Annotated in this window: 54 protein-coding genes (2 of these 54 running past the window's edge); 38 read left to right on the top strand and 16 right to left on the bottom strand. The window is 71.1% G+C overall.

Annotated elements, in window-relative coordinates; genetic code table 11:
* Positions 1-182, bottom strand: partial view of a WD40 domain-containing protein gene (locus tag BLR04_RS23765; RefSeq protein WP_090769185.1) — the 5' end (the start) only. It extends 5392 nt beyond the left edge of the window; only the first 182 of its 5574 coding nucleotides appear in the window; it begins with the start codon at positions 180-182; the stop codon falls past the left edge of the window.
* A gap of 75 nt (positions 183-257) precedes the next feature.
* On the opposite strand from BLR04_RS23765, the gene BLR04_RS23770 reads away from it, so the two are divergent.
* A complete protein-coding gene (locus BLR04_RS23770; protein ID WP_245740438.1) occupies positions 258-1412 on the top strand; it encodes an SLC13 family permease in 1155 nt (384 codons plus the stop codon).
* Here BLR04_RS23770 and BLR04_RS23775 read toward each other — a convergent pair whose 3' ends face one another.
* From BLR04_RS23775 to BLR04_RS23800, 6 genes are all read right to left on the bottom strand, one after another.
* Positions 1413-2213 (bottom strand): inositol monophosphatase family protein, encoded by an 801-nt coding sequence (locus BLR04_RS23775; protein ID WP_090769189.1) that lies wholly within the window; start codon positions 2211-2213, stop codon positions 1413-1415. It lies immediately after the preceding gene.
* An 11-nt stretch (positions 2214-2224) separates the two neighbouring features.
* Positions 2225-2842: a hypothetical protein gene (locus BLR04_RS23780; RefSeq protein ID WP_090769190.1), complete on the bottom strand. Its 618-nt coding sequence runs from the start codon at positions 2840-2842 to the stop codon at positions 2225-2227.
* Positions 2839-3912, bottom strand: coding sequence for a hypothetical protein (locus BLR04_RS23785; protein ID WP_245740439.1), 1074 nt, complete (start codon positions 3910-3912; stop codon positions 2839-2841). The genes BLR04_RS23780 and BLR04_RS23785 overlap by 4 nt, the downstream gene beginning before the upstream one ends.
* A gap of 128 nt (positions 3913-4040) precedes the next feature.
* Positions 4041-4814 carry a sporulation protein gene (locus BLR04_RS23790; protein WP_090769192.1) on the bottom strand — a complete coding sequence of 258 codons (774 nt, stop codon included), beginning with the start codon at positions 4812-4814 and terminating at the stop codon, positions 4041-4043.
* 9 nt (positions 4815-4823) lie between these two features.
* On the bottom strand, positions 4824-6065 hold the full coding sequence (locus tag BLR04_RS23795) for an SPFH domain-containing protein (protein ID WP_090769194.1): 1242 nt from the start codon (positions 6063-6065) through the stop codon (positions 4824-4826).
* Positions 6065-7606, bottom strand: a complete 1542-nt coding sequence (locus tag BLR04_RS23800; RefSeq protein ID WP_425413448.1) for an SPFH domain-containing protein — start codon at positions 7604-7606, stop codon at positions 6065-6067. The genes BLR04_RS23795 and BLR04_RS23800 overlap by 1 nt, the downstream gene beginning before the upstream one ends.
* 225 nt (positions 7607-7831) lie before the next feature.
* On the opposite strand from BLR04_RS23800, the gene BLR04_RS23805 reads away from it, so the two are divergent.
* The 5 genes from BLR04_RS23805 to BLR04_RS23825 all read left to right on the top strand — a co-directional run bounded on the left by BLR04_RS23805 (position 7832) and on the right by BLR04_RS23825 (position 12703).
* Positions 7832-8743, top strand: a complete 912-nt coding sequence (locus BLR04_RS23805; RefSeq protein WP_090769198.1) for an ABC transporter ATP-binding protein — start codon at positions 7832-7834, stop codon at positions 8741-8743.
* Entirely contained in the window at positions 8740-9594 is an 855-nt protein-coding gene (locus BLR04_RS23810; protein WP_090769200.1) for an ABC transporter permease, read from the top strand. The genes BLR04_RS23805 and BLR04_RS23810 overlap by 4 nt, the downstream gene beginning before the upstream one ends.
* A 14-nt stretch (positions 9595-9608) precedes the next feature.
* Entirely contained in the window at positions 9609-9842 is a 234-nt protein-coding gene (locus BLR04_RS23815) for a helix-turn-helix transcriptional regulator (protein ID WP_090769202.1), read from the top strand.
* A 35-nt stretch (positions 9843-9877) separates the two neighbouring features.
* A complete protein-coding gene (uvrB, locus tag BLR04_RS23820) occupies positions 9878-11986 on the top strand; it encodes an excinuclease ABC subunit UvrB (protein ID WP_090769369.1) in 2109 nt (702 codons plus the stop codon).
* 69 nt (positions 11987-12055) lie between these two features.
* The gene (locus BLR04_RS23825; RefSeq protein ID WP_090769204.1) at positions 12056-12703 is read left to right on the top strand and encodes a PepSY domain-containing protein; all 648 of its coding nucleotides are present in this window, start codon (positions 12056-12058) and stop codon (positions 12701-12703) included.
* A 76-nt stretch (positions 12704-12779) separates the two neighbouring features.
* On the opposite strand, the gene BLR04_RS23830 is transcribed toward BLR04_RS23825, so the two are convergent.
* A complete protein-coding gene (locus BLR04_RS23830) occupies positions 12780-13556 on the bottom strand; it encodes an alpha/beta fold hydrolase (RefSeq protein ID WP_245740440.1) in 777 nt (258 codons plus the stop codon).
* A 92-nt stretch (positions 13557-13648) separates the two neighbouring features.
* On the opposite strand from BLR04_RS23830, the gene BLR04_RS23835 reads away from it, so the two are divergent.
* Positions 13649-14191, top strand: coding sequence for a PadR family transcriptional regulator (locus BLR04_RS23835; protein WP_090769206.1), 543 nt, complete (start codon positions 13649-13651; stop codon positions 14189-14191).
* A 1-nt stretch (position 14192) separates the two neighbouring features.
* On the opposite strand, the gene BLR04_RS23840 is transcribed toward BLR04_RS23835, so the two are convergent.
* Positions 14193-15068 carry a serine protein kinase RIO gene (locus tag BLR04_RS23840; RefSeq protein ID WP_090769208.1) on the bottom strand — a complete coding sequence of 292 codons (876 nt, stop codon included), beginning with the start codon at positions 15066-15068 and terminating at the stop codon, positions 14193-14195.
* A 428-nt stretch (positions 15069-15496) separates the two neighbouring features.
* Here BLR04_RS23840 and BLR04_RS23845 point away from each other — a divergent pair, with 428 nt between their 5' ends.
* Complete coding sequence (locus BLR04_RS23845) at positions 15497-16057, top strand: hypothetical protein (RefSeq protein WP_245740442.1); 561 nt, start codon at positions 15497-15499, stop codon at positions 16055-16057.
* Here BLR04_RS23845 and BLR04_RS23850 read toward each other — a convergent pair.
* Together BLR04_RS23850 and BLR04_RS23855 are read right to left on the bottom strand one after the other, a co-directional pair.
* Positions 16054-16629 (bottom strand): Uma2 family endonuclease, encoded by a 576-nt coding sequence (locus tag BLR04_RS23850; protein WP_090769210.1) that lies wholly within the window; start codon positions 16627-16629, stop codon positions 16054-16056. The genes BLR04_RS23845 and BLR04_RS23850 overlap by 4 nt on opposite strands.
* Before the next feature lie 59 nt (positions 16630-16688).
* Positions 16689-17294, bottom strand: a complete 606-nt coding sequence (locus BLR04_RS23855; RefSeq protein WP_090769212.1) for a hypothetical protein — start codon at positions 17292-17294, stop codon at positions 16689-16691.
* Positions 17295-17413: 119 nt separating this feature from the next.
* Between BLR04_RS23855 and BLR04_RS23860 the strand changes: the two genes are divergently transcribed.
* Positions 17414-18211, top strand: coding sequence for a glucose 1-dehydrogenase (locus tag BLR04_RS23860; protein ID WP_090769213.1), 798 nt, complete (start codon positions 17414-17416; stop codon positions 18209-18211).
* Here the strand turns inward: BLR04_RS23860 and BLR04_RS23865 are convergent.
* Together BLR04_RS23865 and BLR04_RS23870 are read right to left on the bottom strand one after the other, a co-directional pair.
* Complete coding sequence (locus tag BLR04_RS23865; RefSeq protein ID WP_090769215.1) at positions 18203-18787, bottom strand: DUF4126 domain-containing protein; 585 nt, start codon at positions 18785-18787, stop codon at positions 18203-18205. The genes BLR04_RS23860 and BLR04_RS23865 overlap by 9 nt on opposite strands.
* Positions 18788-18805: 18 nt before the next feature.
* Positions 18806-19711, bottom strand: coding sequence for a choline kinase family protein (locus BLR04_RS23870; protein ID WP_090769219.1), 906 nt, complete (start codon positions 19709-19711; stop codon positions 18806-18808).
* A 67-nt stretch (positions 19712-19778) separates the two neighbouring features.
* On the opposite strand from BLR04_RS23870, the gene BLR04_RS23875 reads away from it, so the two are divergent.
* Positions 19779-22145, top strand: a complete 2367-nt coding sequence (locus BLR04_RS23875; protein ID WP_090769221.1) for a GcvT family protein — start codon at positions 19779-19781, stop codon at positions 22143-22145.
* Here BLR04_RS23875 and BLR04_RS23880 read toward each other — a convergent pair.
* Positions 22123-22881, bottom strand: coding sequence for a GntR family transcriptional regulator (locus tag BLR04_RS23880; protein ID WP_176903259.1), 759 nt, complete (start codon positions 22879-22881; stop codon positions 22123-22125). The genes BLR04_RS23875 and BLR04_RS23880 overlap by 23 nt on opposite strands.
* A gap of 139 nt (positions 22882-23020) precedes the next feature.
* Between BLR04_RS23880 and BLR04_RS23885 the strand changes: the two genes are divergently transcribed.
* The 18 genes from BLR04_RS23885 to BLR04_RS23970 all read left to right on the top strand — a co-directional run bounded on the left by BLR04_RS23885 (position 23021) and on the right by BLR04_RS23970 (position 44356).
* The gene (locus tag BLR04_RS23885) at positions 23021-23797 is read left to right on the top strand and encodes a histidine kinase (protein WP_143022164.1); all 777 of its coding nucleotides are present in this window, start codon (positions 23021-23023) and stop codon (positions 23795-23797) included.
* Positions 23798-23949: 152 nt separating this feature from the next.
* Entirely contained in the window at positions 23950-24276 is a 327-nt protein-coding gene (locus BLR04_RS23890) for a hypothetical protein (protein WP_090769227.1), read from the top strand.
* 78 nt (positions 24277-24354) lie between these two features.
* On the top strand, positions 24355-24651 hold the full coding sequence (locus BLR04_RS23895; protein ID WP_090769229.1) for a hypothetical protein: 297 nt from the start codon (positions 24355-24357) through the stop codon (positions 24649-24651).
* Positions 24652-24665: 14 nt separating this feature from the next.
* Entirely contained in the window at positions 24666-25871 is a 1206-nt protein-coding gene (locus BLR04_RS23900) for a serine hydrolase domain-containing protein (protein WP_090769231.1), read from the top strand.
* A complete protein-coding gene (locus BLR04_RS23905; protein WP_143022165.1) occupies positions 25871-26176 on the top strand; it encodes a hypothetical protein in 306 nt (101 codons plus the stop codon). Before BLR04_RS23900 ends, BLR04_RS23905 begins: the two co-directional genes overlap by 1 nt.
* Positions 26173-26895: a biotin/lipoyl-containing protein gene (locus tag BLR04_RS23910; RefSeq protein WP_090769235.1), complete on the top strand. Its 723-nt coding sequence runs from the start codon at positions 26173-26175 to the stop codon at positions 26893-26895. Before BLR04_RS23905 ends, BLR04_RS23910 begins: the two co-directional genes overlap by 4 nt.
* A complete protein-coding gene (locus BLR04_RS23915; RefSeq protein ID WP_143022166.1) occupies positions 26888-29053 on the top strand; it encodes a cysteine peptidase family C39 domain-containing protein in 2166 nt (721 codons plus the stop codon). The genes BLR04_RS23910 and BLR04_RS23915 overlap by 8 nt, the downstream gene beginning before the upstream one ends.
* Positions 29050-31590, top strand: a complete 2541-nt coding sequence (locus BLR04_RS23920; RefSeq protein ID WP_090769239.1) for an ATP-binding cassette domain-containing protein — start codon at positions 29050-29052, stop codon at positions 31588-31590. The genes BLR04_RS23915 and BLR04_RS23920 overlap by 4 nt, the downstream gene beginning before the upstream one ends.
* Before the next feature lies 1 nt (position 31591).
* Positions 31592-34768 carry a DUF4135 domain-containing protein gene (locus BLR04_RS23925; protein ID WP_090769242.1) on the top strand — a complete coding sequence of 1059 codons (3177 nt, stop codon included), beginning with the start codon at positions 31592-31594 and terminating at the stop codon, positions 34766-34768.
* Positions 34769-34800: 32 nt separating this feature from the next.
* Positions 34801-37050, top strand: a complete 2250-nt coding sequence (locus tag BLR04_RS23930; RefSeq protein WP_090769244.1) for a TOMM precursor leader peptide-binding protein — start codon at positions 34801-34803, stop codon at positions 37048-37050.
* Positions 37047-38435 (top strand): SagB/ThcOx family dehydrogenase, encoded by a 1389-nt coding sequence (locus BLR04_RS23935; protein ID WP_090769246.1) that lies wholly within the window; start codon positions 37047-37049, stop codon positions 38433-38435. The genes BLR04_RS23930 and BLR04_RS23935 overlap by 4 nt, the downstream gene beginning before the upstream one ends.
* Positions 38436-38609: 174 nt before the next feature.
* Entirely contained in the window at positions 38610-38918 is a 309-nt protein-coding gene (locus BLR04_RS23940) for a hypothetical protein (protein ID WP_090769248.1), read from the top strand.
* Between the two features lie 49 nt (positions 38919-38967).
* Positions 38968-39915 (top strand): ABC transporter ATP-binding protein, encoded by a 948-nt coding sequence (locus BLR04_RS23945; protein WP_090769250.1) that lies wholly within the window; start codon positions 38968-38970, stop codon positions 39913-39915.
* Positions 39912-40715, top strand: a complete 804-nt coding sequence (locus BLR04_RS23950) for an ABC transporter permease (RefSeq protein WP_090769252.1) — start codon at positions 39912-39914, stop codon at positions 40713-40715. The genes BLR04_RS23945 and BLR04_RS23950 overlap by 4 nt, the downstream gene beginning before the upstream one ends.
* Positions 40694-41863 carry a sensor histidine kinase gene (locus BLR04_RS23955; protein ID WP_090769254.1) on the top strand — a complete coding sequence of 390 codons (1170 nt, stop codon included), beginning with the start codon at positions 40694-40696 and terminating at the stop codon, positions 41861-41863. The genes BLR04_RS23950 and BLR04_RS23955 overlap by 22 nt, the downstream gene beginning before the upstream one ends.
* The gene (locus BLR04_RS23960; protein ID WP_090769255.1) at positions 41860-42504 is read left to right on the top strand and encodes a response regulator transcription factor; all 645 of its coding nucleotides are present in this window, start codon (positions 41860-41862) and stop codon (positions 42502-42504) included. The genes BLR04_RS23955 and BLR04_RS23960 overlap by 4 nt, the downstream gene beginning before the upstream one ends.
* Before the next feature lie 108 nt (positions 42505-42612).
* Positions 42613-43773: a sensor histidine kinase gene (locus BLR04_RS23965; protein WP_090769256.1), complete on the top strand. Its 1161-nt coding sequence runs from the start codon at positions 42613-42615 to the stop codon at positions 43771-43773.
* Positions 43751-44356: a response regulator transcription factor gene (locus BLR04_RS23970; RefSeq protein ID WP_090769258.1), complete on the top strand. Its 606-nt coding sequence runs from the start codon at positions 43751-43753 to the stop codon at positions 44354-44356. The genes BLR04_RS23965 and BLR04_RS23970 overlap by 23 nt, the downstream gene beginning before the upstream one ends.
* A 21-nt stretch (positions 44357-44377) precedes the next feature.
* Here BLR04_RS23970 and BLR04_RS23975 read toward each other — a convergent pair whose 3' ends face one another.
* On the bottom strand, positions 44378-45502 hold the full coding sequence (locus BLR04_RS23975; RefSeq protein ID WP_090769260.1) for a nitronate monooxygenase: 1125 nt from the start codon (positions 45500-45502) through the stop codon (positions 44378-44380).
* A 48-nt stretch (positions 45503-45550) separates the two neighbouring features.
* Positions 45551-46168 carry an acyltransferase gene (locus BLR04_RS23980; protein ID WP_342672293.1) on the bottom strand — a complete coding sequence of 206 codons (618 nt, stop codon included), beginning with the start codon at positions 46166-46168 and terminating at the stop codon, positions 45551-45553.
* 277 nt (positions 46169-46445) lie between these two features.
* Here BLR04_RS23980 and BLR04_RS23985 point away from each other — a divergent pair, with 277 nt between their 5' ends.
* The 10 genes from BLR04_RS23985 to BLR04_RS24030 all read left to right on the top strand — a co-directional run.
* Positions 46446-47513: a hypothetical protein gene (locus BLR04_RS23985; protein WP_143022167.1), complete on the top strand. Its 1068-nt coding sequence runs from the start codon at positions 46446-46448 to the stop codon at positions 47511-47513.
* A 963-nt stretch (positions 47514-48476) separates the two neighbouring features.
* Positions 48477-50141 (top strand): CTP synthase, encoded by a 1665-nt coding sequence (locus BLR04_RS23990; RefSeq protein ID WP_090769267.1) that lies wholly within the window; start codon positions 48477-48479, stop codon positions 50139-50141.
* Complete coding sequence (locus BLR04_RS23995; RefSeq protein ID WP_090769269.1) at positions 50138-50749, top strand: NUDIX domain-containing protein; 612 nt, start codon at positions 50138-50140, stop codon at positions 50747-50749. The genes BLR04_RS23990 and BLR04_RS23995 overlap by 4 nt, the downstream gene beginning before the upstream one ends.
* A gap of 15 nt (positions 50750-50764) precedes the next feature.
* Positions 50765-51670, top strand: coding sequence for a site-specific tyrosine recombinase XerD (gene xerD, locus BLR04_RS24000; RefSeq protein WP_090769271.1), 906 nt, complete (start codon positions 50765-50767; stop codon positions 51668-51670).
* A 117-nt stretch (positions 51671-51787) separates the two neighbouring features.
* A complete protein-coding gene (locus BLR04_RS24005; protein WP_245740445.1) occupies positions 51788-52726 on the top strand; it encodes a ParA family protein in 939 nt (312 codons plus the stop codon).
* Positions 52723-53541 carry a segregation and condensation protein A gene (locus BLR04_RS24010; protein ID WP_090769275.1) on the top strand — a complete coding sequence of 273 codons (819 nt, stop codon included), beginning with the start codon at positions 52723-52725 and terminating at the stop codon, positions 53539-53541. Before BLR04_RS24005 ends, BLR04_RS24010 begins: the two co-directional genes overlap by 4 nt.
* Positions 53542-53830: 289 nt before the next feature.
* The gene (gene scpB / locus BLR04_RS24015; RefSeq protein ID WP_090769375.1) at positions 53831-54448 is read left to right on the top strand and encodes an SMC-Scp complex subunit ScpB; all 618 of its coding nucleotides are present in this window, start codon (positions 53831-53833) and stop codon (positions 54446-54448) included.
* Positions 54445-56340 (top strand): pseudouridine synthase, encoded by a 1896-nt coding sequence (locus BLR04_RS24020; protein ID WP_245740447.1) that lies wholly within the window; start codon positions 54445-54447, stop codon positions 56338-56340. The genes scpB and BLR04_RS24020 overlap by 4 nt, the downstream gene beginning before the upstream one ends.
* 70 nt (positions 56341-56410) lie before the next feature.
* Positions 56411-56770, top strand: a complete 360-nt coding sequence (gene aroH, locus BLR04_RS24025) for a chorismate mutase (RefSeq protein WP_090769277.1) — start codon at positions 56411-56413, stop codon at positions 56768-56770.
* Between the two features lie 114 nt (positions 56771-56884).
* Positions 56885-57018, top strand: partial view of a prephenate dehydrogenase gene (locus tag BLR04_RS24030; protein ID WP_090769279.1) — the beginning only. The gene runs 967 nt beyond the window's last position; only the first 134 of its 1101 coding nucleotides appear in the window; the start codon lies at positions 56885-56887; its stop codon lies off the right edge, out of view.

Genomic DNA, 57018 nt, shown 5'->3' on the forward strand with positions numbered 1-57018 from the left:
CGCGCCTCGCTGACCCCTCGGTCCATGAAGTCGATGAAGTTGGTGCCCGGCACGAAGTCCCAGGCCTGGATCATCGTCCGGTAGCCCGCCGCCTCGAGCTCCCAGGCGATCCACGTGGCCCACGCCGTGTCGGCGGGGGAGTAGCTGACGAAGATGTCGGTGGGCCTGCCGTCACGCGCCATCTGCTCAGTATCGCCCGCGGAGTCGGTGTTCGGCAGGGGATGTGGGATCATCGTCGGGTGTGGCGTCGTCTTGGCGTGCTCGATCTCATTCGGATCGGGTTGCTGATTCTGGGCTTGATCTTCGTGGCGACCGGGCTGCTGCCCTGGGCCGACGCGGTCGAGAGTCTCGCCGAGATCGGTCCTTTGCTGGTCTTCCTGGTCGCGATCATCGTGGTCGCCGAGCTCACCAAGGAGGCTCAGGTCTTCGACGCCATCGCGGCCCGGATGGCGGTGCTCGGGCGCGGTAACTACGTGGCCTTGTTCGTACTTTGTACGCTTTTCGCATCGACTGTCACGATATTTCTGAACTTGGATACGACGGCGGTGCTGCTCACCCCCGTCATGCTCGCCCTCGCCGCCAACTCCGGCATCGCGGCCCTGCCCCTCGCCATGACCACCATCTGGCTGGCCAACACCGCGAGCCTGCTGCTGCCGGTGTCCAACCTGACGAACCTCCTCGGCATGAAAGAGCTCGGGCTCACCGCCACCGGGTTCGCCGCCCGCATGTGGGCCCCGCAGCTCGTCTCCATCGCGGTGACCATGGCGTTCCTGTGGGTGTTCTTCTGGCGTCGCGGCGAGCGGCGCGACCTGCGCTACACCCCGCCGGTGCTGCGGCCGGTGGCCGACCGCGTGCTGTTCGGGGCGGCGTCGGCGGGCTGCCTGCTCTTCGTCGGGCTGCTGCTGTTCGGGCTGCACGTCGCGATCGCGGCCACGGCGGCGGCCGTCGTCGTCGCCGGGGCGTTCCTGCTGCGCGCCCGCGAACGCCTCTCCTGGCGGCTGATCCCGTGGCAGCTCGTCGTCTTCGTGACCGGGCTGTTCCTCGTGGTGCCCACGCTCAGCGGCAACGGCCTGTCGGCGCTGATGACCTGGCTGATCGGCGCCGACGGCGACCCCTACCGTACGGCCGCCGTCGGCGCCGGCCTGGCCAACGTGATCAACAACCTGCCCGCCTTCGAGGCCATCGAGACCGTGATCCCGGTCGCCGACCAGGATCGCCTGCTGGCCCTGCTCGTCGGCACCAACGTGGCCCCGCTCGTCACCCCGTGGGCCTCCCTGGCCACCCTGCTGTGGTTCGAGTCGTGCCGCCGCCACGACGTCAAGGTGCCGGTGCGCCGCTTCGTCCTCACCGGTGCCGGGCTGGCCGCGGTGGGCCTGGTGACGACGGTGTGGGCGCTCGTGCAGTTCGGCTGACTAGGGGAGGAGGTCGAAGAGCCCTGGAAGGGCGCGTGGATGGGCCGCGACGAAGCTGCGGCTCTCGGCGGGAGCGTCGAAGCACTCCTCGAAGGGGCCGCCGTCGAGCGCGCGGATCTCGATGCCGGCCTCCCGCGCCAGCAGCGCCCCAGCCGGCAGGTCGACCGCCTCGGCGCGGTAGCTGACGATGCCGTCGATGTCGCCGCGCGCCAGCATCGCCCACGCCAGCAGCGGCGCCCACAGCTGCAGCACCCGCCGCGCGTGCAGGTCGAGCGCCTCCTTCATCGCGCGGGCGGTCGCGTCGCCGCGGGTCACGCCGTACCCCTGGATCCAGGCCAGCAGCGGCCCGTGCGGGCTGGGCGCGTAGGAGGGCGACAGCCGTCCGCCCGGCGAGGCCACGGCGCCGCGCCCACGGATGGCCGACCACGTACGGGCGGACACCGGATCGCGCACCACGCCCAGCACCGGACGGCCGTCGCGGCACAGCGCCACGCCCACCGCGTACGCGGGCAGCCCGATGGCCACGTTGTTGGTGCCGTCGAGCGGGTCGACCAGCCACGTCCACTCGGCGCCCGCGGCCCCGACCAGCCCCGACTCCTCGGCGATCACCGAGTGCGACGGGTACGCCGTCAGGATGCGCTCCAGCAGCAGCTTCTCCGAGGCGAGGTCGAGGTCGGTCACCACGTCGCCGGCCGTGCCCTTGGCGCGGACGCCCACGGCGCCGCGGGCGCCCTCCAGCAGCAGCGCGCCCGCCGCCTCGGCGGCCTCGACGGCGACCTCGCGCGCGTGGTCCAGGTCCATCGGCGTGCCTCTCAGGTCAGGTGCGCGGTGATCAGCCGGACGGCCGCGGCCGCCTCCTCCGCGTCCAGCGGCTGCCTGGACACGTGGTGCGGAGCGCCGTCCAGCGGGCCCAGCGACAGGTCGCGGCTGCCCGGACGGCCCCGGCCGAGCGCGATCGTGGCCGCCTCGCCGCCCTCGGGCACGACGCTGCTGTGGAACCGGCCGGCCGGCAGGGTGTAGGTGTCGCCGGGGCCGAAGACCTCGACCAGCTCGGTGGCGTGCCGGACGGTGCGGTGGGTGGGCGAGATGCGGTCGCCGTCGGCCCCGCTGACCACCTCGAACACCCGGTGCGTGGCCTCGGGACCCGCCTCGGTGACGGCCACGTGCACGTTGCGCATCTGCCCGTAGAGCACATGACTGACGAGGTCCCAGCTGTGGCAGTGGATCTGCGAGGTGGTGCTCTCGGCGTGCGCGAGCGAATCGGACCACAGATGGATGCACACCCCGTCGCCGCCGTCGCGCTCCAGCGGCAGGCAGACGAACCCGAGCGGGTGACGGACGGCGGGCAGGCCCGGCTCCGCCAGCGCCTCCAGCGCCCACCGCCAGGCCTCGCCCCCGAGTAAGCGGTCATGGACGGCGCGATAGCTCACGACACACCCCGATGCACGTCAGGAAGCTGCTTTCCGTACGGGTCGACGGCGCGCAGCGCCTTGCGGGCGATGTCGACGACGTCGCGACCGTCGTAGGACTTGGGCAGGGGAGTGCCGATGCGTTCGAACAGCTCCTGCACCTCCTCGATGGTGGGCTCGTCGCCGAGCGGCACCTTCTTGTACATCTCCAGCGGCACCCGCCTGGCCTGCTCGAAGCTGAGCCGCAGCTCGGTGTCGCAGTTCTCGTAGTAGAACGTGCCGGCGAGCGCGGTCATCGCCATGTTCGGGTCTTCGACCGTCATGATGAGGCGGGTGCTGGAGATGTCCCAGCGGAACGTCGTCATCGTCGAGGAGAGCACGACCGCGATGTCGAGCAGGCCGTAGCGCTGGCGGTACCAGAAGGCGGCCAGGATCGTCGCGTACGACTCCTTCCTGGCGCGGTCGGTGGTCCAGGTCTCGCCGGTGCCGTCCGGGACGTCGGACAGCGAGCGGCGGTAGTGGGCGTAGGCCTCGCACACCTCGGGGTCGGCCGGGTCGATGACCTCGATCCGTACGGTGAGGTGGCGCTTGTCGCGGCGGGCGGCCGCCACGCACGAAGGCAGGGTGACCGCGCGCAGGTAGGTGCCGGTGCCGCCCTTGAAACTCCACCTCGCGGTGTCCCTGCGGGCCTCGTCGTGGCACTGGGCGATCTCGTGCTGGCTGCCGAGCACCCTGACGAGCTGCAGCGCGTCGAGCGCGCTGCGGGTGCTGTGGGCGAGCGTCTCTATCTCCTCCAGGCGCCGCAGGCGTACGGGCAGCTCGGCCAGCGCGCCGGAGGTGATGGCCCGCTCGACCGGGGCCTGGCGGGCGCGGTCGCGCAGCAGCGCCGTGGCGACCAGTGCCAGGACGGCCAGGGTCGCGGCGGTCACCAGCTGTTTCTGGACGTCGGCGCCGCCGTCCTTGCCGAAGATGTCTTCGGGCAGGAGGCCGAGCACGCCCACCACGATCGCCAGCACGAGCGCGATCGCGACGTCGGCGTTGCGCGCCGCCCACGGGGCCGCCAGCTTCAGCACCGCCTTGAACCGTGTCATCGCCCGCCCGCCGTCCGACGATCAGTCAGTCCCCGTCGTCATGGTAACGAGTGCACCATGTGACGGCCAGCACACGACCGGGGAAGACTTCCGGCCGCCGCCCTCCGGCGGGCGGCGGCCGGGCGTGCTCAGAACCAGCCGCGGTGGCGGGCCATCTGTTCGAGGCCGCGTTGCAGGGCGGCGTCCGCCGCGTTCGGTCCCTCGTCGTAGCGGACGGTGAAGCGGTTGTAGGTGTCGTGGCTGGAGGACAGGAAGCCGCCGCGCTTGTCGGCCTCCAGGATGACGTCCATCTGCCGGGGACCTGCGAGGAACGTCAGCTCCAGCTCGTTGAAGTGGCGTCCCCACCGGCCGCCCGCGTAGTACTCGATCTCCTGGAAGAACGGCATGGTCGAGCCGTACAGCGTGCCGCGTTCGAGGTCGGCCTTCTTGAAGCGGAAGCCCAGCCGGTCGAGCGCGCCGATCACGTGCTCCTGCGCCGGCAGCGGGCTGACGAACAGCGGGTCGAGATCGCCCTTGTCGAGCGCGCCCGCGAGCGCCAGCTCCGTCTGGACGCCCAGCTTCATGCCGCGCAGCGGGTGCCCGGCGATCGCGCTGATCGGCGTCTCCCACGGGACCTGGATCTCGAACGGCTGCTGGTGCGCGGCGCCCGCGGCGAGCTGGAACGACCCCGCGACCTGCTGGCGCAGGAAGCTGTAGGTCGTCTTGTACTCGTTGTCGCCCGACTCGACCTCGACCACGGCGGTGAGGTCGATGTGGATGCCCTCGACCTTGTAGTCGGAGTTGCCGCCGCGGAAGTGGACGACGCCGCGCAGCGCGTCACCGGGGCGCGCCCCCGAGGCGGCCAGCACCGTGTCGACCTCGACGCCCGCGCCGAACGCGGCCATCAACTTGCGGAACACCATGGGGTTCTCCTATGCGGAAGGTGAGTGACCGTTGACGTGGTCGGCCCCCGCGCCCGAGATGCGGGGAAGCAGCTGGGCCAGGACGAGGGTGGACAGAGCGGAGTCGGCCTGCCCCTGCTGGGTGCGGACGATCAGCGGCTGGGGAGCGCTCTCCGCCAGTTTGGCGCCGACGTCGAGGCGCCTGCGGGCCAGCTCGTACTGCAGCACGGCCCGGTTGTCCCGGTACGACTCGGCCAGCCGGCGCAGCGCCTTGGCCTCGTTCTCGGCGGCGGTGAGCTCGGCCCGGCCGCGCGCCTCGATCTCCCACGTCACCCGCTGCGCCTCGGTCTCCTGCTCCTCGAGCATGCGGGCGACGTCCTTGCGGGCCTGGTTGTGCGCGGCCTTGACCTCGACGACGCGGGCGTCGCGGGTCTTCTTGGAACGCTCGATCTCCATCAGGAGGGTGTCGATGCGCCGCTTGCGCGTCAGCTCCCACTCCCGCTCGTACGCCGACAGCTCCTTGGCGACCTTCTCGCGGGTGGCGAGGTGCTGCTGGTACTGGTCGGGGAGCTGGACGTCGGGGATGTTGGCGCCGGTGACGCGTACGCCGTAGCGGCCGAGCTGACGGTTGAGCGCGTCCTGCATGTCGCCGACGTCGGAGCCGCGCAGGTCGTACGCGCGCTCGGTGTTGACCCGGCGGCTGCGCTGCCTGATGGCGTCCTGCACGGCGCTGGAGAGCACGAGGTCGAAGTTGCCCGCGCCGATCGTGCGCACGAACGCCACCGGGTCGACGATGCGGAACTTCAGGAAGAAGTCGATCGACTTCAGCGGCACGTTCTCCGCCGTCGGGCAGGCCACGATCGGCGCCGAGTACGGGATCTCGGTGGAGGTGTCGACGACGGCGTCCACCCGGTCCCACGGCAGCCACAGGTAGTGGCGGCCAGGAGGGAGCGTGCCGGTGATGGCGCCCCAGCGGCTGCGCACGCCGGTGGTGCCCTCCTCGATCTCGATGATCGCCCGGCGCCACATGGTGATGAGCCCCACGGCGAGGAAGAACAGCGCGGCGAGCGCCGCGACGAGGGTGAGGTCGGTCAGGACGGCCATGCCGGCGAAGTACAGGGCGAGGAACACCAGCGCCATCCACGCGAAGCCGCGCCGGTCCTTCGGGATGACGACGGGCACGAGCTGGCCCTGCTCGCCGCCGCGCAGCAGCTGGCGGATCTCGCCCCAGGAGGCCACCGACTCCTTGATCTTGGAAAACTCGCGGCTCATCAGCGCTCACTCCCAGGGTGTCCGTGGTGCGCGCCGCCCGGCAGCAGGCGCTCCACGGTGCGTTCGAGGTCGGATGCCGGCTCGGGGGCGTCCGGCGGGCCGGCCACGTCGACGGCGGCCTTCCTGAGCAGCGCGGAGATCTCGGCCTCGCGACCGCGGACGCGGGCGCCGATCGCGTCGAGCCGTCCTGAGATGGCGGCCATGTCCTCGGCGGAGAACAGCGCGGCCCCCTTGCCGCCGACGAGCTGCTGCGCGAGGGCCAGGAAGTCGATGTCGGTCTGCTCGCCGACCTGGACGACCTGCGGCAGCCGGGCGGCCACCGACTCGAGCTTGGCGAGCAGGTCCTGCTGGAAGCGGTAGTCGAGGATCTCGGGCGCCTCGGCGGCCGACAGCGCCCTGATGTCGAGGGCCTGCGCCTCCAGGAGCGCGGAGTTGGCGTTCGCCGTGGACTCGGCCTCGACCAGCCGCTGGCGGGCCTGCGAGGTGGCCTGGTGGGTGGCGCGTTCGAGCGCGGTGTCCATGCGGGCCTGGTAGCCGGCGATCTCGGCCTGGATCGCGCTCAGCGTCTCCTGCAGCCCGGCGAGCTCCTTGACCAGGTCGCCCTCGTTCTGCTCCTTGCGCAGCTGCAGCTCGTACTCGTAGGTGTAGGCCTCCTTGGCGACCCGGACCATCTCGGGCGCGGCGAGGTCCATCCGGTACTCCTGGCTGGACGGCTCGGCGTGCGTGATGTTGACGTCGGTGAGCCGTACGGCGGGCAGGAACTGCTGGTTGAGGGAGTCGAGCATGCCGACGGTGCTCTCGCCGACCAGGTCGTAGATGTCCTCGGCGCGCTGGGCGTAGATGAGGGAGCGGGTGACCTCGCTGATCGCGTTCTGCAGCTTGGACTGGAAACCGCTGACCGAGCCGAGCACGAAGATGAACTCCGCCGGGTTCTCGATGCGGAACTGCAGGAACAGGTCGACGCTCGCCTTGACGCCCTGCTGGGTCGGGGCTTCGCGGATCGGGGCGTTGAACGGGTACTCGCGCGTGGTGTTGACGATGTAGCTGACCCGCTTCCACGGGTTGAGCAGCGTGACCCGGCCAGGGTCGGCGATGTGCACGAGCTTGCCGAACTGGGTGATCAGCGCCTTGCAGCCCTCGGGCACCATCACCACGCTGCGCCGCCACCACAGGAACACCGCGGCCAGCACCAGCACCACCCAGTAGTGCGGGCCGAACAGCAGCTCCGAGCCGGGAACGATGTTCCCGAGCGCGCCGATGAGGCCGAGCAGCACGAGGATGACGAGGGGGACGAGCACCTTCGCGGTGCCGCCCTTGGGGATCACCACGGGCGAGATGACGTGCATCCCGTCCTCGGCGAAACTGCGGTTGACGATCTCGCCCGCGTCGCCCAGCGAGGCCGTCCTGGCCTCGATGAGGGTGCCGACGGAGCCGCCGGAGTCACGCGCGGCGGCGAAGTCGTGCGGGTTGAGCCGGAAGCTCGGCCCCTGGCCTGCTGCCCGGCCGGTCTGGTCGACCACCTGCCCGACGGCCTGTCCCATGGCCTGTCGTAAGTCTCCGCCCTGAGCGACAGCCTGGGCTACTCCCTGACCTGCTCTGATGAGGGCCTCTCTCGGTCGCGACATACCACCATCCTTGTTCAGCTACGGCGATTTCGACCGTATCGGGTGGGACTTACTATCCGCTTGCAAAGCGACATCACATCTCTATTGCACCCTGTAGTAGGTGTGCTATTCATGTAGTACATCTACTATCAAGGTGGGGAGATGGAAACAGTCAGAGAACTGCCGGACGGGCTGGACCGGGTGAACACCGCCGCCATCGAGGTCCGCGGCCTGAAGATGTCGTACGGGACCAAGGAGGTCCTGCGCGACGTCGGGTTCACGGTCGCGGCCGGCGAGGTGATCGCCCTGCTCGGGCCCAACGGCGCGGGCAAGACCACGACGATCGAGATCATGGAGGGCTTCCGGGCCCCCTCGGCGGGCCACGTACGGGTGCTCGGCGTCGAGCCCATCCGCGGCGACGAGAGGTGGCGCGCCAGGTTAGGGGTGGTGCTGCAGTCGTGGCGCGACCACGGCCGCTGGCGGGTGCGCGAGCTCCTGCACCACCTCGGCCGCTACTACGAGCCGTACGCCCCTCAGAGCCGCAGCCCGTTCGACGCCGACGAGCTGATCGCCGCGGTCGGGCTCACGGAGCAGGGCGAGCAGCGCGTCAGGCAGCTCTCTGGAGGGCAGCGCCGCCGTCTCGACGTCGCCATCGGCATCGTCGGCCGGCCCGAGGTGCTCTTCCTCGACGAGCCGACCGCCGGCTTCGACCCGCAGGCCAGGCGCGACTTCCACGACCTGGTGCACCGGCTGTCCGACCTGGACGACACCACGATCCTGCTCACCACCCACGACCTCGACGAGGCCGAGAAGCTCGCCGACCGCATCCTCATCCTGGCCGGCGGCCGGATCGTCGCCGACGGCAGCCCCGACAGGCTGTCGCGGGAGTTCTCGCGCGACGCGCAGGTGCGCTGGAGCCAGGGCGGCGAGCACTTCGTGCACGCCACCGACGACGCCACCGGCTTCGTCCGCCGGCTGTTCGAGCAGCACGGCGAGGAGGTCGGCGACCTGGAGGTCCGCCGGGCCACGCTGGAGGACACGTACATGGCGATCGTGAAGAGGGAGGAAGCGTGAACCCGAGGCTGCACGCCGTCCGGCTGGGCCTGCGCCGGGGTCTGATCGAGTTCCGGCACCAGATGACCAGCACGCAGGACGTGTTCTTCACGGTGATGACCACCGCGTCCTTCGTGGTCGTCCTCTACCTGCAGCGCGACGCCACCCTGCCCGGCACGGACCTGCCGCTGGCGGCGGCCACGCTGCCCGGCATGCTGGGCATGCTCGTGCCGGTCACCTCGATGGTCGGCGCGGTCGGCATGCTGTCCGTGGAGCGCGAGGACGGCACCCTGCTGCGCGCCAAGGCGATGCCGCAGGGCATGGTCGGCTACCTGGTCAGCCGGGTGACGTCGCTGTCGCTGTCCACCGTGGTGAGCGTGATCGTGATGATCGTCGCGGGGCTCTTCCTGGTCGACGGCCTGACCGGGACCGGGGCGGGGGGATGGCTCACGGTCGCCTGGCTGACACTGCTGGGCCTGCTGTCCTCGCTCCCGCTCGGGGCGATCGTGGGCTCGTTGGCCGCGAACCCGCAGGCCGCGGCGGGTCTGTCGATGCTGACGGTGGGCGGGTTGACCGCCGTGTCCGGCATCTTCTACCCGATCTCGGCGCTGGCCGGATGGATGCAGGGGGTGGCGCAGATCTTCCCCCTCTACTGGCTGGGGCTCGGCATGCGTTCCGCGCTGCTGCCGGACGGGGCCGCCGCGGCGGAGATCGGCGGCTCGTGGCGACCCGTGGAGACCACGCTCGTGCTCGTCGCATGGGCCGTCGTCGGGCTGCTGGCGGCGCCGCCGATCCTGCGCCGGATGGCGCGGCGCGAGTCGGGCTCGGCCATGCAGACGCGGCGTGATCGGGCCATGCAGCGGATCGGCTGAGAAGATACGCGGTGATGAGCGAGACCGTCTACAACCGCATCGCGCTGCTGCGCGCGGAACGCAAGGTCACCCGCAGGCAGCTGGCCGACGCCCTCGGCGTGCACTACCAGACCGTCGGCTACCTCGAACGCGGCGAGTACAGCCCCAGCCTCTACCTCGCGCTGCGGATCGCCGACTATTTCGAGGTCCCCGTGGAGGTGGTCTTCTCCACGGCGCCGTTCCCCCGGATCGGTGAGCGGTCCGCCTGACGTTTATGTCGGTGGCGACGCCTACAGTGGGCACCATGCGACCGGTCACAGATTTGCAGCGGAAGGTGGCGCCGTTCGAGGTCGTCACCGAGATGACTCCCTCGGGCGACCAGCCTGCGGCCATCGCCGAGCTGGAGCGCCGCGTCAGGGCCGGGGAGAAGGACAGCGTCCTGCTCGGCGCCACCGGCACCGGCAAGACCGCCTCGATCGCCTGGCTCATCGAGCGGCTGCAGCGGCCCACCCTGGTCATGCAGCCCAACAAGACGCTCGCCGCGCAGTTCGCCAACGAGCTGCGCGAGATGCTGCCCAACAACGCGGTCGAATATTTCGTCTCTTATTACGACTACTACCAGCCTGAGGCGTACGTCCCGCAGAGCGACACCTACATCGAGAAGGACTCCTCGATCAACGACGAGGTCGAGCGGCTGCGCCACTCGGCCACCAACTCGCTGCTCACCCGCCGCGACACGATCGTGGTCGCCTCGGTGTCGTGCATCTACGGCCTCGGCACGCCGCAGGAATACGTCGACCGCATGGCCCGGCTGCGCGTCGGCATGGACGTCGATCGCGACCAGCTGCTGCGCCGCCTCGTCGACATGCAGTACGCCCGCAACGACATGGCCTTCACCCGCGGCACGTTCCGGGTGCGCGGCGACACCATCGAGATCATCCCGAAGTACGAAGAGCTCGCCGTCCGCATCGAGATGTTCGGCGACGAGATCGAGAAGCTGTGCACGATGCACCCGCTGACCGGCGAGGTCATCACCGAGGACGACGAGCTCTACATCTTCCCGGCCTCCCACTACGTGGCCGGCGAGCAGCGCATGGCCGCCGCCGTCGCGGGCATCGAGGCCGAGCTGGCCGACCGGCTGGCCGAGCTCGAGCGGCAGGGCAAGCTGCTGGAGGCCCAGCGGCTGCGGATGCGCACGACGTACGACATCGAGATGATGCGGCAGATCGGCACCTGCTCCGGCATCGAGAACTACTCGCGCCACATGGACGGCCGCGAGCCGGGCAGCGCGCCCAACACGCTGCTCGACTACTTCCCCGAAGACTTCCTGCTGGTGCTCGACGAGTCCCACCAGACCGTGCCGCAGATCGGGGCCATGTACGAAGGCGACGCCTCCCGCAAGCGCACGCTGGTCGAGCACGGGTTCCGGCTGCCGTCGGCGCTCGACAACCGGCCGCTGAAGTGGGAGGAGTTCCTCGAGCGCATCGGGCAGACGGTCTACCTGTCGGCCACGCCGGGGCCGTACGAGCTGGGGCGGGTCAAGGGCGACGTGGTCGAGCAGGTCATCCGCCCGACCGGCCTCGTCGACCCCGAGGTCGTCGTCAAGCCGACCAAGGGTCAGATCGACGACCTGGTCCACGAGATCCGCGAGCGGGCCGAGCGCGACGAGCGCGTCCTGGTCACCACGCTGACCAAGAAGATGTCGGAAGACCTCACCGACTACCTTCTCGAGCTCGGCATCCGGGTCCGCTACCTGCACAGCGAGGTCGACACGCTGCGCCGCATCGAGCTGCTGCGCGAGCTGCGCACGGGCGAGTTCGACGTGCTCGTCGGCATCAACCTGCTGCGTGAGGGCCTCGACCTGCCCGAGGTGTCGCTGGTGGCCATCCTCGACGCCGACAAGGAGGGCTTCCTGCGTTCGGAGACCTCGCTGATCCAGACGATCGGCCGCGCGGCCCGCAACGTCTCCGGCCAGGTCCACATGTACGCCGACAAGATCACCCCGTCGATGGAGCGGGCGATCGACGAGACCAACCGGCGGCGGGCCAAGCAGATCGCCTACAACGAGGCCAACGGCATCGACCCGCAGCCGCTGCGCAAGAAGATCGCCGACATCCTCGACTCCCTGCAGCGCGAGGACGCCGACACCGACCGGCTGCTCGGCGGCGGGCGGCAGCAGTCGCGGGGCAAGGCGCCCGTCCCCGGCTTCGGGGCCCGGCAGGCCGGCCAGCACGCCAAGGCCATCGCCGGCGAGATGCCCCGGGCGCAGATGGCGTCGCTCGTCGAGTCGCTGACTGAGCAGATGCACCAGGCGGCCGCCGACCTGCAGTTCGAGGTGGCGGCCCGGCTGCGTGACGAGATCAAGGAGCTCAAGCGTGAGCTGCGCGACATGAAGGAAGCCGGGGTCGAATAGCGGTCAAATCACTGCATGTGACTGCTGACCTGGAGCAACCTTTGCCGGGCGCCGGGCACCGAGCCAGGTATGAACAAGACGATCGCCGGGTCCCTGGTAGGCGTGACGATGCTCGCCGGAGGGTGCGCCACCGTGCAGGGCCAGGCCGACCGGGCCGTTCACCTGGCCTCGCCTTCCTTGGGTGCTGCCGCGGGTCCCACTGCGGGTCCTACTGAGGGGCCCACCGGCGGGGCTCCCGGCGGCCCCGCTTCGCAGGGCTCGCCGCCGGTGAGCCCCAACCGCGTCGGCGTCGGCGACCTCAAGCAGGCCGCCGAGGCCGCTCTCCGGGCGGTGCCCGGCGCCACGGTCATGACGCTGGAGGCCGAGGAGGACGGCAGGCGCTGGGAGGTCCAGCTCGTCGGCCAGGACGGCACCGAACACCAGGTCGACGTGGAGTCCGGCAAGGTCGTCGGCGGTCCGGTCGCCGAGAGCCAGGACCAGGACGACAAGAACGACGACCGTGACCTCGTACGGGCGGCCAAGCTCGACTACGCGCAGGCGGCCGACAGGGTCATGACCGTGGTGCCCGAGGGGCGCATCACGGAGCTGAGCCTCGACCTCGAGCGGGGCAAGGCCGTCTGGGAGTCCGACGTCATCACGCCCAACGGCGCCAAGCACGAGGTCACCATCGACGCCACCTCAGGCGAAGTTCTCCGCACCAACCGCACCACCACCTGACACACCACGCAAGACGCTCGCTCCCGACGTGATGTGACGCCAGGGCGGTCGCGCCCGGACGGGCGTCGGGGGAGCGTCAAGGGAGGGGTGTGTCAGGCAGGAGGGTGGTGAGGGCGGTGGTGAAGGCGTCGGGGTTGTCGAGCATGATGTTGTGGCCCGAGTCCGGGACGGCGATCACCCGAACGCCCGAGGCGCGCAGCTCCTCGACCCCGGACGGCTCGTCGGCCTCCGGGTGCAGGTAGGCCCGCGGTATCGACAGACCTGCCAGCAGTTCGCGCATGGTCGGCGTGGTGCCCTCGGCCAGCCCCACCGCGGTGCGGTGCAACGCCCGCAGATCGGCCAGCCGCATCGTGGACCACCAGTGCGGCCCCACCCGCGCACGCACCTCCCTCCAGCCGCCCGATACGAACTCCTCCTCGTCGTAGGCCGCGATGCCGCTGCCGCCCGGCGGCACGGGAACCCGGGGATAGGGGTCGAGGTTCGCGTCGACCAGGATCAGATCGGTGACCAGTTCCGGATGCCGTGCGGCGAGCACGATGGCCACCGCGCCGCCCATGCTGTGGGCGATCACCGCAGAACCGGTCGCGCCCGCCTTGCGCAGTGCCTCGGCGAGCGCGTCGGCGTGGGCCTCCAGCGAGTACGAGAAGTCGTGCGGCCGGTCGCTGATGCCGAACCCGAGCAGGTCGATCAGCAGGGACCGGTGCCGCGGCAGCAGCGGATGTCCGGCGACCCCCGCGTAATAGGGCGCCGACGTGGCGCCGAGCCCGTGGACATAGACCCGCGCCGGCTCCGCCCCCGGCAGCTCCACCCAACGCATCCGCGCGCCGCTCGGATGAACGATGACGTCGTGCACTCGTACCTCCTCCAAAATATCGACCACGAGGTATATCGAGGCCGATGTATGTCGATAGCAAGATACATCGTCATGGGGGTACGCTGCTGCCCATGCTGGAGTTGGCGATACTCGGTTTCCTCAGAAGTCGGCCTTTGCACGGCTACGACCTGCGCCACCGGGTGGCCGCCTTGATGGGCCACGTACGTCCGGTGGCCGACGGCACGCTCTACCCGGCGATCAAGCGCATGGTCGCCGCCGGCTGGCTGCTCAGGAACGACGAGCCCGGCCTGTCCGCCGCGCCCCGGCGCGTGCTCCACCTGACGCCGGAGGGCCGCGCCGAGCTGGAACGACGGCTTCGCGAGCCGGACGAGCTCGACATCAGCGACGAGAACCGCTGGTTCACGATGCTGGCGTTCCTGCGGCATCTCGACGATCCGGGTGAGCAGGCCGCCGTGCTCCGCAGGAGGCTGACGTTCCTGGAAGAGCCGACCAGTTTCTTCTACGACGACGACCGCCCGATGGCCGCCGAGGACTTCGACGACCCGTTCCGCCAGGGCCTGCTGACCATCGCGCACGCCACGAGCCAGGCCGAGTTGGCCTGGCTCCGCGACACCATCGAGCACCTGGAGTCCGGCGAGCGCCGTACGTCCTGAGTCAGACTGGAATGCGTGACTCGCGGCGCAGCAGCGCCGCGAGAGCGTCGGGGTCGGCGGCGGTCACGCCCTTCGCGGCGAACCACGTGGCGACGTTGCGGGCGTCGCGGTCGAGGTACGACGGGCCCGATGGGTGGGCGATGACATCCACGATCTGCGGCAGGTCGATGATCACGATCCTGTCCTGGTGCACGAGCAGGTTGTACGGCGACAGGTCGCCGTGGGCGAGCCCTTCGCGGGCCAGCGTGACCATGGCGTCCACGAGCTGTTCCCAGAGGTCGTCGAGGTCGTCCGTCACCTGCGCCAGCCGGGGCGCGGCGTACCCGTCCGGGGTGCCGATGAACTCCTGCAGGATCTCCGTGCCCACGATCTGCACGGGGTACGGCACCGGCATGCCCAGCCCCCGCAGCCTGCACAGCGCCTCGAACTCCGCGACCGCCCACTGCGCGGCGATCGCCTGCCTGCCGAAGGCGGTGCGGCCGGCCATGGCCCGGTTGGTGCGGTCGTCACGGGTACGCCGCCCCTCCAGGTAGCCGGAGTCGCGGTGGAACAGGCGGTGTTCGAAGGAGCGGTAGCGCTTGGCGGCCAGCAGGCACACCCGGTCGGTGCCGGGCACGCCGCGGGAGATCAGATGGACGTCGGCTTCCTTGCCGGTCTTGAGCACGCCGTGCTCGGTGTCGACGGCGGCCAGGTCGGTGACCAGCCAGTCGGGATACGGACGCGGCCCCTTCTCCAGGGGCGTGCTCTGGTCCCAGGTGGACCAGCGGTCGCCCTCCGGCGGGCCGTCGTCGGCCTCGGGGGTGTTCTCCAGCCAGTCGATGTCGTCGGCGTCGAGGGCGTACTTGCCACGGCGACGGTGTTGCGAGTGCTTCGGCACGGTGGGATGACTCCAGGTGTGAGACCCACCGGCGCGAATCAGGTCAGCGAGGATCCGGTGGGAAGGTGCAGGGACGCGGAAAACGGCACGCGAACATTCGTCGTCACGGTCTCACCACTCCCTTCACGGCTCACTGCGATCAGCTCGCATGAGTATCCCGAGCTGCCCCCACCCGCGCAACCGGTTTTCTCCGGCATCCCATCGACGGCCGCCCACCTGGCCTCGCCGGTCACCACGGGCCTCTCCAGAAGGCGCGTGTGAAGGACGACAGCCTCAAATGAGATGACGTCCGAAGCCGGGACTCTCGCCGGCGGGTTGTCAGCGAAGGCGGGGCTGCCGGCGAAGCGGGGGTTCCGCCGACGGTCCGTGCCGTCCCAGCCGAAATATCGTGATGCGCCCGCCCTGAGGGCGTGTGTACCGTCGTTTGCATGCGACGATGCGCGGACTGCGGCCACTACGAGCCCGCGGGCGCGCCCGGCTGCGCCCGCTGCGCGTCCCTGGTTGACGAGATCGTCGAACAAGACTGGCGGACCTTCCTGAAGCGGGAGTTCGCCACGATTCGGCCCGGAGACGAGCAGCTCGTCGCCGCGATGGTCGTTGACGAGCCCGACAAGCACCCATGGCGCGTGGTCGACGCCGCCTACGACCGCCTCACCTGCCAGGAGTGCGGCGGCAGGCTCAGCAGGGGCCCGGCCGGCTGCGGCCCGTGCGACCTGGCCGACGGCTTCCGGTACTCGGCGATCGAGACCGACCGTCCGGGTGTCCCGCCGGGCAACGAACACGCGCTGCGGGTCAACGTGGCAGTGACCCGCCGCACCTCCGGCGTCTCCCCGTCCGAGGCCCTGCTACGTCGCCTCTCGCTGCCCCTCCTCCTGGACGGCCACCTCCCCACCCGCGCCCAGGCACAGGCCACCAAGGCGCTGGCCAGAAAGGGCGCCACCGATAAGGAACTGTCCGCCTTCATCCACAACGAGTGGGGCAGGCCCTAGTCGGCGACGCGGCGCAGGTCGAGGTCGATGTCGACGTCGAACCCGATCGAGGTCTGCAGCCGCTTGCGGTGGATGCCGGTCGGCACGTAAGCCCGCACCGACGGTTCCAGCTCGAAGGTGTAGGCGACCGGCATGTCGTCTTCTTGCTCGATCCGCCAGAAGTGCTTGATGCCGGCGTTGGAGTACTTGACCGGCTTTGTGGTCCGATCGCGCTCCTGGGACTCCTCCGAGACGACTTCCACGACGAGATGCACGTCCTCCGGCTTGAAAGACCTGATCCTGTTGCTGAAGGCAGTTCGGTTGACCAGGAGGACGTCGGGCTCGGGTCGCTGACGGAGCCCTAGGGTGACAGCCATCTCACGTACGGCCATGAGCTCTGCCGGAGGGCGGAGTGACCGCTCGAACAGGCGAAGGGTAAGCATGTGGAAGCCGGTCTGCGGCGACATCATGATGAGGGACCCATCGATCAGCTCGACGTGCCGAGGCGCGCCGGGGGGAAGATGATCGAGCATGTCAGCGGTCCAGCCGCCGGGAGGGCCGGGATAGAACCACTCCGGCAAAGCCATGCTCATCCGGACCCCTCCTCAGCCGGTCTCACGCCACGTGTCCATGGTGTCACACATAGCGGTGTTCAGGGGCGGTCGTTGCGGTCTTCCAGTGAGCGGCGGTAGAGATCGTCGATCTCGTCCAGCGGGTCGGGCGCGTGGCGCCGGGCCTCGATCTCGAGGTCGGTACGGGAGGTCAGGTCGGCGATCCCGGTGGCGCTGTGCCGGACCTGGTCGCTCATGAGGTCGGCGCGGATGCGGGCGCACATGGCCGTCAGCTTGGCCTGGTGCTCGCGGAGCCGGTCGAGGGTCACGTGGTCGACGAACTGCGACATCCGGTGCTGCTGGGCGTACATGCCGAGCTGGCCGTCGTGCACGTCGGCCTGGGCCTGGAGGTCGGCGAGCAGGCGGGGCAGGTCGCCGAGACCCCACCCGTCACGCTGGGCCTGCTCGACGGCCTGCCGGGTGAGCGACACCTCGCGGCGCAGGTCGAGCCGGAAGCGCTCGACCTCGGCGGCCACGCCCGTGCCCATCGCGTTGACGTGGGTCGCGATCCGGTTGGAGGCCTGCTTCGCCTTCACCGCGGCCTTCTTGCCCAGCCTGACCAGCAGGTAGATGCCGACGCCCCCCAACAGCAGGAGGAACGCGAAGACCGCCAGCACGATGACGATGAACTCGGTGATGTCCGCCACCTCCCATGGGCGTCCGATGCTTTGAAGAATAGCCCGCCGGAGCGTTCGTGGCGCAGGCTGTCGAGCGAGCCCTTGTGGTGAGCAAAGGGCCGTGTTTCAGTTCACATGGTGACAGAAGCATGATCCCGGAAGGGACGGAAACCGTGCTCGAAGGCAAGATTGTGATCATTACCGGTGGAGCGAGAGGAATGGGCGCCGCCACCGCCCGGCGCTGCGCCGCCGCCGGGGCGCGGGTCGTCCTCACCGACGTGCTGGCGGACGAGGGCGCGGCCACCGCCAAGGAGCTCGGCGCCCGGTTCGTGCCCCACGACGTGACCAGCGAGGACGACTGGGCCACGGTCGTCGCCGAGACCGTGGAGGAACACGGCCGCCTCGACGGGCTGGTGAACAACGCCGGCATCCTCGCCATGAACGCGATCGAGCAGCACTCGCGCGCGGAGTTCGAGAAGGTGCTGCAGGTCAACCTGGTCGGCGTCTTCCTCGGCCTGAAGGCGGTCGCCGGGGCGATGCGGGCGTCCGGCGGCGGCTCGGTGGTCAACCTGTCGTCGGTGGCGGGCCTGTTCGGGCTGCCCGCCACGGGTGCGTACGGTGCCTCGAAGTGGGGCGTGCGCGGGCTCACCAAGATCGCGGCGATGGAGTTCGGACGCGACCGCATCCGGGTCAACTCGGTGCATCCCGGCATGATCGTCACCCCGATGACACAGTCGCTCGGCGCGGCGTCGGGTGAGGGCACGTTCGGCCTGGCTCCCGCCGGGCGCTGGGGCGAGCCTGAGGAGGTCGCTGAGGCGATCGCGTTCCTGCTGTCGGACGCGGCCTCGTACATGACCGGGGCGGAACTGTCCGTGGACGGCGGCTGGAGCGCGGGGGAGAGCGGCCTGCTGCCTCCGCTGCCCAGGCGCGGCGACCCGTCATCGTGACCGGCGGGCGCGGCGGCGGCGTACCTTCCTGATCAGGAAATAGGCCAGTACGGCGAGCAGCAGCAGCGCGACGACCACCAGCACCGGCGCGAAGACGGCGAGGAGGCTCATCCCGAGCGCCCCGGCGTCCTCGGCGGTGCTCACGACAGGGGCGCCGACCCCTGCCGTCCCCGCGTTGACCACCGGACGCGTCACGGCCTTCATCGCGTGGACGGCCAGCGCCACCATGATGCCGAGCAGCCACCCGGCCCACGGGTGCGCGGCCATCCAGGAGGAGTTCTCGAGCTCGGAGGCGGCGCTCGTGGCCGAGAAGACCACGCCGCCGGAGGCCGGGCGCACCACGGTCTGGATCGCGTCGTTGACGCTGTCGACCGCGGGCACCTTGTCGAGCACCGTCTCGGCGAGCAGCAGCACCGCGAGCACCGCGAGCACGCCCCAGTCGGACAGCCAGCCGTAGCCGTCGGGCAGGCGCACGGCGTCGGTGAGATTGGCGAGCACACCGACGACGAGCAGGGGGATGTAGGCGTTCAGGCCGGCGGCCGTGGACAGGCCCAAACCGGTCAGTGCGGCGAGCATGCACCCAGTCTGCCCGCCCTAGTCGGTACGCGTGGCGTCCACCATGAGCAGCTCCAGACCGGGATCGGCGAACTCGGCCAGCGCCCGCTCGTACTTCTCCATGCCCCACGACCAGAAGTCGAAGTCGATGGTGTCGTTGGCGCTGTGCTGGATGGAGGCCCACAGGGTCCAGCCGTACTTGGACATCAGGCCCTGCAGCCGGGCCCGCGCGATCTTGTTGCGCAGCGGGCGCCCGTAGTAGGCGGTGACGAGCTGCTCCAGGTGGCCGAGCGGCAGGGCCGACTCGCTCCAGATGTTGCCGAGCTCGAAGCAGGGGTCGTTGTTGCCGGCGTACTCGTAGTCGATCAGCCACAGGCGTTCGCCGTCGTCGAGGATGTTGCCGGGCAGCAGGTCGTTGTTGCACGGCACGGTGCCCTCGTCGCGGACGGCGAGACACGTGCGCAGCTCGGCGACCCGCGGCATGAAGTCGAGGTAGCGCGGCGGCAGGCGGTAGCCGCGCTCGCGCACGATCGCCAGGTAGTGCCGCTGGATCTCGAACATGTCGAAGTCGCGGACGAACCGCGGCCCCGCGTGCAGCCGCCGGCACGCCTGCGCCACCCTCGGCAGGTTGGCCGGATCGAGCAGGTCGGCCTCGGTGAACGTGCGCGCCGGGACGTACCCGACCACCAGCACTCCGAGCTCGGGCAGGAAGTCGTGCACGGGCGCGCCCACCCCGGCCTTCGCCGCCGCGACCGAGTCGGCGTGCTCGGCGTGGCGGTCGATGCCGAGAAGCGCGCCGTCGCTGGCCCACACGCGCACCACGTACGTGCCGGAGGGCGTGGTGACCTTGTAGTTGTGGTTGGTCAGGCCGCCGGGCAGCTTCTCGACGGAACGCGGGACGCCGGACAGCCGGGGGATGCGGTCGAGGACCTCGGGCACGGCCATGCTCGATGCTACGTCCGGCGTCCTGAACGGTCTAGACCTTTTGTGGCGTGCCGGTTAGCCTCCGATAATGAGCGACTCGGCCCGCATCGTGATCATCGGGGGCGGCGTGGGCGGCACGTCCGTCGCCTTCCACCTCACCCAGCTCGGCGAACGCGACGTCGTCCTGCTCGAACGCGACGAGCTCACCAGTGGCTCCACCTTCCACTCCGCCGGTCTCGTCGGCCAGCTGCGCGCCGACCCGACGCTGACCCGGATGAACCAGTACTCCGTCGAGCTCTACCGCACCCTCGACGCCGGCTGGAGCGAGTGCGGCGGCATCAAGCTGGCCTCCACGCCCGAGCGGATGCAGGAGATCCGCCGTCAGATCGGCTGGGCGCGCACGTTCGGGCTGCCGCTGGAGGAGATCTCGGTGGCCGAGGCCGTGGAGCTGTTCCCGCTCATGGACCCGGAGGGCGTGGTCGGGGCGGCGTACCTGCCGACCGACGGGCAGATCGACCCGTCCCAGCTGTGCTACGCCCTCGCCGCGCGCGCCCGCGAGGGCGGCGCGACGATCAGGACCCGCACCCGCGTGCTCGGCATCACGGTCGCGCACGGCCGGGTCACCGGGGTGCGCACCGACCAGGGCGACATCGACTGCGAGATCGTGGTCGACTGCGGTGGCATGTTCGCCGCCGAGATCGGGCGCATGGCGGGCGTGCGCGTCCCGATCGTGCCCATGTCGCACCAGTACGTGATCACCGACGCCTTCCACGACCATCCGGTCCTGCCCACGCTGCGCGACCCCGACCTGCTCGTCTACTACCGGCAGGAGGTGCGGGGCCTGGTCATGGGCGGCTACGAGCGCACGTCCGCGCCGTGGACGGCAGGGCCTGACTCGTACGACGCGGTGCCGGCCGACTTCAACGGCCGCCTGCTGCCGGAAGATTGGCCGAGATTCGAGGAAATTTCGGAGAATTCCCGGATTCGCGTCCCGGCCATGGCCGACGTCGGCATCCGCAAGATGATCAACGGCCCCGAGGCGTTCACCCCCGACAACGAGTTCTGCCTCGGCGAGACCGAGGTCGGCGGGTTCTTCGTCGCCGCCGGGTTCTGCGCGCACGGCATCGCGGGCGCGGGCGGCATCGGCAAGGTCATGGCCGAGTGGATCGTCGAGGGCGAGCCCGGCATGGACGTCCGCCACATGGACATCCGCCGCTTCGACCGCCACTACCGCTCGCCGTCGTACACGGTCAAGCGGGCGGTCGAGAACTACGAGACGTACTACGACATCCGCTACCCCGGCCACGAGCGGTCGGCGGGACGGCCGCTGCGCGTCTCCCCCGCCTACTCCTGGCACGTCGCCCACGGCGCGGTCTTCGGCGAGAAGGCCGGATGGGAGCGGGTCAACCACTACACCGCCGCCGACCCCGACGACACCGGCGAGCGTCCCCGCGGCTGGGCGGGCCGGTCGTGGTCGCCCGCGATCGGAGCCGAGCACCGGGCCACCCGCACGACGGCAGGGCTGTTCGACGAGAGCTCGTTCGCCAAGATCGAGGTCACCGGCCCCGGCGCCGCCGCGCTGCTGGAATGGGTGTGCGACAACCGGGTCGCCCGCGAGATCGGCGCCGTCACCTACACCCAGGCACTCAACCGGCGCGGCGGCATCGAGTGCGACTTCACCGTCACCCGGCGGGCGCAGGACGAGTTCCTCGTCGTCACCGGCACCGCGTTCGGCACGCACGACCTCGGCTGGCTGCGCAAGCAGGCGCGGCTCACCGGATCGACGGCCAGGATCACCGACGTGACCGGCCGGTACGCCTGCTTCGCCCTGTGGGGCCCGCGCGCCCGCGACATCCTGTCCCGGCTGACGCCCGACCCGCTCGACTTCCCGTTCATGTCGTCGCGCGAGATCACCGTGGGCGACGTGCCGGTGCTGGCGCTGCGCGTGACGTTCGTCGGTGAGCACGGCTGGGAGCTGTACTGCTCCAGCGAGTACGGCCTCGCGCTGTGGCAGGCGCTGTGGCGGGCGGGCGAGCCGCACGCGCTGGCGGCCTGTGGCTACCGGGCCATCGACAGCCTGCGCCTGGAGAAGGGCTACCGGGTGTGGGGCGCCGACATCGGCCCCGAGACGACCCCGTACGAGGCCGGCCTCGGCTTCTGCGTCAAATCCGACAAGGAGTTCCTCGGCCGCGACGCGCTCGACCCCGAGCCGGAGCGGCGGCTGCGCTGCGTGAGGCTGGCCGACCCCCGCGCGGTGGCGCTCGGCAACGAGCCGGTGCGGGTGGACGGCCGGGTGGTCTCGCGGGTGACCTCCGGCGGCTACGGCTACACCGCCCGCGCCTCCATCGCCTACGCCTACCTCGCCGCCGAGGTGGCTCCGGGCGCGGAGGTCGAGATCGAGGTCGAGGGTGCGTGGGTGCCTGGCACGGTGGTCAAGGGTCCCGTCGTTCCGTGACGCCGCTGCGCACCGAGATGCGCACCCGGTCAGGACGGAACAGGTCGCGGGCGTACTCCACGGGCGTGCCGTCGCCGGCGTGGGCCGTGCGCTCGATCAGCATGAGCGGCGTGCCCGGCTCGATGCCGAGTTCGGCCGCCTCCCCCTGCCGGGCGATCACCGGGGTGAGCTGCTCGTCCGCCGTACGCGGCTCCAGGTCGTAGCGCTCGGCCAGCAGCGCGTACAGCGACCCGGTGAGGTCGTGCCCGAGCAGCCCGGGCAGGTCGGGGAAGTACGAGCGTTCCAGTGCCAACGGCGACCCGCCCGCCGAGCGCACCCGCGCGATCTCGTTCACCGGCGTGCCCTCCGTCACCCGCAGGGCACGGGCCACGGCCGCGGACGAGGGCACGCTCGCCGCCCGGAGTACCCGCGCCTCGGCCCGCAGGTGGGCGCGGCGCACCTGCTCGGTGAACCCCGCGAGGCCGGTCAGGTCGCACTCGATGCGCGGCTCGGCCACGAACGCCCCGCCCGACCGTCCGGGCACCCGCAGCAGCACGCCGTCGCGTTCGAGGGTGGCGAGGGCCTGCCGGAGCGTCATCCGGCTCACGCCGAGCCGCCCGGCCAGCTCCCGCTCACCGGGCAGCCGATCGCCTGGCGCCAGCTCGCCGTCGCCGATCGACCGCAGCAGCCACCGCTCGATCTGCACATGAGCCGGTACGCCGGTGCCGCGCTCCAGCTCAGGCGGTATCCCGACCACACGCGCATCGTAGCCCGATAACTCCCTTTTGCCCGCCCCAGGGCCCGGTGGGTATTGCCAGGGCTCCATGGTGTTGTCACGATCATGATGGAGCTCCAGGACGGCAGGAGCGGGCTCGGGGTGAACGGAACGATGCTGGATGAGGCGCGTCGCTGACGAGTACGTCTCACGCGTGGCCATGCCGTGGGAGCTACGGGTCAGCCGGGCGGCGATCGCGCTGCTCGCGTTGGCCTTCTTCGCGCGCTCGCTGCTCCACCTCGCCTCCACCGGGCCGGTGCTCCTGCGGGTCGCCGGCGTGCTGCTCGGCGTGCTGGTGCTGGCGCTCTACGTGCTGGTGGTGGTGACCGGCCCGGCGCCGCGCGGGCGGCTGCCGGCGCTGGCCGTGATGGTGCTGCTCGCGTACGTGCCGCTGGCCTTTCTGGGGGAGTGGTGGACGGCCGTCATCTACCTCGCGGCGATGACCCTCACCCTGCTTCCGCTGCCGTACTCCGTCCTTGCGTTCACGCTGGTCGTCGCGGGTGAGGTGCCCACGGCGCTGCTGTTCGGCGACAGTCTGGCCGAGGCCGTCTACTCGGCGCTGCGGGTCGCCATGCCGGCGGTGCTGCTCCACTCCCTGTCCCGCTTCGCCGGGGCCGCCAAGGCCATGTACGAGACCAGGGCCCAGCTGGTGGTGGCGGAGGTGGGGCGGGAGCGCGAACGTATCGCGGCCGAACTGCACACCGTCCTGGGCGAGCGCCTGACGGAGCTGCGCCGGCAGGGTGAGCGGGCGCTGCAGCACGTCGACGGCGACGACGCCCGACTGCGCGAGGAGCTCGCCGGCATGCTCACCCTCGCCCGCGACGCGCAACGCGAGATGCGCGAATTCGCGTACCGGGAGCAACAACTGCACATGGGTAAGGAGCCGTTCCAAAAGTGACGATCATCATGTTATGGCGGTGTTAGTCGTCCCTAGCGGCAAATGTCAGAAAAGGTGAGTCTTGGGCCACAGGGCAGCGAGCAGTCCAGATGCCCGCTGCCTCTCCCGTCGGATCCCGGCCCCCGCAGGCCGGGCGGAAGGAGAGTGGCCACATGGCCGAAAGCCTCTACATTCTCGGCGATGACGACCGCAGGAAGTTCGCCCGTCTGATCGCCGCGGCGTGGGCGGACGAGGACGTCAAGAGCCGTTACGAGCGCGAGCCCCGGGTGATGCTGGAGGAGTACGGCATCGCCTACCCGCAGGGGGTCGCCACGCCGCCGCTGCCGGCCAAGCCCGTGGGCGAGTTCAGCGTCGAGGAGCTGGAGACCGCCGCCGGCGGCACCCTCGGCTCCGCCAGCTCCGTGAGCTCGGTCGGCACCGTCAGCGGCACCGCCGGTTCGGGCTTGACCGCGTCGACCGCGGGCAGCTCGGGCAGCTGACCCCTCCGCTCCGGGGGCGTGACGGCAGGCCGTCACGCCCCCAGGACCGAACTTTCCTTCGCCCATCGAGGTGACCTCATGTCGCAATCGCCCGAGCTCCCGTCCGAGGTTCGCAAGGCGTTCGCCCGGTTCGTGGCGCGAGCCTGGGCCGACGAGGCGGTCAGACAGGATTACGCGCGGGACCCGCGCCTCGCTCTGTCGCAGGGCGGCGTCGACTGGCCGGACGACCTGCCGGTGCCCGACCTGCCCGCACGCCCTGACAAGTCGCTGGATCTGGAGAGCCTGGAGTCCTCGGCCGGTGGCGCGCTCGGCACGATCGGCACCGTGAGCTGTCCGACCGGCTGCTTCGCCGGCGGTCAGTCGCAATCTCCCTAGCCGCAAGGACCCCGATGAAGCCTCGCATTCTTCTCACCCTCCTCCTCGTGCTGGCCTGCGTCCTCGCGAGTACCCCCGCGTCGGCGGCCGGCCGGCCGCCCCACCGCCCCCTGCCTCCGCTGCCGTCACGGGACGCGCTGCAGGCGATCCTCGAGGAGATCGTCAAGAACGGGACTCCCGGCGTGCTCGTCGAAGTGCGTGACGAGCGTGGCACCTGGACGAGCGCGGCCGGGACGGGCGACGTCGAGACCGGCGCCCCCATGCGCACGGACGGCAAGTTCAGGATCGGCAGCCTGACCAAGGCCTTCGTGTCCACCACGATCATGCAGCTGGTCCAGGAGCGGCGGCTGCGGCTCGACGACAGCGTCCAGAAGTGGCTGCCCGGGATGTTGCCCGGCCACGAGCGGGTGACCATCAGGCAGCTGCTCAACCACACCAGCGGCGTCTTCAACTACCTCGACGACCCGGTGATGTGGGAGGACTACATGAACCTCCGCTACCGCACCTGGCAACCGGAAGAGCTGGTGGGGGTGGCCACCGCGCACGGACCGCTCTTCGCGCCCGGGTCGGACTGGTACTACTCCAACACCAACTACGTCCTGGCCGGCCTGATCGTAAGGAAGGTCACGGGGCGGCCGGTGGAGCAGGAGGTACGCCGGAGGTTCATCGTCCCGCTCGGGCTGCGGGACACCAGCTTCCCCACGACCGATCCGAAGATCCACGGCCCGCACGCGCGCGGCTACCTCGGCGGGTACGTCGGTGACCCGTACGTCGAGGCGACCGAGCTGAACCCGTCCAGGATGTACGCGGCCGGAGCCATGATCTCCACCGCCTCCGACCTGAACCGGTTCTGGACGGCGCTGCTGGACGGCCGCCTGCTCCGCCCGAACCTGCTGCGCGAGATGCAGCAGACCGTGCCCGCGCTGGGCGGCGGCTACGGGCTCGGCATCAGCGTGTTCGAGCCGTGTGGCTTCCCGCTGTGGGGCCACAACGGCCGGATGCCCGGCTACGGTGTGCGCCTGCTGCAGACCGAGGACGGCCGGCGCCAGGTCACCGTGGCGTTCAACGTGCAGACCCTCAGCGAAACCCTGCTCCCGCTGCTCGACACGCTGCTGCTGACGGAATTCTGCGGCGAGGACCAGGCCGGGGTGGTGGGCAGTCCAGATGCCCACCACCCCGCGGAAAAAGCATCTCATATCGCAATCGTCGGAGGCTCGTGATGATCGTTGAACTCGTTTCCCGGCCGGCCGAGTGGGACCTGGTCCAGCGCCGCAGGTTCGGCGAGCTGACCGCGCGTGCCTGGGCCGACGGTGACCTGCTCCGCCGCTACGAACGCGACCCGCGCGCCGTGCTGACCGAGTTCGGCGTGAGCCTTCCCCCTGACGCGTCCGCTCCGCCCATCCCCGACCTGGCCGAGGACCTCGTCGTCGAGCCGCTCAACGGCGACGAGGGGTTGCTCCGCCCGTGCATGTGCAGCCTGACGCTGCCCTGCCTCGCCGACCCCCAGGTGGACGAGCTCTCATGACCCAGCCGATGGTGGACGCTCCGGGAGGAGAGCGGATAGACCGGCTCGTCTCCACCATCAGGGCGCGAGCCTGGCTGACCGTACTGGCCCTCCTCCTGGTGGCCGGGGCCGCTGCCGCCTGGGCCGTCGGAGGCCAGGTCCGCAGCGTGATCCAGATCGCGGGCGTGGTGGTGACGGGTGACGGTCCCGTCGCCGTACCCGCGCCCGGGGCCGGCAGCCTGGCCCAGACGCTCGTCAGGAAGGGCGGCGAGGTGTCCGCGGGAAGCCCGCTGGCCGTGCTGGCCGACGAGAAGGGAACCCGCCGCACCGTCACCAGCCCGGTGAGCGGACACGTCAGCAGGATCGCCGCGCCCGGCACCCCGGTCCTCGCCGGGACGGCGGTCGCGGCGATCGACACGGGAAGCGGACCGCCGCGGGCGCTGCTCCTCGCCGGCCCCGAGCAGGCAGGCGCGCTCACCCCCGGTCAGCCGGCCCGCGTCGCCCTGCCGGGAGCCTTCCTGTCCGGCCGGGTGAGCGAGGTCGGAGCCTACCCCGTCACCGACGAGGACCTCAGGCACCGGTTCGGCGACGTCCTGGCGGCCGCAGGGACGCGTCACCTCGTGACCGTGGATCTGCACGACGTCCGTGACGCCGTGGGGTTGAGTCGCGCCCAGGCCGAGATCACCGTCGCCGTCGTCCGTCCGATCGACGCGCTCCTGGGCGGAGGCGGCCTTGTCTGAGACCCGGACCCGGCAGCGCCCGGTGCGCACCGTGCGCCGACCGCAGATGGAGGACGCCGACTGCGGCCCCGCCTGCCTGAGCATCATCTTCGCCCACCACGGCCGGTACGTGCCCGTGAACGAGATCAGGGAGCACTGCGGGGTCGGCAGGGACGGCCTGTCGGGAAGAGGGCTCAAGGCCGCCGCCGATCGGTACGGCTTCGAGATCGGCGCCTGGCGGGTCGACGCCGCCGAGGTCGAGACCCTGGCCGTCCCGCTGATGGTCTTCGTCGACTCGCGGCACTACGCCGTACTCGAAGGGGTGCGCGGCCGCTGGGCGTACCTCAACGACCCCGCCGTCGGCAGGGTGCGCCTGACCCGAGCCGACTTCGCGCGCCGGTACAGCGGCGTCGCGCTGGTGATCAAGCCAGGCGACACGTTCGTGCCCGGCGGCCGGCGCTTCCCGCTCGCCAGGTCGATGGCCGCGAGGGCCCGGCCGTACGTGACCACGCTGCTGGCCATCGCCGCCGTCGCCGCGCTGCTCGCCATGCCGGCGGCGGTCACCGCGCTGCTCACCCGGCTCCTGCTCGGCCGGGTGATCGGCGCGGGCGACACCGCGTGGACGGCTCCCGCCCTGCTCGGCCTGCTGGCCTGCGCCGCCTTCGCCTTCGGTGGCGCCTGGGCGCAGCAACGGCTGCTCGCGGCGGTGCAGAGCGCCATGGCCGCCGACTTCTCCGGCCGCTACGTGTGGCGCCTGCTCAGGCTGCCGGGTGACTTCTTCCATCGCAGGCAGACCGGCGGGCTGGTGACGCGGATCTCGTTCGGCGCCGGGCTCGCCCTGCTGCTGTCGGACCGGGCGGCCACGGCCGTCGCGGCCCTGCTGGCGATGGCCGCGCACTCGTCCATCCTCTTCAGCTTCCACCCGTACTTCGCCGCGCTGGCGGGTGTGCTGGCCGCGGTCAACCTGGTCGCCATGCGCGCGGTCAGCCGGCGCAGTGCCCCGTACCAGCAGCAGCTCATCTTCGACGAGCACCGCCGCGACGGCATGGCGTTCAACGGCGTGTCGATGGCCGAGTCGCTCAAGGCCGACGGCGCGGAGGGCTGGTTCTTCGCCAAGTGGGCGGGACTCCAGGCCAGAGCTCTGCAGACCACACAGGACCTGGCCAGGGTCACGCAGTCGCTGTTGGTCGTGCCCGCCGCCCTCGGCACGCTGGCGGGAGCCGCCACGGTCATCTGCGGCGCGGTGCTCCTGTCCAGGGGAGAGGTGGGGCTGGAGACCGTCATCGCCGCCCAGTTGCTCGTCAGCGCCTTCCTCATGCCCGTCGCCTCGCTGGTGGGCTTGGGCGCCGAGGCGCAGATCGCGGTCGCGCAGACGAGCATGCTCGACGACGCGCTGTCGGCCGAGCCCGATCCACGCCACCGGGACCTGCCCGAGGTCCGCGACAGGGCTGCCCGCCTGCGTGGCCGGGTCGAGTTCGAGAACGTCACCTTCGGTTACGACCGTCAGCAGGGACCCGTCGTCAGCTCGCTGTCGTTCGTCGTGGAGCCGGGACGCAGGATCGCCGTCGTCGGCCGTACGGGCAGCGGCAAGTCCACGGTGGCCCGCCTGCTCACCGGCGCGGTGGAGCCCTGGTCGGGGCGGATCCTGTTCGACGGCGAGCCGCGCGGCGATGTGCCGCGTGAACTGCTCACCACCTCCATCGGCTATGTCGAGCAGCACCTGCAGGTGTTCGAGGGCTCGGTGGCCGACAACCTCACGCTGTGGGATCCGACGGTTCCCTCCTACCGGCTGCACCGTGCCCTGCGTGACGCCCACGTGGCGGAGGTGGTGCATCGGCGCGGCGGGCTGGAGGGCGGCTGGATCAAGGAACGCGGCCGCAACCTGTCCGGCGGCGAGCGCCAGCGCCTGGAGATCGCCCGCGCGCTCGCCCTGGCACCCGCGGTTCTCGTGCTCGACGAAGCCACCAGCGCCCTCGACGCGGAAACCGAGGCGTTGATCGACACCGAGCTCAGCGCCAGGGGATGCACCTGTGTGATCATCGCGCACCGGCTCAGCACCGTACGCGACAGCGACCTGATCCTCGTGATGGACGGCGGCCGTGTGGTGGAACGCGGTACCCACGCGGCGCTCCTCGCACAGGACGGCCGCTACCGGGCCCTGGTCGAGGAGGCCGTATGACGGGGACACGGGAGAGCGCCGGCTACGCGGTCAGTGAGATCGAGCTGATCGACCCCCATGCCTGCTGGCGCGTCGTCAGCGGCGCGGTCGACGTGCTGCTCTGCCCCGCCGACGGGCGTGGCCAACGGCATCCGGTGATCCGCGTGGAAGCCGGTCAGATCCTGTACGGCTTCGCCGCCACCGACCCGCCGGAGGGCTTCACCGTCGTCGCGGCCGCGACCGGACGGGAGACGTCCGTGCGGCGCGTACGCGGCAACCCCGCCGCGCTGTCGGCCTGGTCACGGCTCCTGGGCGGCCAGGGCGGTGCGGATGTGAGGGACCTTCGCCCGGTGCACCGTCGCAGGCTGCAGGACGTGCTGATCCTGGCGGAGGCCGAGGCCGCCGACCGGGACAACTGGCGCACCGCCAGGTCCGCCGCCACCCGCGAGACGTTCCGCCAGGCCTGCGCCGACCTCGGCGTCGCGGCGGGCGCCCGGCCCGCGCCCGAACTGCCCAGAACCTCGCGCGAGCACGCGGCGGCGGTACTGCGCGTCATCGGCGAGCAGTACGGGTTCGACGTCCCCATGCCCGCCGAGGCGGGCGACCCGCTGCCGGCCGCACTGGACGCGGCCAGGGCCAGGCACCGGCAGGTACGCCTGGAACCGGGCTGGTGGCGCTCGGCCACCGTGCCGCTCATCGGCTTCCTGCGCGACGGCGGCCGTCCCGTCGCGCTGCTGCCGCACCGCGGCGGCTACCGCCTCTTCGATCCCTCGAACCCGAGGCCGGGCGGCCGGTCGGACGTGGCCGCGGCCGAGCTGGAGGAACGGGCCTGGCAGATCTATCCGCCGCTCGGCACGGTGCCCGAGTCGCCACTCGCGCTGCTGGCCTACGGGCTGCGCGGCTCGGCCGGCGAACTGCTGGGACTGCTCGGCGCGGGGGCGGGAGCCGCGCTGCTCGGCCTCGCCGTGCCGCTGCTCACCTTCCGCCTGCTGTCGGCCTCGCTCGACCCAGATGACTCGGTCACGATGGTCTGGATCGCCGTCCTCATCGCCTGCGCGGTCGTCTCCGGCGCGCTCCTGCTCATGGTGCGCAACGCCGTCCTGGTACGGGTGCAGGGCAGGCTGCAGGAACGTCTCGAACCCGCGGTCTGGAGTCACCTGCTCGCCCTGGACGTACGCTTCATCACCGGCTACAGCACCGGAGAGCTGGTCCAGCGCGCCAACGCGGTGGCCGACATGCGCAGAGGGCTGGGTGACGCGGCGGTCAACTCGGTGCTCGGCGGCCTGTTCTCCGCCCTGGGTCTGCTGGTGCTGCTCGCCGTGGACTGGCGGCTGGCGCTCGCCGCCCTGACCGCGGTGGCGCTCCTGCTCGTCCTGCTCGGCCTGTGCGCGGTGCGGCAGCAGCGGCACGAACTCGTCGTGCACCAGCAATACGGCAAGATCTACGCACTGCTCTACGCCGGCCTCAACGCCATCGACAAGATTCACATCGCGGGCCGCGAGGCGCAGCTGTTCGGCCTGTGGTCGCGGCTCTTCGCCAAGCAGCAGCGAGCCGAGGCCGCGGCACGGCGCGAGCGCGCCAAGGCCACCGCGCTGGGCGCCGCGGCCCAGCCGTTGCTGCTGCTGGCCGTGGCGGGGGTCGGCGTGGCCGTACGGGTGCCCGCCGCCGGTCTGGTCGTGGCCGCGGTGGCGCTCGGCCAGTTCGTCCTGGCTCTGGGGCAGATGAGCATGGCGGTGGAGTCGGTCTTCGCGCTGCTGCCCCGCTACGAACGACTCAGGCCGCTGCTGCGGCAGCCGCCCGAGACGCCTCCCGGCGCGAAGGACCCGGGTGAGCTGACCGGGCTCGTACGCCTGCGTTCTGTCTCCTTCGCCTACCCCGGCACCGCGGCGCGGATTCTCGACGACGTCACGATGACGTTCCGTCCGGGCGAGTTCGTCGCCATCGCCGGACCCTCCGGGGCCGGCAAGTCCACCATCGTCCGGCTGCTGCTCGGTTTCGACGCGCCGCGTACGGGCCAGGTGCTGTACGGCGACGGCGATCTGCGCGACCTCGATCTGCGCAGGGTCCGCGCGCAGGTGGGCGTGGTCATGCAGCAGGCCAGAGTGTTGCGCGGCACCCTGCTGGAGAACATCGTGGGCGATCTGCCCGGCGCCACCGAGGAGGACGCCTGGAGGGCGGCCCGGCTGGCGGATCTCGACCAGGACATCGCCAGGCTGCCGATGGCGATGCACACGATGGTGGCCGAGGACAACGCGACGTTCTCCGGCGGGCAGCTCCAGCGTCTGCTCCTTGCCAGAGCGCTGGTCAAGCGCCCGCGGGTGCTCATCCTCGACGAGGCGACCAGCGCGCTGGACAACGTGACCCAGGCGGTGGTCAGCCGACGCGTCGCCGAACTCGACATCACCCGCATCGTGATCGCGCACCGGCTCAGCACCATCCGGTCGGCAGACCGGGTCTACCTCCTCGACCAGGGCAGGGTGGCGGCCGGCGGCACCTTCGACGAGCTGGTGAACGGCAGTGAGCTGTTCGCCCGCATGGTCCGCCGACAGGAGGTCTGAGATGACTGACGTGCTGCACGGGTACGCCGACCCCGAGACGGAGGGCCTGCTGGCCGTGCCGGGCGGGGACGAGCGCCTGATCGCGGTGCTCGGGACGGCCGCGCCCTTCTCCGAACGGGTCTCCGGCGAGTTCTTCACGCCGGTCCCCACCCGCAACCCGCGACAGGCCTCGGAACGTACCGCCCGCTGGCTCAAGGCGGCGGTCGGCGACGACGAGAGCGCCCGGCGGGCGTTGTTCCAGCACCGCCGCCGATCCGGGAGGGATCTCGGCGCGGGCCTGGTGGACGTGCGTGTGACCGACCCCCGCAGGCTGCCGGAATGGGCGTACGCCCTGGTCGACTTCCTGCTGGCGCAGCCGCCCACGGCCGCCGCCGACCCGGCCGCGGGTCGTCCTGGCGCGCCGTTCGTGGCCTTCCGCAGGGCCGTGAAGCGGCTGGTCGACTTCACCGAGGGGCACGTGCGCGGTGTGCCCGTCACCGCTGACGCCCGCGAGGACATCGCCGGGCAGCTCATCGAACGGCTCACCCAGGTGTGTTACGCGGGGTTCGCCTTCGAGGCCCAGATGTCGGGGAGCAACAACGACGCGCTCGGCTGGCTGCGTACCCCCGGCTTCGACGTCAGCCAGGCGGGCTGGCTGGACCGTCTGGAGACGCTGCCGGGTCTGGCGTACGTCATGGGCATGGCGTGCCTGCAGTGGCGGCGTGTGGTGCACGAGTTGTTCGACCGGCTCGGCGCAGACCTGCCCGAACTGCGCAGGACGCTCTGGGGATGGGCCGACCCAGGACCCGTGACGGGCTACTCGGGCGACTCGGGCGACCTGCACAACCATGGCAGGGTCGTCACGCTGCTGACCTTCGCCTCCGGGCAGCGGGTGGTCTACAAGCCCAAGGACCTGCGCTCGGTCGCCGGGCTCATGGACGTGTGCACCCTGCTCAACAACCACGGCCTCCCTCTCGACCTGCACACGCGCCACGTCATCAGGCGCGACGGCTACGGCTGGGAGGAGTACGTCACCGCCCTGCCCTGCGACGACGAGGAGAGTGCCCGCCGCTACTACACCCGCCTGGGCATGATGAGCAGGCTCGCGCAGTTGCTCGAATGCCGCGATCTGTGGGCGGACAACCTCGTCGCGGTGGGGGAGCGGCCCGCCTTCATCGACCTGGAGAACGTGCTGCAGGCGCGCATCAGCAAGCCGTCCCTCATCGGCGAGCGCATCCAGAGCCTGTGGGGCCGGGTGGAGGAGACCGTGGCCAAGACCGCGGTCGTGTCCTTCCCCCGGGTGATCGCCGGCGGCGTGCGGGCTCAGGACATCGGCTGCATGGCCGCGCTGCAGGAGCAGGTCGCGGAGAACTCCCACGGATATCCCCCCGGGTGGGAGGCCCCGCCGTACCGCCCGAGTCTCGTGGACGGCGGCCTGGCGGATCCCCGTGACTACCCGGAGGAGGTCGCGGCCGGCTACCGGATGATGCAGGACTGCCTGGAACGCAACCGTGAGCTGCTCGCCGACCCCACGGGGCCGCTGGCGCTGCTGCGCGACGCGCCGGTCCGCTACATCTGGCGCAGCACGTGGGACTGCGTGGAACTGCTGGGCCGCAGCCTCAGCCCGGCCTCCCTCGTCGACGGCGTGGCCAGGGAGATCTGCCTGGCCCACCTGTTCCGCAGCGCCAGGGAGACGCTGCGTGAGGACTCCGCCAGGTCGGACATCTTGGAGATCGTCGAGCAGGAGATCGACGCGTTCCGGCGGATGGACGTACCCCTGTTCGTCTCCTTGCCCCGGTCCGAGTCGGTCTTCACCCCTGACGAGGTCGAGATCCCCGGCCACTTCGAGGGCACGGCCTGGCAACGGCTGACGGACCGGATCGCCGGCCTCACCGGGTTTCCCGTCGAGGAGCACGTGGCGGTCCTGCACACCTGCCTCGACTTCGTCGGAGCCGCCCCGCCGGCCGCCGACGTCCCCGCTCCCGGCCGCCCGCCTCGTACGCTGCCCGAGCTCGGCCTTCGGGCCTTCGCCGAGTCCGCCGCCGGTCAAGGGCCGCCGACCGAGGTGCTGCTGGCCCGGGCGACCGAGATCGCCGAGTCGGTGCTCGCGACGGCCGTCCCGCTCGGCGGGGCGTCCGGCGATCGGCGTGGCTGGCTTGGCGTGGTCAGCTACCCGGCCCACGGTCTGGACCAGGTCGAGCCGCTCCAGGGCGACCTGCTGACAGGAACGGCGGGCCTGGCGGTCTTCCTGGCCGAGCTGTACGCCGACACCGGCGCGCCCAGCCACTGGACGGCGGCACAGGACGCTCTGGACGCCACTGTCGAGTTCGCCACGCTGTCGGCCCGCTCGGCCTTCTTCCGCCGGATGTCCGGCGGGACCAGCCCCGTGGGCGCGTTCGTGGGCACGGGTGCGGCCATCTACGCCTTGAGCCGGTGCGGCGGCCCGCTGGCCGACGCCGAACTGGTCCGGCGGGCGGCGGAGCTGCTGCCGCTGGCCGCCGCCCAGCTGGACGGGAACACCACGGCGGAGCCGGTGTTCGGCCGCGCCGGGTTGCTGCAGGCGGTGCACAAGCTGCGCGAGGTCGCGGTCACCCCGATCCCGGCCGCCGACGAGCTCGCGGACCGGCTGCACGGTGAGCTGCTGGCCGAGCTGACGCGACCGGCCGTTCCCGGGCGGACGCGGGAGCCGTACCCGCCCGGCATGGGTGTGCTCGACGGGCTGCCCTCGGGCACCGACGGTCTGGTGTGGGCGCTGACCAGCAGCGCGGACGCCCTCAACCGGATGGAGCCCGCCCTGGAGGCGGTGAGCGGGCACCGGTTCGCGCTCGACACCCCTGGCTCGCTGTTCGCCGCCGTCGCCGCCGATCACCTGCTCACCGGTGACGTCTCCGCCGAGCTGCGCGAGCGCGTGGCCCGGCAGTGCGCGCCGCGAGCGCGCCGCTCGTGCGAGCGGCTCGTGGTGGACGCCGAACTCGCCCTGCACACGGCCCGGCTGGCCGGCGACGCCGGGCTGGCCGCCACCGCGCAGGCTCTGGTCGGCGAACTGCTCCGGCGCCGCGAGCGCACAGGGCGCTGGTTCTCCGACCGGCGGCGCGCGGACCGGCTCACCCTGTCCGCCGTCAACGGGCTGGCCGCCGCCGGGCTGACCCTCCTCAGATTCGCCGACGACCAGGTGGACTCGCTCCGCCTCGTGAACTGAACGCGCGCTCAACACTGACGAAAGGGGTTCATATGGACGTGCGGCCCAGCTTCCGCCGACACCATCGCGTGGAGACGGTGGACGGGGAAGGCGTGTACCTGGTGTCCGAGCGCGACCTGCACGTGCTCACCGGCCGTACGGTCCGCGCGCTCGCCGGCCTCCTCGACGGGAAGCACACGGTGACGGAGATCCTTGCCGCCGTCGAGCCGGAGATTCCGCCCGAGCAGGTCTTCTACGTCCTGCACCAGTTACGGGAACAGGGATTCCTGGTGGACGTCACCGAGGCGGTCGAGCCGCGCGCCGCCGCCTACTGGGAGATGGCCGGCCGCTCGGCCGACCAGGCGGTGGCCGGCATCACCGGAGCGGCTGTGGAGGTGCTCGCCGTGGGCGACGTGCCCCATGAGGAACTGGCAGTGCTGCTGGCCGACGAGGGCGTGCGGGTGAGCGACGGAACGAGCGCGGACCCCGGACTGACGGTCGTGCTGACCGACGACTACATCAGGAAGGAGCTCGCCGAGATCAACCGGCGGCACCTGGCCGAGGGCCGGCCGTGGCTGCTGGCCAGGGCGGGCGGGCCGGTGCTGTGGCTGGGGCCGATCTTCCAGCCGGGTTCCGGGGGCGGGTGCTGGCGCTGCCTGTCCCAGCGGCTGGAGGGGCATCGCCAGGGGCTGACGTACCTGGAGGACCGGCTGCACAGTCCTCGCCCGCTGCCGATGCCCGCGGCCGAACTGCCGCTCACCCGCGGTGCGGGGCTGCGGATGATCGCCGCCGAGACGCTCAAATGGCTGGCGGGGGTGCGTAACGACCAGCAGGGCGACGTGATCACCGTGGACACGCATGTGCTCGGCGCCACCCGGCACGAACTGCGGCGTAGGGTGCAATGCCCGGAGTGCGGTGATCCGTCCATGGTTGCGGCGCAGACGGCCCGGCCCGTCGAGCTGGTTTCGCGCCCCAAGTCGTTCACCGCCGACGGCGGGCATCGCTCGCGGCACCCGGAGGAGACGGCCGAGCGTTACGGCCATCTGGTGAGTCCGGTGACCGGGGTGGTGCGCGAGCTGGTCAAGCAGGACACCGGTACGTCCTTCATCAAGACGTACATGGCGGGACACAACTTCTCCCGCCAGGTGCACGACCTGCGCGAGCTGCGTACGGGCCTGCGCAGCCAGAGCTGTGGCAAGGGCATGACCGACCTTCAGGCCAAGGTCAGTGCGATGTGTGAGGCCATCGAACGGTACTCGGGCATCTTCCAGGGGGACGAGGCCAGGACCCGGGCCAGCCTGCGCGCCCTCGGTGATGACGCCGTGCATCCCAACGCCTGCGCGCTCTACAGCGAGGCGCAGTTCCGCGACCGCCCCACCGGGATCAGGGCCTCGACCTACACCTACGTCAACGACCCCCTGGACGAGAGCGCGGACATCGACTGGACCCCGGTGTGGTCGCTGACGGAGCAGCGTCACAAGTACCTGCCGACCGGCTACCTGTACTACTACTATCCGCGGGTGCCGGGCCGCATCTACGCCTGGTCCGACTCCAACGGCAACGCCGCGGGCTCCTCCGTCGAGGACGCCGTCCTGCAGGGCTTCATGGAACTGGTCGAACGCGACGCCGTCGCCGTGTGGTGGTACAACCGGCTGCGCCGTCCCGCCTTCGACCTGGAGGCCTTCCGCGACCCGTGGATCGCGGAGTTCCTCGAGGTGTACGCGGGCCTGAACCGTGAGGTCCACGTGCTCGACCTGACCAACGACCTCGGCATCCCGGTGGCCGCCGCGATCAGCCGCAGAACCACGGGCCCCACCGAGGACATCCTCATGGCCTTCGGGGCCCATTTCGACCCGCGCATCGCCGTCCAGCGCGCCCTGGCCGAGATGAACCAGTTCATCCCCGCCGTCATCCAGGTCACCGAGAAGGGCACCCGCTACCGGTATCCCGACGGCGAGCAACTGCGCTGGTGGAAGACCGCCCGGATCGAGCAGCACCCCTACCTGACGCCGTCGGGCTCGCCGGTGCCGCCCTCCGCCCACAGCCGGCCCCCCACCGGCGACCTGCTGGACGACATCGCGACGGCCCGCGCGGTGGTCGAGGACAGGGGCATGGAGATGCTGGTCCTCGACCAGACCAGGCCCGACATCGGCCTGCCCGTGGTGAAGGTCATCGTGCCTGGGCTGCGCCACTTCTGGCGGCGCCTGGCTCCCGGCCGGCTCTACGACGTGCCCGTCCGGCTCGGCTGGCTGGCCGAGCCCACAGCGGAGGACCAGATGAACCCCATCACGATGTTCCTGTGACCGCGGTCGCGGCTCCCGTGACCGCCGCCGTCGCGCTCCGCCCGGACGCGGACGTGCGGCTGCACGGCGACGTCACCGTCATCGCCCACCCCTTCCGCAGGGTCGCCGTACGGGGTCTCGGCCCGCGCATCACCGCCCTGCTGGCCGGTCTGCGCGACCGGCCAGCCACCGTGGAGCACCTGGTGGACCGGCTCGCCGTCGACGGCGGTTCGAGCGCGGAGATCGCCACGCTGTATCTGGCGCTGGCCCGGCTGGACGACATGCTGGTGCACACACTGGATGGGCTGGTGCGAGTGGTGCCGGTGACGCGCGAAGCGGCCTTCGAACCGCGTGCCCTGGCTCCCACCGACAAGGTGCGCCTGTCCAGATTCGCCGTCGTCCGGCGGCACGGCTCCCTGCTGGTACTCGAGTCGCCGCTGGCCAGACATCGGGTGGAACTGGGCTCGGAGGCGATGCCCCTGGTGGCGGCCCTGGCCGGGCCGGTGACGGTCGTGGAGGCGTCCCGCGGGCTGCCGGCCGTCGCCGATGCGCACCAGGCTCTGGGCTACCTGGCGGGTGCCGGAATGGTCGACGTCGCCGTGGACGGGGACTTCCCCGAGGACACCGACCCGGCCCTGCGCCCATGGGACTTCCACGATCTGCTCTTCCACAGCCGCAGCCGGCTCGGCAGGTTCGACGGTGAGTTCGGCGCGACCTTCCGCTTCCTGGGTGAGCTGGAGCCGGAACCCGCGATCAAACCTCCGCCCCACGGCCGCGTCGTGCCGCTGCAGCGCCCGCAACCGACGGAACTACCGCCGCTGGACGCGGTCCTGGAGGCGCGGCGTTCCGTACGCGACTACGCTCCAGAGCCGCCCACCGCGGCCCAGCTGGGGGAGCTGCTGTACCGGTCGGCGCGCGTCAAGGGCCTGCTGGAGCCGAACGACTCCATGCCGTACGAGGCGAGCGCCCGGCCGTACCCCGGCGGGGGCGCCACCTACGAGCTGGAGCTCTACCTCGTCGTACGGCGCTGCGACGGGCTCGATGCAGGCGTCTACTACTACGACCCGCTCGGCCATCACCTGGTGGAGCTGGCACACCGCGCCGGGGACGCCGAGGCCGCGCTGGCCACAGCCCACCAGGCCACCGCCGGCGCGGTCGTGCCCGATGTGCTGATCATCGTCACGGCCAGGTTCCGGCGGGTGTCGTGGAAGTACGCCGGCATGGCCTACGCCACCGTCCTGAAGAACGTGGGCGTGCTCTACCAGACCTTCTACCTCGTGGCGACCGCGATGGGCCTGGCGCCCTGCGGGCTGGGCAGCGGCGATGCGGACCTGTCCGCCCGGCTGCTCGGGCTCGACTGGGTGGCGGAGTCCTCGGTCGGCGAGTTCCTCATCGGACGCGCGTGACCTGAGCGAACGATCGGCGCCGCTCCCGAAGGGCGGGGCCGGGCAGCGGACCTGTGATGTTCGTCATGAGCTGGAGGTGTCATTTGAATCTGGCCGGTCGGCGCAGGCGACGAGATCGTGGCAGCAGTGGAGCCGGACGCATCGCCGCGCCCGGCGACCCGCAAGGAGGGGCCCATGGGCGAGAGCGTCTACATCCTCGGTGACGAGGACCGCAGGAAGTTCGCGCGACTGATCGCCGCCGCGTGGGCCGACGAGGAGATCAAGGCACGGTACGAACGCCGGCCGCGGCCGATGCTGGCCGAGTTCGGCATCGCCTACCCGGAAGGCGTGGTCACACCCCCGCTCCCGGACAGGCCCGCGGGGGAGTTCGACGTGGAGGAGCTGGAGTCCGCCGCTGGAGGTTCGCTCGGCTCAGCCAGCTCGGTGAGCTCGATAGGCGGCTCCGCCCTGACGGCGTGGACCGTGGGGTCCAGCGGAAGCTGACAGGCGGGGCCAGGGGCCGCGGCCGCGTCGGGAGGACAGGAGTGCGAGCATGGACGAGACGGTGATCGAGGTCGCCGATCTGCGCAAACGATACGGCGACCTGACCGCCGTGGACGGGATCTCCTTCGAGGTGCGCCGCGGCGAGGTGTTCGCGCTGCTCGGCACCAACGGCGCGGGCAAGACCTCCACGATCGAGATCATGGAGGGCTACCTGAAGCCCTCGGGCGGCACGGTGAAGATCTTCGGTCATGATCCGGCCGACCGGAGGTCCCTGCGCTCCAGGACCGGCCTGGTCCTTCAGGAGTCCGGCCTGTTCGGCGAGCTGACCGCCGGTGAGACCGTCGATGCCTGGCGGCGCTTCACCTCCGGCGCGAGGCCCAGGCAGGAGGCCCTCGACCTGGTCGGCCTCGGCGACCAGGCCGGGACGAAGGTCAAGCACATGTCGGGCGGCGAGAAGCGCAAGCTCGACATCACGCTGGCCGTCCTGGGCCGTCCCGAACTGCTCTTCCTGGACGAGCCGACCACCGGGCTCGACCCCGAGGCCCGCCGCAGGGTCAGGCGCCTGGTGCGCGACCTGACCGAGGCGGGCACCACGGTGCTGCTGACCACGCACTACCTGGAGGAGGCCCAGGAACTGGCCTCCCGGGTGGCCATCATGGACCGCGGGCGGATCATGGCGTACGGGACCATGGCGGAGGTGCTCGGCCGCGGCACGGGGCGGGTCGCCTTCGAGATGCCGCCCGGCACCGACCTGGACGGCCTGACGCTCGGCGCGGGACACGAGCCGAACGTGACCGGGCAGCGGTGCGTGATCGTCACGGCTGATCCCGAGTCCGTCGCGCACGCCGTACTCGGCTGGGCGCACGCCAACGGTGTGCGGATCGCCGGGCTCGACGTCCGGCAGGCAACGCTGGAGGAGGTCTTCCTCGACATCGCCGACGGTGACATCGCCGACGGTGTCATCGCCGACGGGGACCGGCAGGAGGCGCCGAAGTGACCGCCTACACGCTCGCCCAGTTCCGGCTCAGCCACAAGCTCTTCTGGCGCACTCCCGCGATGGTGGCGATGGGCTTCGGCTTCCCGCTGGTCGTCGGTGGCCTGTTCCCGCTGATGATGCCCGACGCCGCGTGGGGCGGAGCCAGCGTACGGGCGTACCTGGTCACCGGGGTTCTAGTGCTCTCGCTCGGGATGCTCGCCTTCATGAACCTCCTGGAAGTGCTGGTCCAGCGCAGGCAGCAGCTGATACTCAAGCGCCTGCGCGGCACCGAGCTGCCCGACCTGGCCATTTTCGCGGGCGAGATCCTCTGCGTGACCGTCGTCGTGCTCGTGCAGGTGACCCTGCTGATCGCGCTGGCGCGAGTGGCGCACGGCATCGCCCTGCCGGTCAATCCCGCGCTGCTCATCGCCACGGTGATCGCCGGGACGGCGGTGTTCGCCGCGATGGCCGTGGCGGTGAGCGGGCGCATCCCGGCACAGGGCATGACGGTCTTCGTCGGTCTGCCCTTCCTGCTCCTGACCATCGGCCTGTCCGGCCTGGCCTACCCGGTCTCCCAGATGCCGGACTGGGCGCAGGTGCCGCTGTCCTACCTGCCCTTCACGCCGATCGCCAACGGCATCCGCACCGCCTACCTCGGTCAGGACTTCGTCCACCAGCAGGGTTCGGCCGTGCCGGCGGACATCGGCGTGCTCGAGGGCTTCCAGGTGATGGGGCAGGGCTGGATCGTGCTGGCGGTGTGGCTGATCGCCGCGCTGTGGGCCGCGACGAGGTGGTTCAAGTGGGAGCCTCGGCGAGGCTGATCGGGGCGGGACCCCGAACGATCCTGGTCGCGCGGGTGACCGCGGGCGGCTTCGCGGTGGCCATGGCCGCTTTCGTGGCCATTCCCGTCGCCGAGGTGCTGAGGACCCTGCCCTCCGGCCACGCCGCCGCCGCGGTGGTCCTGCTGGCCGGCCTGACCGCCGGCTACCTGTGGCTGGTCATGGCCGCCGTGGCCGACCGGCCCACCCGGGCCGATGTGCCCGTGCTCGCCGCGACCACCGGCCTGTCGGTCGCCGCCCCCTTCGTCGTGGGGCCGTCATGGCTGGTCATCGGCTTCATGCCGCCACTGGCCCTCGCCCTGACGCTCCGGGGATGGCGGGCCTTCGCCGGCTTCGCCGGGGCCCTGGTGGCCGGAGCCGTCCTGACCCGTCTGGGCGGCTCCACGTGGGTGGGGTACGGCACGCTGCAGAACCTGCTCACCGCGGGGGCGCTGGTGGGCCTGGTGCTCTTCGCCGCACTGCTGCGCGAACTGCACCGCACCAGGCAGGAGCTGGCCACGCTCGCCGTCACCGAAGAGCGGCTGCGGTTCGCCAGGGAACTGCACGACGTGCTCGGGCACAATCTGTCGGTCATCGCGATGAAGACCGAGCTCGCCATGCGGATCTCCGCCGAGCAGCGGGAGCGGCTGCACGCCGAGCTCTCCGACATCCACGGCATCGCCCGCCGGTCCCTCCATGACGTCCGGGCGGTCGTCAAGGGGTACCGCGAGATGTCCCTGGAGCGCGAGCTGGGCGGGGTGCGCCGGGTGCTGCAGGCCGCGGGGATCAGCTGCGACTTCCACGACATACCCGCCACCCTGGATCTCGCGACCAAGGTGGCGCTCGCCTGGGCCGTACGGGAGGCGGCCACCAACATCCTGCGGCACAGCCGGGCGACCGTGTGCAACCTGACCGTGGAACAGGACGACAAGCGGGGCCGGATCAGGATCGGCCTGTCCAACGACGGCGCTCTGGCCGAGAGCTCCGACACCGACGGCAGCGGCCTGGCCGGGGTACGGGAGCGGCTGACGCAGGTAGGCGGCACCAGCACCCGGCGCACCACCCAGGACGGCTGGTTCCATCTCGTCCTGGACGTCCCCCGCGAGCCCGCGGCGGCGACGCTCGTCCCTTCCCAACGGGAGAGATCATGATCAGAGTGTTGATCGCGGAGGATCACGACCTCATCAGAGGCGCCCTGATCGCCCTGCTGTCGGAGGAGCCCGACATCCGCGTGGTCGGAGAGGTGAACAGAGGAGACGCCATCCTGCCGGCCGTGGCCGAGTCCCGGCCCGACGTCGCCCTGCTGGACATCGGGTTGCCCGGCATCGACGGGCTGGAGGCCGCCGACCGGCTCAGGCAGCTCGACAGGCCGCCACCGGTGCTGATCCTGACCAGCGTGGGCACCCAGGGCAACTTCGAGCGGGCGATGGCGGCGGGCGTTCGTGGCTTCCTGGTCAAGGACGCCCCCGCGCACCGGCTGACCGACGCGATCCGCGCCGTGGCAAGGGGAGAGCGGGTCATCGACATGGAGCTCGCCGACGACGCACTCGACGCGGACGCCGACGTCGACACCAACCCCCTGACGCCCAGGGAGGTCAGCGTGCTCGCGGCCGTGGCCGCCGGCGAGGGCATCCACCAGCTGAGCCGGCGGCTCGGGCTGTCGGCTCACACGGTCCGCAACTACCTGGCGGCCGCGAGACTGAAGACCGGAGGACGTACTGACGAGGAGGCGGTCCGGGCGGCGATGGTCAACGGCTGGCTGGGCGTACGGACGACCGCCGCCAACGGCTGACCTACGGCGGTTGATCGTGAGACCGGTGCCTGTCAGGATGGACGGGGTCGTGGGTGCCGGACACACAGGGGATGACCGGTGACTGGTAGGGACGCAGCGCAGGCCGCAGTGCGTGACCTGTTACACGACATTCGCCGTGCGGGCCGCCCGGCCGGCATCGCGATCGCCGGCGTGGCGCTCCCGTGGGCGGGGCTGCCCGCCGCGGCCCTGCTGCTGCGTGCCTCCCCGCTCGACGCGCTGGTTCTGGCCGTACTGCTGTCCTTGCTGCTCGTGCCCTACGCGGCCGCCGCCGTCCGCTACGTCACGGGGCAGGACCGGCCGCCAGGAGGCCCCCGTACGGTCGTGCTGTCCGCGGTCGCGGTCTACGTGGCCGCGCTCGCCTTCGGCGACTTCCTGCTCTACCTTCCCGGCGTCGTCGCCGTGCTGGCCGTGCTGTGGCTTCCCGGCCGGGTCGCGTGGGCGGTGGTCGCGGCGGTCACCCTCGCGGAGATCCCCCTGGTCGCCGCGATCGACCCGTACTACGGCGGTTCGGCGGTCATCGCCGCGGCGAGTCTCCTCGTCTCCGTGCTGCTCCAGCTCGGAGTGCTGCGTTACGTCCGGCTGGAGCGGGATCTGCGCGCCGTACGCGCGGAGCTGTCCGAGGCGGCCGTCGACCTCGACCGGATGCGTGTCGCACGGGAGCTGCACGACCTGCTGGGCCAGACGCTGACCGCCATCACCCTCAAGACGGAGCTGGCCATCGCCCTGGTCGACGCCGACCGCCGGCAGGCCGCGCAGGAGCTCCGCACGGCGTGCGCCATCGCGGACGAGGCGCGCGCCGAGGTGAAGGACGTCGTACGCGGCCGGCGCACCCTCGACGTCGGAGCCGAGCTGTCGTCGGCGGTGTCCCTGCTGGAGCTGTCCGGAGCGAGCTGCATCGTCCGGACGTGCCTGGACGAGGTGGATGCCGAGGTGGGCAACGCCGTGGGCTGGATCGTCCGCGAGGCCGCCACCAACATCGTCCGGCACAGCGCCGCGACCAGCTGCGTGATCGAGCTGGAGGAGGACGCGGGGCGCGTGCGCCTGCTCATCTGGAACGACGGCGTCCCCGCTGGTGGGGAGCCGGTGTGGGGGTCCGGTCTGAGAGGGCTCGACAGGCGCGTGGCAAGGATGAGTGGAACGCTGACCGTCGGCAGGAACGGCGCCGACGGGTTCGCCGTGCGGGTGGACCTGCCCGCCGATCCCGGGTTGGAGAGGGTGGCCGCGGGTGATTCGAGTTCTGCTGGCTGAGGACCACGGAGTCGTACGGGGTGCGCTGGTCGCGCTGCTCAACCTCACCGGCGACATCACGGTGGTGGCCGAGACGGGACGTGGCGACAGGGTGCTCGCGGAGGCGCTGTCCAGCCGGCCGCACGTCGCCGTGATCGACATCGAGATGCCGCGCCTGGACGGCATCGCCGCCACGGAGCGGCTGGTGAGCGCGGTTCCTGAGTGCCGGGTGCTCATCCTCACCGGACTGGCCCAGACCGGTCTGCTCAGGCAGGCGCTGGAGGCGGGCGCCACCGGGTTCCTCATGAAGGACGCGCCGACGGAGCGGCTCGCCGAGAGCATCCGCAGAGTGGCGGACGGCGAACAGGTCGTCGACGGGTCGCTGGCGTTCGCGGCGATGCGCGCACCGGCCAGCCCGCTCACGGAGCGTGAGACGGACGTGCTCGTCGCCATCGGCTCAGGCGCCACCACCGGCGAGATCGCCGACAAGCTGCACCTGTCGGTGGCGACGGTGCGCAACTACATCTCGAGCGTGCTCACCAAGACCGGGGCACGCAACCGTACCGACGCCGTACGCATCGCCTCGGAGTCGGGCTGGATCTGAGGCGCTTGAGGCGTCCCGCCGTCACTCCGTCAGGCGGCGCAGGCGTTCGACCGCGTCACCGAACTCGCTCAGCATGTCGTGGACCACGTCACGTGCCGGCCGGACCCGGTCGAGCTGGCCCACGACCTGGCCGACGAAGTAGTTGACCAGCTCCACCGCGCCCGGCTCGCCCTTCTCGGCCGCCGCGGCGATGCGCGCCATCGCCCCCTCGGCCACCAGCATCTGCAGCGGCATGCCGAGGGCGCCGGGGCTCTCGGGGCCGGAGTCCCACTCGTCCGTCCAGGCCGAGCGCAGCTGCCGGGCCGGCTTCCCGGTGCGCGACCGCGACCGTACGGTGTCGAGCGACGAGGCCGCGAGGAGCTTGCGCTTGACCGCCGGCGGTGTCTCCGCCTCCTCGGTGGTGAGCCAGACGGAGCCGCACCACACGCCCTCGGCGCCGAGCGCCATCGCCGCCGCCATCTGCCGCCCCGACGCGATGCCGCCCGCCGCGAGCACAGGAACCGGCGCGACCGCGTCCACGACCTGGGGGACGAGCACCATCGTGGACACCTCGCCGGTGTGCCCGCCGGCCTCGGTGCCCTGCGCGACGACGATGTCCACCCCGGCCTCCACCTGCCGGCGCGCGTGCTCGACCGTGCCGACCAGCGCCGCGACCGGGACGCCGGCGTCCCGCGCCTTCGCCACCATCTCGGGCGGGGGCGGGCCGAGGGCGCTGGCGATCAGACCGACGCGGTGCCTGAGCGCCACGTCGATGAGGACCGACGCGCCCGCCGCGGTCACCCGCCTGCCGAACTCGTCGGCCGTCATCGTCGGCGGCCGCGCCGAGGCGCTGACGCCGTACTTGGACAGCAGGTGGGTGACGAAGTCGCGGTGCCGGTCGGGGACGAAGTCGAGCAGGTGACCGCCCCGCTCGCGCGCGGAGGGGTCGATCCGGCCCGGCACGAGCACGTCCACGCCGTACGGCCGGCCGCCCACCCGTTCGTCGAGCCAGCTCAGCTCCGTGTCGAGCCGCTCGGGCGAGTACGCGACCGCGCCCAGCACGCCGAAGCCGCCCGCCCTCGTCACCGCGGCCACCACGTCACGGCAGTGGCTGAAGGCGAACAACGGCAGCTCGATCCCCAGGCGCTCACAGATGGAGGTCCGCATGGACACGACGCTAACCGTCAGAACATCCTTCGGTCCATCCCCGGGTTCTCAGACGTCCAGCGGGACAGGGGAGTGCCAGCCGAGCTCGGGGCTGTATCCGCGCACCCGCCGCGCGGGGACGCCGGCCACCACGCTGTGGTCGGGGAACTCGCCGCGCACCACCGCGCCGCCCGCCACCACGCACTGGCGGCCGAGCGTCGTGCCAGGCAGGATGACGGCGCCCGTGCCCAGCCACGAGCCCGAGCCGATCGAGACGGGGCTGTTGCGCGGCCACTGCCGTCCGATCGGGATGTCGGGGTCGTCGTAGACGTGGTTCTGGTCGGTGATGTAGACGTACGGCCCGGTGAACACGTGGTCACCGATGTCGATCGACTGGTGCGCCACGATGTGCGAGCCCCTGCCGATCGAGCAGCTCCCGCCGATCCGGAGGATCGAGTCGGGGCCGAGGTCCAGCCCCGGGCCCATGCCGCACGACAGCGACACCCGCTCGCCGATGAGGGTGTGGTCGCCGATCTCGATCCAGGGCTCACCGAAGATCGCGCCAGGGGGGAAGGCGATGCTGACGCCCTCGCCCATCCGGCGGAACCGGTATCCCGCGGGGGTGGCCGGGGTGATCGCGCCGGCGCGGCGGATCGCCGCGTAGGAGCGGTGCACTAAACCAGCCAAAGCCCGCCGAACTAGTGACATAGCGACCAAAGCTACCGCTCGGGCGACGATGTGGCATCTTCGCGGGAGAGCGTCGCCGTCGTGCCTGTGCGACGCGGCTGCGGGAAATGTCGAGCGGGCACGTGCAGGCGCGATTAAGGTCCTCGCCAAATCGCCATTCATCGCGCTTAGCCGACTTTCCCGCAGGATATGACATGGCTCGCGATCTCCATCGGGCCGAATAGTTATATGTCCGATTTGCGCGAGATAAGCAGTAATTTCCTTTCAAGGGGGATTCGTGAGCACATCCAAACTGCTGGCAGGCCGGTTGTCGGGCCTCGCCGTCCTGGGCGCGGCGACGCTGATAGCCGCCCCCCTGTCGGCGTACGGCGACACGGAGCCGGCACCGGCCGGTTCCGCCGCCGCGGCAACCGGGGCAGCCGCCAAGACGCCGGCCGTCACCGTCGGCGCGACCGCCGACGCGACCGCCGACACGACCGCCGACACGACGGTCGGCGCGCCTGCCGACACGACAGTCGACGCGCCTGCCGGCGCGACCGTCGACACGCCTGCCGACGCGACCGCTGACGCGGCCGCGAAGATGCCGGCCATCACCGGCGCCACGGCGGACGCGGCGTCCACGACGGCTGCGTCCGTGGACCCGGTCACGGGGGACGCGCTGGCGGCGCCGGTCTACGCCGCGGGCACCCTGTGGGGCATCATCGGCCGTAACACCCTGGGTACGCCGAACGCGGTCCTGCGCGAGGGCCCCTACGGACGCGTCTCCGGCCAGTTCCCGGTCACCCAGGCGCCGCCCTACGGCACCGGCAGCCTCGGCCTCATCGTCGGCGGCGCCGACACCCCGCTCGAGGCCGACAAGATCATGTGGGGCAACGAGAGGATCTTCGCGGGTGGCGACCTGGACGCGATCCGCAGGCTCAGCTACTGGGTGTTCGCTGGCGTCGACGACCTGGACGGGGTCACCCTGCCGAACATCACCATCGAGGTCGATCCCAACCGTGACACCACGACCAACTACACGAGCCTCGTCTACCTGCCCAACGAGTCGGACAGCCCGTCCGCTCCCGCGAACCCCACTGAGAACCTCTGGCAGCGGTACGACGCGCTGGCATCGGGAAACCAGTGGTTCGCCACGGGTGCCACGGGTACTGACATCGGCTGCACCCTGGCCAGCCCCTGCACCTTCCAGTTCATCAGATCGCAGATGCCGCAAGCGGTGATCAGCTACAGCCTGGGGATCTCGAAGGGCAGGGACGACGCGTTCGTGGGCGCCGTCGACGGGCTCCAGGTCAACGGCACGGTCTACGACTTCGAGTTCACCGGCGTACGGGCCCGGCCCGCGTAACCAGGGCGTCGGGTGCGCGTCTTCAGGCGCAGGCCCTGTACGGCGGGGAGGCCGCGGTGCCGGCCCGCCATCGCCGTCAGGCCATGGACGGCCTCCGCCCGACCGTCGCGGTACGGATCGAGCGGATCGACGTCCACCACGGCATCGGCGCGGACAATGCTCCGCGTCGATGCCGCTGCGCGGGCACCCGGAGGGGCGCCCATTGCGGCGCTTTTTCGAAATGCGGAAAGCCCGGCAGTAGCAGCCGAGCAGGCCCACAGGGCCCGTTCGAATATGAACCAGGAGACAGAAGCTGACGAATGGCCGCACGGCTCGGCGCAAGGAAAGCGGAAAAGCCAGAACTCTGACAACAAGACGGAGAAGGAGGCTTTTCCACGGTCTCGCCGAAGAGCAATCAGCCGGGAATCGGTTCGTGCGGCGTCGCGGGCGTGTGAACCCCCAGTGCGACGGCCCGGCCGGCGGCTGCAGACCCGCGGGGGCGGTGTGCCCACCCGTAACGTTCTTGGCCGGACAGCGCACGCACAGCTACGACGGCACCAGGTGAGATGCCCCTGGCGTAGCGAGATCGTCCACGGTGGCGGCACGGTGGCGGCATGGTGGCGGCCCGTCCCGGCATGCCGGTCATCTCCAGGCGTACGGCGAACGCGGCGACGGCATCCCTCGGCAGCCGCGCGGACCGCCGGGTCGGCGGGAGCGCGTGGACCGGCCCTCGGCGGGGTTCGTGGCGGGGAGGGTGGCGATGGGGTGTCGGTCCGCCATGGGAAAGTCATGATTTACCGGGGTTCGGAGGGATGGTCCGGCCGATGGATCCAACGGTGAGCAAGGGTTTCCGGCGTTTTCCGCCAAGTCGCCAGGCGGTCCTGGCCATCGCCGGGCGGGACCGTTCGGGCATGTGAGGGGCGTTGTTTGATATCCTGAGAGCCCGTGGACACTTCGACCACACCTCGAGCCACGGGAGCCCCTTTGCGCAGCGCATCGCAAACCAAGCATCTGTTCGTCACCGGCGGTGTCGCCTCCAGTCTCGGCAAGGGGCTTACGGCATCCAGTCTCGGTCGCCTGCTCAAGGCGCGGGGTCTGCGGGTCACCATGCAGAAGCTCGACCCCTACCTCAACGTCGACCCCGGCACCATGAACCCGTTCCAGCACGGCGAGGTCTTCGTCACCGACGACGGCGCCGAGACCGACCTCGACGTCGGCCACTACGAGCGGTTCCTCGACACCGACCTGCACGGCTCGGCCAACGTCACCACCGGCCAGGTCTACTCCAACGTCATCGCCAAGGAGCGGCGGGGCGAATACCTGGGCGACACCGTCCAGGTCATCCCGCACATCACCAACGAGATCAAGGACCGCATCCGCGGCATGGCGGGCCCCGACGTCGACGTGGTCATCACCGAGGTCGGCGGCACGGTCGGCGACATCGAGTCGCTGCCGTTCCTGGAGGCGGTCCGGCAGATCCGGCACGAGGTCGGCCGCGACAACGTCTTCTTCCTGCACGTCTCGCTGCTGCCCTACATCGGGCCGTCCGGCGAGCTGAAGACCAAGCCCACCCAGCACAGCGTGGCCGCGCTGCGCAGCATCGGCATCCAGCCCGACGCGATCGTGCTGCGCTCCGACCGGGCCGTGCAGACGTCGATCAAGCGCAAGATCAGCCTCATGTGCGACGTCGACGAGGACGCCGTCGTCTCCTGCGTGGACGCCGCCTCGATCTACGACATCCCCAAGGTGCTGCACGCCGAAGGGCTCGACGCGTACGTCGTCCGCCGGCTCGGCCTGCCCTTCCGCGACGTCGACTGGAAGGAATGGGAGCAGCTGCTGCGCCGCGTGCACCGGCCGGCGAAGGAAGTCACGATCGCCCTCGTCGGTAAATATATTGATCTGCCGGACGCGTACCTCTCGGTCACCGAGGCCCTGCGGGCCGGCGGGTTCGCCAACGACGCCCGCGTGAACATCCGCTGGGTCAAGAGCGACGACTGCGAGACCCCCGAGGGCGCCGAGCGCGAGCTCGACGGCGTCGACGGCGTGCTCGTCCCCGGCGGCTTCGGCGTGCGCGGCATCGAGGGCAAGATCGGCGCCATCCGCCACGCCCGCGAGAACAAGGTGCCGCTGCTCGGCATCTGCCTCGGCATGCAGGGCATGGTCATCGAGGCCGCCCGCAACATGGCCGGCATCGCCGGCGCCAACTCCGCCGAGTTCGACCCCGACACCGAGCACCCGGTCATCTCCACCATGGCCGACCAGGAGGACGTCGTCGCCGGCGAGCGCGACATGGGCGGCACGATGCGCCTCGGCAGCTACACCGCCAAGCTCGGTGAGGGCACCCTCGCCCGCCAGCTGTACGGCGGCAAGCCCACCGCCGACGAGCGCCACCGCCACCGCTACGAGGTCAACAACGCCTACCGCGACCGGCTCGAGCGGGTCGGCCTGGTGTTCTCCGGCCTGTCGCCCGACGGCCGCCTGGTCGAGTACACCGAGCTGCCCGCCGACGTCCACCCCTTCTTCATCGGCACCCAGGCCCACCCCGAGTTCCGCTCCCGTCCGACGCGGGCCAACCCGATGTTCAAGGGCCTCATCGGCGCCGCCCTCCTCTACGCCGACAGCCGCGTCGGCGCCAAGGTGGCCAAGTGAAGATCGAGGACACGCCCGAGACGTGGGACGTCGTCGCGTCGAAACCGCGCTTCAGCGGATACGTGATCGACGTCGTCACCGACAGCGTCAAGATGCCCGGTGACGAGGTCGCCGACCGCGACTACGTCGTGCATCCGGGGGCCGTCGCCGTGCTCGCGCTCGACGAGCGGCAGCGCGTCCTCATGATCCGGCAGTACCGTCACCCGGCGCGGCAGCTCATGTGGGAGCTGCCCGCTGGGCTGCGCGACGTACCGGGCGAACCCCTCGTCGAGACCGCCGCGCGTGAGCTCGCCGAGGAGGCCGGCTACCGGGCCGCCACCTGGGACACCCTGCTCGACCTGCGTACCTCGCCCGGCATGTCCGACGAGCGCATCCGGGTGTTCCTGGCCCGCGACCTGACCCCGATCCCCGAGGACGAGAACAGTTTCGTCGCCCACTATGAGGAAATCGGCATGCCGGTCGAATGGGTCCCTCTGGGCGACGCGGTCGACAAGGCCCTCATGGGAATGATCCACAATTCCCCGGCGGTGGCCGGTATCCTCGCCGCGTATGCGGCTTCGGCTGAGGGGTACGCCCGCCTGCGCCCCGCCGACGCCCCGGAGGCGTGACGGAAGGACCGGTTCGTGGAGGCAGTGCTCTCCAGCTACCTCGCCCACCTCGCGGTGGAACGAGACCTGGCTGCCAACACGCTCGCGTCCTACCGTCGTGACCTGCTCCGCTACGTCGAGCACCTGCGGTCGCGCGGCCGCCTGGAGCTCGACGAGGTGGGGGCCGACGACGTACGGGCGTTCCTCGCCGCGCTGCGCGAGGGCGACGGCGACCGCCCCGCCCTCGTCGCCAGCTCCGCGGCCCGCGCCGTCTCCGCCGTGCGCGGGCTGCACCGGTTCGCCCTGCGCGAAGGGGTCACCAGCCACGACCCCGCCCACGAGATCCGCCCGCCGCGCCAGCCCCGCCGGTTGCCCAAGGCCATCACCGTCGACCAGGTCGAGCGGCTCATCGCCGCCTCCGGCCCCGACGGCGCGCCGCTGACCCTGCGCAACAGGGCTCTCCTCGAGGTCCTGTACGGCACCGGCGCCCGCATCTCCGAGGCGGTCGGGCTGGCGGTGGACGACCTCGACCACGACCAGGTGCGCCTGCGCGGCAAGGGCGGGCGCACCCGCGTCGTGCCGCTCGGCCGCTACGCCCGCCAGGCCCTCGACGCCTTCCTCGTACGCGCCCGCCCCGGCCTGCTCGCCCACGGGCGCGGCACCTCTGCCGTCTTCCTCAACGCCCGCGGCGGGCGGCTGACCAGGCAGGGCGCGTGGGAGGTGCTCCAGGCGGCCGCCGAAAGGGCCGGGCTCGCCGGGATCAGCCCCCACGTGCTCCGGCACTCCTTCGCCACCCATCTGCTGGACGGCGGCGCCGACGTCAGGGTGGTCCAGGAGCTGCTCGGCCACGCCTCTGTCACGACGACACAGGTGTACACGCTCGTCACGGTCGACAAGCTTCGGGAGGTCTACGCCGCCGCGCATCCACGCGCCCGGCAGTGATCTATAGTCTTTGGGCGTACGCCACCCCCTCGGCGTGCCGCCTTGCCGCGTTAAGTGGCGACGCCATAGTGTCCGTCCGGACGGTCCGGTTCGGGATCGTCAGGGAGGTTCGAGCTGGTGACTGAGACCAAGGGTTCGACCCCGGGGACCCCCGACAACCCCTGGGGCGACACCAAGACCAACGCGCCTTCCAACGGCGTCAACCTGGGCCCGACGCGGCGACCCCGACCGGTGTTCCCCGAACCGGTGCCCCCCGCGGTGCACGGTCCGGCGCGCGTGGTCGCGATGGTCAACCAGAAGGGTGGCGTCGGCAAGACCACGACCACCATCAACCTGGGGGCCGCACTCGTCGAGTACGGCCTCAAAGTGCTGCTGGTCGACTTCGACCCGCAGGGGGCGCTCTCCGTCGGCCTGGGCATCAACCCGCTCCAGCTCGACCTGACCGTCTACAACCTGCTCATGGAGCGCAGCGTCACCGCTGAGGACGTCCTGCTGGAGACCGGCGTCGAGGGCCTCGACCTGCTGCCCAGCAACATCGACCTGTCGGCGGCCGAGGTCCAGCTCGTCACCGAGGTCGCCCGCGAGCAGGTGCTGGGCCGCGTGATCAAGCCGCTGCTCCCGCACTACGACGTGTGCCTCATCGACTGCCAGCCGTCGCTCGGCCTCCTCACGATCAATGCGCTGACCTGCGCGCACGGCGTGATGGTGCCACTCGAGTGCGAGTTCTTCGCCCTGCGCGGCGTGGCCCTGCTGATGGACACGATCTCCAAGGTCCAGGAGCGCCTCAACGAGGACCTCGAGCTCGAGGGCCTGCTCGCCACCATGTACGACGCCCGCACCCTGCACGGCCGCGAGGTGCTGGCCCGGGTCGTGGAGGCGTTCGGCGACAAGGTGTTCCACACGGTGATCAACCGCACGGTGCGCTTCCCCGACGCGACGGTGGCCGGTGAGCCGATCACCACCTTCGACCCGTCGTCGCTCGGCGCGAACGCCTACCGTGAGCTGGCCCGCGAAGTGCTGTCGCGCTGGCCGGCACCTGCCACAATGGCGAGGTGACGGCAGAGCAGACCGAACCCCAGGGCTTCCAGGTCCACCTGGACGTCTTCGAGGGTCCGTTCGACCTGCTGCTCGGGCTCATCGCCAAGCACAAGCTCGACATCACCGAGGTCTCGCTCTCCAAGGTCACCGACGAGTTCATCGCCTACATCCGCTCCCGCGGGCCCGAGTGGGACCTCGACCAGACCAGCCACTTCCTGCTGGTGGCCGCGACCCTGCTCGACCTGAAGGCGGCCCGGCTGCTGCCGTCCGGCGAGGTCGAGGACGAAGAGGACCTCGCGCTGCTGGAGGCCCGCGACCTGTTGTTCGCGCGGCTGCTGCAGTACAAGGCGTACAAAGAGGTGGCCAAGGTCTTCGCCGGGCGGATGGCGGAGGGGGCGCTGCGCTTCCCCCGCACCGCGCCGATGGAGGAGCAGTTCGCCAACCTGCTGCCGGAGCTGATCCTCGGCATCGGGCCCGAGCAGCTCGCCCGCATCGCGGCGAAGGCGTTCACCCCGAAGCTGCCGCCCACGGTCAGCGTCGGGCACATCTACCAGCCCATGGCGAGCGTCAAGGAGCAGGCGGCCATCCTGGTCTCGCGCCTGCGCCGGTTGCGCCGGGCCACTTTCCGCACGCTGGTGGCCGACTGCGAGGGCACCTACGAGGTCATCGCGCGGTTCCTGGCGGCGCTTGAGTTGTTCCGTGAGTCGGCGGTCTCGTTCGAGCAGGTCGAGCCGCTGGGCGACCTGCACCTGACCTGGACCGGTTCTGACGACGGCGATGTCGCGGTGGGCGACGACTACGAGGAATCCGCGGAGAAACCATCACATGACTGACGACAACCCCCTGCCCAACCCGCGCAAGTCCCCGGATTCCGAGCCGTCCCTGCCCGCCTGGATGACCCTTCCCGGCTCCCTCGTCCAGCCGACTCCTCCCGACGGGGAGGACGACCCCGCGCAGCAGCCTCCCGCCGTCGAGGACGAGCACGCGCCGGTGCCCGCGACCGGCGCCTCCGACCTCGAGGCCGACTGGGCCGCGCCGGTCGCCGACCTGGATCCTGACGGCCCCTCCGCCGACGCCGAGCAGGCCGCTTCCGTGGAGCCTGGCGGCGTCGTGACCACGGTCATGGCCACTGTCACGGCTACCGAGGACGCGGGTGAGGCCGTGGACGACCCGGCCGATGACGCGGTCGGTGGGGAGGCGCCGACGTTGCGGGCGGCGTTGGAGGCTATCCTGCTGGTCGTCGACGAGCCTGTCGCCGAGGTGACCCTCGCCCAGGTGCTGGAACGGCCCACAGGAGAGGTCGCGGCCGCGCTGCGCGGCATGTCGGCGGAATACACCGCCTCCGGGCGGGGTTTCGATGTGAGAGAAGTGGCGGGCGGCTGGCGTTTCTACACGCGTGCCGACTGCGCGCCAATGGTCGAGCGGTTCGTACGCGACGGCCAGCAGACGCGGCTCACCCAGGCCGCGCTGGAGACTCTCGCGGTCGTGGCCTACCGGCAACCGGTGAGCCGTGCCCGCGTCGCCGCCATCCGCGGCGTCAACAGCGACGGCGTCATGCGCACGCTCGTCGCGAGGGGGCTGGTCGAGGAGGCCGGCTCCGACCCGGAGAGCCAGGCAGTGCTCTACCGGACAAGCTCATACTTCCTTGAACGTCTGGGACTGCGGGACCTGAGCGAGCTCCCCGAGCTCGCGCCCTTCCTCCCCGACGACGTGGAGAACCTTGAGGAGACAACAAAGTGATCAACAGGCGCAGCACCCCGTCCGGTGATGGACGCGGTCGTGGACGCACCGGCGGCTCGGGCCGTGACGGGCGTCCCGCCTTCCGTTCCGGCGACGCCCGTGACGGCCGCGGCGGTTTCCGCGGCGACGAGGGCGGCCGCCGTGGCGGCTACCGTGACAACGGCTCCCGCGACGACTCGCGGGGCAACGACTACCGAGGCAACGACTACCGGGGCGGCGACTCCCGCGGCGAGCGCACGGGTTCCCGCGAGGGCGGCTTCCGCGGCGGCGCCGGGCGTGGCGACTCCCGCCGCGACGACTCCCGCCGCGACGACTCCCGCCGTGACGACTTCCGCCCCAGGACCGGCGACGGCCGCGACGCCCTGCGCGCCGGGCGGGGCGGCTCCAGGTTCGGCGGTGGCGACGGCGACCGCCGTGACGCGCGCGACGACCGCTTCTCGCGCGGCGACAGGGGAGGCTTCTCCTCGGGCGACCGTGGCGGTCGCCCCGAGCGCACCGGTCGCGGCTACCACGACAATTCGTACACCCGCGACGACCGCGGCGGCCGTCCGGGCCGTGGTGACGAGCGTCCGTACGCCCGCGACGCCCGCGACGACCGTGGCGGTCGTCCGGGTCGTGGTGACGACCGTTACGCCCGTGACAGCCGTCCGGGCCGTGGTGACGAGCGTCCGTACGCCCGCGACGACCGTGGAGGCCGTCCGGGTCGTGGTGACGACCGTTACTCCCGTGACAGCCGTCCGAGTCGTGGTGACGACCGCTTCTCCCGTGACGACCGCCGGTTCGGCGGTGGACGTGATGAGCGTCCGAACCGGGACGACCGCTACGGTCGTGACAGCCGTACCGACCGTTATGCGGGCGGCGACCGCTCCGAGCGGGGCCGTGGCGACGAGCGGCCCGGCTTCAAGGCCGGACGCGGCGGACGGCGGGACGACGCCGCCCCCGCCACCACCCGCGCCCGGTACGGCAGGCGCGACGGCGACGGGCGCCCCGCGCGCACGCCCCGCCGCGACGACGTGCAGACCCTCGGGGGCAACAGGCGGCAGAGCCCCGAGCGGCCGGCCGTCAGCAGCCCGCAGCACGCCCGCGTGAAGGCCGCCCGCCAGCCCATCCGCGACCGCGACCTGTTCCCCGAGGGCTACACCGACGAGCGCGACACCACCGAGGTCCCCAACGGCGTCCGGCTGCAGAAGGTGCTCGCCCAGGCGGGCGTCGCCAGCCGCAGGGCGTGCGAGGAGATGATCGGCGAGGGCCGCGTCACCGTCGACGGCCAGGTGGTACGCCGCTTCGGGGCGAAGGTCGACCCGGCCAAGCAGATCATCCACGTGGACGGCAAGCGCATCCCGACCGCGCCCGACCTGGTGTACTACGCGCTGAACAAGCCCATCGGCGTCGTCTCCACCATGGAGGACCCGCAGGGCCGTCCGTGCCTGGCCGACTACGTCCAGGAGCTGGCGCCGCGGCTGTTCCACGTCGGGCGGCTCGACACCGAGACCGAGGGCCTGCTGCTGCTCACCAACGACGGCGAGCTGGCCAACCGGCTGACCCACCCCAGCTACGGCGTGCAGAAGAAGTACTGGGCCAAGGTGCCGGGGCCGATCCCGCGCGACCTCGGACGCCGCCTCAAGCAGGGCATCGAGCTGGAGGACGGCCTCGCCAGGGCCGACAGCTTCGCGATCGTTCAGGAGCACGGCCAGCAGGCGCTGGTCGAGGTCGTCCTGCACGAGGGCCGCAAGCACGTCGTCAGGCGGATGCTGGAGGAGGCAGGTCACCGGGTGATCGACCTGGCCAGGATCGAGTTCGGGCCGGTGAAGCTGGGCCGGACGAAGCCGGGCACCATCAGGTCGCTCAGCCTGAAGGAGGTCGGCGACCTGTACGCCGCGGTGAAGCTGTAATCTGACCGGACGCAGGAGCCCGCGTGAGTCTTCGCGCGGGCTCTCCGGCTTTCAGGGGGGACGGTTCCACATGGTGCGGGCGATCCGCGGGGCGATCCAGGTGGACGCCGACGACCGTGAGTCGATCATCGCCGGGACGACCGAGCTGGTCAACGCGATCATGAAGCGCAACGACCTCACCACCGACGACGTCATCAGCGTGCTGTTCACCGCCACTCCCGACCTGACGGCGGAGTTCCCGGCGCTGGCGGCCCGCAAGCTGGGTTTCCACGACGTGCCGCTGATCTGCTGCACCGAGATCGACGTGCCGGGCGCCCTGCCCCGCGTCGTACGGCTGATGGCGCACATCGAGACCGATCGGCCGCGTACGGAGATCAACCACGTCTATCTGCGTGGTGCGGTGGCGCTTCGGCAGGACATAGCGCAGTAAGCTGCACAAAGGGTACAAAACGCGCACTGAGCTGCGTCGGGAGACCGCGGCGGTCCCGTGTCGTGAGAGAATCCGAGCCCCGTCAATCGAACAGCCCGACCCTCAGGAACCGAGATGGATCTACGTACCGTGCTCGTCGTGGGCACCGGCCTCATCGGCACCTCCACGGCGTTGGCGCTGCGCAAGCGAGGGGTGCGGGTGCTGCTCGCCGACCGCGATCCCGGAGCCGTACGGCTGGCCAGGGAGCT

It is taken from the genome of Nonomuraea maritima, assembly GCF_900100395.1.
GTDB classification, from domain to species: domain Bacteria; phylum Actinomycetota; class Actinomycetes; order Streptosporangiales; family Streptosporangiaceae; genus Nonomuraea; species Nonomuraea maritima.

Coding starts and splice junctions, on each gene's coding strand:
- BLR04_RS23775 (WP_090769189.1), bottom strand. CDS start 2,213: ATGGACCTGGACCACGCGCGCGAGGTCGCCGTCGAGGCCGCCGAGGCG.
- BLR04_RS23785 (WP_245740439.1), bottom strand. CDS start 3,912: ATGACACGGTTCAAGGCGGTGCTGAAGCTGGCGGCCCCGTGGGCGGCG.
- BLR04_RS23790 (WP_090769192.1), bottom strand. CDS start 4,814: ATGGTGTTCCGCAAGTTGATGGCCGCGTTCGGCGCGGGCGTCGAGGTC.
- BLR04_RS23795 (WP_090769194.1), bottom strand. CDS start 6,065: ATGAGCCGCGAGTTTTCCAAGATCAAGGAGTCGGTGGCCTCCTGGGGC.
- BLR04_RS23800 (WP_425413448.1), bottom strand. CDS start 7,606: ATGGGACAGGCCGTCGGGCAGGTGGTCGACCAGACCGGCCGGGCAGCA.
- BLR04_RS23805 (WP_090769198.1), top strand. CDS start 7,832: ATGGAAACAGTCAGAGAACTGCCGGACGGGCTGGACCGGGTGAACACC.
- BLR04_RS23815 (WP_090769202.1), top strand. CDS start 9,609: ATGAGCGAGACCGTCTACAACCGCATCGCGCTGCTGCGCGCGGAACGC.
- uvrB (WP_090769369.1), top strand. CDS start 9,878: ATGCGACCGGTCACAGATTTGCAGCGGAAGGTGGCGCCGTTCGAGGTC.
- BLR04_RS23825 (WP_090769204.1), top strand. CDS start 12,056: ATGAACAAGACGATCGCCGGGTCCCTGGTAGGCGTGACGATGCTCGCC.
- BLR04_RS23835 (WP_090769206.1), top strand. CDS start 13,649: ATGCTGGAGTTGGCGATACTCGGTTTCCTCAGAAGTCGGCCTTTGCAC.
- BLR04_RS23845 (WP_245740442.1), top strand. CDS start 15,497: ATGCGACGATGCGCGGACTGCGGCCACTACGAGCCCGCGGGCGCGCCC.
- BLR04_RS23850 (WP_090769210.1), bottom strand. CDS start 16,629: ATGAGCATGGCTTTGCCGGAGTGGTTCTATCCCGGCCCTCCCGGCGGC.
- BLR04_RS23860 (WP_090769213.1), top strand. CDS start 17,414: ATGATCCCGGAAGGGACGGAAACCGTGCTCGAAGGCAAGATTGTGATC.
- BLR04_RS23865 (WP_090769215.1), bottom strand. CDS start 18,787: ATGCTCGCCGCACTGACCGGTTTGGGCCTGTCCACGGCCGCCGGCCTG.
- BLR04_RS23870 (WP_090769219.1), bottom strand. CDS start 19,711: ATGGCCGTGCCCGAGGTCCTCGACCGCATCCCCCGGCTGTCCGGCGTC.
- BLR04_RS23875 (WP_090769221.1), top strand. CDS start 19,779: ATGAGCGACTCGGCCCGCATCGTGATCATCGGGGGCGGCGTGGGCGGC.
- BLR04_RS23885 (WP_143022164.1), top strand. CDS start 23,021: ATGAGGCGCGTCGCTGACGAGTACGTCTCACGCGTGGCCATGCCGTGG.
- BLR04_RS23890 (WP_090769227.1), top strand. CDS start 23,950: ATGGCCGAAAGCCTCTACATTCTCGGCGATGACGACCGCAGGAAGTTC.
- BLR04_RS23895 (WP_090769229.1), top strand. CDS start 24,355: ATGTCGCAATCGCCCGAGCTCCCGTCCGAGGTTCGCAAGGCGTTCGCC.
- BLR04_RS23900 (WP_090769231.1), top strand. CDS start 24,666: ATGAAGCCTCGCATTCTTCTCACCCTCCTCCTCGTGCTGGCCTGCGTC.
- BLR04_RS23905 (WP_143022165.1), top strand. CDS start 25,871: ATGATCGTTGAACTCGTTTCCCGGCCGGCCGAGTGGGACCTGGTCCAG.
- BLR04_RS23910 (WP_090769235.1), top strand. CDS start 26,173: ATGACCCAGCCGATGGTGGACGCTCCGGGAGGAGAGCGGATAGACCGG.
- BLR04_RS23920 (WP_090769239.1), top strand. CDS start 29,050: ATGACGGGGACACGGGAGAGCGCCGGCTACGCGGTCAGTGAGATCGAG.
- BLR04_RS23925 (WP_090769242.1), top strand. CDS start 31,592: ATGACTGACGTGCTGCACGGGTACGCCGACCCCGAGACGGAGGGCCTG.
- BLR04_RS23930 (WP_090769244.1), top strand. CDS start 34,801: ATGGACGTGCGGCCCAGCTTCCGCCGACACCATCGCGTGGAGACGGTG.
- BLR04_RS23940 (WP_090769248.1), top strand. CDS start 38,610: ATGGGCGAGAGCGTCTACATCCTCGGTGACGAGGACCGCAGGAAGTTC.
- BLR04_RS23945 (WP_090769250.1), top strand. CDS start 38,968: ATGGACGAGACGGTGATCGAGGTCGCCGATCTGCGCAAACGATACGGC.
- BLR04_RS23960 (WP_090769255.1), top strand. CDS start 41,860: ATGATCAGAGTGTTGATCGCGGAGGATCACGACCTCATCAGAGGCGCC.
- BLR04_RS23975 (WP_090769260.1), bottom strand. CDS start 45,502: ATGCGGACCTCCATCTGTGAGCGCCTGGGGATCGAGCTGCCGTTGTTC.
- scpB (WP_090769375.1), top strand. CDS start 53,831: ATGGCCACTGTCACGGCTACCGAGGACGCGGGTGAGGCCGTGGACGAC.
- aroH (WP_090769277.1), top strand. CDS start 56,411: ATGGTGCGGGCGATCCGCGGGGCGATCCAGGTGGACGCCGACGACCGT.